At 38.3% G+C, this 57,671-nt stretch carries 44 protein-coding genes, 1 tRNA gene and 2 pseudogenes (1 of these 47 only partly in view); 12 read left to right on the forward strand and 35 right to left on the reverse strand.

Features of this window, described 5'->3' with window-relative positions; genetic code table 11:
- Together I6F50_RS02395 and I6F50_RS02400 are read right to left on the reverse strand one after the other, a co-directional pair.
- On the reverse strand, positions 1–1,986 hold the 5' portion of the coding sequence (locus tag I6F50_RS02395) for a TonB-dependent receptor (protein WP_165740624.1). It extends 786 nt beyond the left edge of the window; only the first 1,986 of its 2,772 coding nucleotides appear in the window; its start codon is at positions 1,984–1,986; its stop codon lies off the left edge, out of view.
- Positions 1,987–2,237: 251 nt separating this feature from the next.
- A complete protein-coding gene (locus I6F50_RS02400; protein WP_166419038.1) occupies positions 2,238–3,005 on the reverse strand; it encodes an IclR family transcriptional regulator in 768 nt (255 codons plus the stop codon).
- A gap of 235 nt (positions 3,006–3,240) precedes the next feature.
- Here I6F50_RS02400 and I6F50_RS02405 point away from each other — a divergent pair, with 235 nt between their 5' ends.
- Positions 3,241–4,014: a phytanoyl-CoA dioxygenase family protein gene (locus tag I6F50_RS02405; RefSeq protein ID WP_007378079.1), complete on the forward strand. Its 774-nt coding sequence runs from the start codon at positions 3,241–3,243 to the stop codon at positions 4,012–4,014.
- A gap of 77 nt (positions 4,015–4,091) precedes the next feature.
- On the forward strand, positions 4,092–5,195 hold the full coding sequence (locus I6F50_RS02410; protein ID WP_165727464.1) for a 6-bladed beta-propeller: 1,104 nt from the start codon (positions 4,092–4,094) through the stop codon (positions 5,193–5,195).
- Positions 5,196–5,422: 227 nt separating this feature from the next.
- Here I6F50_RS02410 and I6F50_RS02415 read toward each other — a convergent pair whose 3' ends face one another.
- Positions 5,423–6,649: an RNA-guided endonuclease TnpB family protein gene (locus I6F50_RS02415; protein ID WP_197139627.1), complete on the reverse strand. Its 1,227-nt coding sequence runs from the start codon at positions 6,647–6,649 to the stop codon at positions 5,423–5,425.
- 38 nt (positions 6,650–6,687) lie between these two features.
- Here I6F50_RS02415 and tnpA point away from each other — a divergent pair.
- Positions 6,688–7,083: pseudogene (gene tnpA, locus I6F50_RS02420) on the forward strand (IS200/IS605 family transposase).
- A 141-nt stretch (positions 7,084–7,224) separates the two neighbouring features.
- Here tnpA and I6F50_RS02430 read toward each other — a convergent pair.
- Entirely contained in the window at positions 7,225–9,690 is a 2,466-nt protein-coding gene (locus I6F50_RS02430) for a ricin-type beta-trefoil lectin domain protein (protein WP_165727463.1), read from the reverse strand.
- Between the two features lie 500 nt (positions 9,691–10,190).
- On the opposite strand from I6F50_RS02430, the gene I6F50_RS02435 reads away from it, so the two are divergent.
- Positions 10,191–11,201, forward strand: coding sequence for an alpha/beta fold hydrolase (locus I6F50_RS02435; protein WP_197175236.1), 1,011 nt, complete (start codon positions 10,191–10,193; stop codon positions 11,199–11,201).
- A 107-nt stretch (positions 11,202–11,308) separates the two neighbouring features.
- Here the strand turns inward: I6F50_RS02435 and I6F50_RS02440 are convergent, their stop codons facing one another.
- Positions 11,309–11,737, reverse strand: a complete 429-nt coding sequence (locus I6F50_RS02440; RefSeq protein WP_007586178.1) for a hypothetical protein — start codon at positions 11,735–11,737, stop codon at positions 11,309–11,311.
- Positions 11,738–12,400: 663 nt separating this feature from the next.
- Between I6F50_RS02440 and I6F50_RS02445 the strand changes: the two genes are divergently transcribed.
- Positions 12,401–12,787, forward strand: coding sequence for a YkgJ family cysteine cluster protein (locus I6F50_RS02445; protein ID WP_007586180.1), 387 nt, complete (start codon positions 12,401–12,403; stop codon positions 12,785–12,787).
- On the opposite strand, the gene I6F50_RS02450 is transcribed toward I6F50_RS02445, so the two are convergent.
- The 4 genes and pseudogenes from I6F50_RS02450 to I6F50_RS02465 all read right to left on the reverse strand — a co-directional run bounded on the left by I6F50_RS02450 (position 12,758) and on the right by I6F50_RS02465 (position 17,171).
- The gene (locus tag I6F50_RS02450; protein ID WP_166418992.1) at positions 12,758–13,099 is read right to left on the reverse strand and encodes a hypothetical protein; all 342 of its coding nucleotides are present in this window, start codon (positions 13,097–13,099) and stop codon (positions 12,758–12,760) included. The genes I6F50_RS02445 and I6F50_RS02450 overlap by 30 nt on opposite strands.
- Before the next feature lie 198 nt (positions 13,100–13,297).
- Complete coding sequence (locus I6F50_RS02455; protein ID WP_197175238.1) at positions 13,298–15,220, reverse strand: beta-agarase; 1,923 nt, start codon at positions 15,218–15,220, stop codon at positions 13,298–13,300.
- A gap of 11 nt (positions 15,221–15,231) precedes the next feature.
- On the reverse strand, positions 15,232–16,050 hold the full coding sequence (locus tag I6F50_RS02460) for an alpha/beta hydrolase family protein (RefSeq protein WP_165727460.1): 819 nt from the start codon (positions 16,048–16,050) through the stop codon (positions 15,232–15,234).
- 11 nt (positions 16,051–16,061) lie between these two features.
- Positions 16,062–17,171 (reverse strand): annotated as a pseudogene (locus I6F50_RS02465) (Zn-dependent alcohol dehydrogenase).
- Positions 17,172–17,207: 36 nt separating this feature from the next.
- On the opposite strand from I6F50_RS02465, the gene I6F50_RS02470 reads away from it, so the two are divergent.
- Positions 17,208–18,062 (forward strand): helix-turn-helix transcriptional regulator, encoded by an 855-nt coding sequence (locus I6F50_RS02470; protein ID WP_231612958.1) that lies wholly within the window; start codon positions 17,208–17,210, stop codon positions 18,060–18,062.
- Here the strand turns inward: I6F50_RS02470 and I6F50_RS02475 are convergent.
- The 6 genes from I6F50_RS02475 to I6F50_RS02500 form a co-directional block, all read right to left on the reverse strand.
- On the reverse strand, positions 18,048–19,325 hold the full coding sequence (locus I6F50_RS02475; RefSeq protein ID WP_165741152.1) for an NAD(P)/FAD-dependent oxidoreductase: 1,278 nt from the start codon (positions 19,323–19,325) through the stop codon (positions 18,048–18,050). The genes I6F50_RS02470 and I6F50_RS02475 overlap by 15 nt on opposite strands.
- A gap of 16 nt (positions 19,326–19,341) precedes the next feature.
- Positions 19,342–19,650, reverse strand: a complete 309-nt coding sequence (locus tag I6F50_RS02480; RefSeq protein ID WP_197175240.1) for a 2Fe-2S iron-sulfur cluster-binding protein — start codon at positions 19,648–19,650, stop codon at positions 19,342–19,344.
- 60 nt (positions 19,651–19,710) lie between these two features.
- A complete protein-coding gene (locus tag I6F50_RS02485) occupies positions 19,711–20,883 on the reverse strand; it encodes a cytochrome P450 (RefSeq protein WP_197175241.1) in 1,173 nt (390 codons plus the stop codon).
- Between the two features lie 448 nt (positions 20,884–21,331).
- The gene (locus I6F50_RS02490; RefSeq protein ID WP_165741463.1) at positions 21,332–22,441 is read right to left on the reverse strand and encodes a mandelate racemase/muconate lactonizing enzyme family protein; all 1,110 of its coding nucleotides are present in this window, start codon (positions 22,439–22,441) and stop codon (positions 21,332–21,334) included.
- Positions 22,442–22,757: 316 nt separating this feature from the next.
- Positions 22,758–23,735 carry an SMP-30/gluconolactonase/LRE family protein gene (locus I6F50_RS02495; protein WP_165741465.1) on the reverse strand — a complete coding sequence of 326 codons (978 nt, stop codon included), beginning with the start codon at positions 23,733–23,735 and terminating at the stop codon, positions 22,758–22,760.
- Positions 23,722–26,049, reverse strand: a complete 2,328-nt coding sequence (locus I6F50_RS02500; RefSeq protein ID WP_166113094.1) for a beta-galactosidase — start codon at positions 26,047–26,049, stop codon at positions 23,722–23,724. The genes I6F50_RS02495 and I6F50_RS02500 overlap by 14 nt, the downstream gene beginning before the upstream one ends.
- A gap of 439 nt (positions 26,050–26,488) precedes the next feature.
- Between I6F50_RS02500 and I6F50_RS02505 the strand changes: the two genes are divergently transcribed.
- Positions 26,489–28,858 carry a TonB-dependent receptor gene (locus I6F50_RS02505; protein WP_197175242.1) on the forward strand — a complete coding sequence of 790 codons (2,370 nt, stop codon included), beginning with the start codon at positions 26,489–26,491 and terminating at the stop codon, positions 28,856–28,858.
- 368 nt (positions 28,859–29,226) lie between these two features.
- On the opposite strand, the gene I6F50_RS02510 is transcribed toward I6F50_RS02505, so the two are convergent.
- The 7 genes from I6F50_RS02510 to I6F50_RS02540 all read right to left on the reverse strand — a co-directional run bounded on the left by I6F50_RS02510 (position 29,227) and on the right by I6F50_RS02540 (position 34,604).
- Positions 29,227–29,847, reverse strand: a complete 621-nt coding sequence (locus tag I6F50_RS02510; protein ID WP_165727452.1) for an FKBP-type peptidyl-prolyl cis-trans isomerase — start codon at positions 29,845–29,847, stop codon at positions 29,227–29,229.
- Between the two features lie 69 nt (positions 29,848–29,916).
- Positions 29,917–30,303: a hypothetical protein gene (locus I6F50_RS02515; protein ID WP_024590139.1), complete on the reverse strand. Its 387-nt coding sequence runs from the start codon at positions 30,301–30,303 to the stop codon at positions 29,917–29,919.
- Positions 30,304–30,356: 53 nt separating this feature from the next.
- A tRNA-Ser gene (locus I6F50_RS02520) sits at positions 30,357–30,447 on the reverse strand.
- A gap of 158 nt (positions 30,448–30,605) precedes the next feature.
- Complete coding sequence (locus tag I6F50_RS02525) at positions 30,606–30,983, reverse strand: hypothetical protein (protein ID WP_007582705.1); 378 nt, start codon at positions 30,981–30,983, stop codon at positions 30,606–30,608.
- A 203-nt stretch (positions 30,984–31,186) separates the two neighbouring features.
- Positions 31,187–31,735, reverse strand: a complete 549-nt coding sequence (locus I6F50_RS02530; protein ID WP_007582703.1) for an NAD(P)H nitroreductase — start codon at positions 31,733–31,735, stop codon at positions 31,187–31,189.
- Between the two features lie 130 nt (positions 31,736–31,865).
- A complete protein-coding gene (locus I6F50_RS02535; protein WP_007582701.1) occupies positions 31,866–32,549 on the reverse strand; it encodes a DoxX family protein in 684 nt (227 codons plus the stop codon).
- A 93-nt stretch (positions 32,550–32,642) separates the two neighbouring features.
- Positions 32,643–34,604 (reverse strand): FAD-dependent oxidoreductase, encoded by a 1,962-nt coding sequence (locus tag I6F50_RS02540; protein WP_197119180.1) that lies wholly within the window; start codon positions 34,602–34,604, stop codon positions 32,643–32,645.
- A 219-nt stretch (positions 34,605–34,823) separates the two neighbouring features.
- On the opposite strand from I6F50_RS02540, the gene sppA reads away from it, so the two are divergent.
- Positions 34,824–36,689, forward strand: a complete 1,866-nt coding sequence (gene sppA, locus I6F50_RS02545) for a signal peptide peptidase SppA (protein ID WP_024590136.1) — start codon at positions 34,824–34,826, stop codon at positions 36,687–36,689.
- An 82-nt stretch (positions 36,690–36,771) separates the two neighbouring features.
- On the forward strand, positions 36,772–37,782 hold the full coding sequence (gene ansA, locus I6F50_RS02550; protein ID WP_007582693.1) for an asparaginase: 1,011 nt from the start codon (positions 36,772–36,774) through the stop codon (positions 37,780–37,782).
- Positions 37,783–37,851: 69 nt separating this feature from the next.
- Here the strand turns inward: ansA and gndA are convergent, their stop codons facing one another.
- Positions 37,852–39,225: an NADP-dependent phosphogluconate dehydrogenase gene (gndA, locus tag I6F50_RS02555; RefSeq protein WP_165740831.1), complete on the reverse strand. Its 1,374-nt coding sequence runs from the start codon at positions 39,223–39,225 to the stop codon at positions 37,852–37,854.
- Between the two features lie 377 nt (positions 39,226–39,602).
- On the opposite strand from gndA, the gene pyk reads away from it, so the two are divergent.
- Positions 39,603–41,039, forward strand: a complete 1,437-nt coding sequence (gene pyk / locus I6F50_RS02560) for a pyruvate kinase (RefSeq protein WP_007582689.1) — start codon at positions 39,603–39,605, stop codon at positions 41,037–41,039.
- 67 nt (positions 41,040–41,106) lie between these two features.
- Here pyk and I6F50_RS02565 read toward each other — a convergent pair whose 3' ends face one another.
- From I6F50_RS02565 to thrS, 10 genes are all read right to left on the reverse strand, one after another.
- Positions 41,107–41,931, reverse strand: a complete 825-nt coding sequence (locus I6F50_RS02565) for a LytTR family DNA-binding domain-containing protein (RefSeq protein WP_007582688.1) — start codon at positions 41,929–41,931, stop codon at positions 41,107–41,109.
- Positions 41,924–43,000 (reverse strand): sensor histidine kinase, encoded by a 1,077-nt coding sequence (locus I6F50_RS02570; protein ID WP_007582687.1) that lies wholly within the window; start codon positions 42,998–43,000, stop codon positions 41,924–41,926. Before I6F50_RS02570 ends, I6F50_RS02565 begins: the two co-directional genes overlap by 8 nt.
- Before the next feature lie 251 nt (positions 43,001–43,251).
- A complete protein-coding gene (locus I6F50_RS02575; protein WP_010554472.1) occupies positions 43,252–44,808 on the reverse strand; it encodes a SulP family inorganic anion transporter in 1,557 nt (518 codons plus the stop codon).
- Between the two features lie 128 nt (positions 44,809–44,936).
- Positions 44,937–45,395, reverse strand: coding sequence for an Lrp/AsnC family transcriptional regulator (locus tag I6F50_RS02580; RefSeq protein ID WP_007375323.1), 459 nt, complete (start codon positions 45,393–45,395; stop codon positions 44,937–44,939).
- 107 nt (positions 45,396–45,502) lie between these two features.
- On the reverse strand, positions 45,503–46,144 hold the full coding sequence (locus tag I6F50_RS02585) for an MBL fold metallo-hydrolase (RefSeq protein ID WP_024592375.1): 642 nt from the start codon (positions 46,142–46,144) through the stop codon (positions 45,503–45,505).
- A gap of 1 nt (position 46,145) precedes the next feature.
- Positions 46,146–47,963, reverse strand: coding sequence for a M14 family metallopeptidase (locus I6F50_RS02590; RefSeq protein ID WP_165727445.1), 1,818 nt, complete (start codon positions 47,961–47,963; stop codon positions 46,146–46,148).
- A 487-nt stretch (positions 47,964–48,450) separates the two neighbouring features.
- On the reverse strand, positions 48,451–48,810 hold the full coding sequence (rplT, locus tag I6F50_RS02595; protein WP_002960711.1) for a 50S ribosomal protein L20: 360 nt from the start codon (positions 48,808–48,810) through the stop codon (positions 48,451–48,453).
- Between the two features lie 15 nt (positions 48,811–48,825).
- Entirely contained in the window at positions 48,826–49,026 is a 201-nt protein-coding gene (gene rpmI / locus I6F50_RS02600; protein WP_002960713.1) for a 50S ribosomal protein L35, read from the reverse strand.
- A 212-nt stretch (positions 49,027–49,238) separates the two neighbouring features.
- A complete protein-coding gene (infC, locus tag I6F50_RS02605) occupies positions 49,239–49,799 on the reverse strand; it encodes a translation initiation factor IF-3 (protein WP_002960714.1) in 561 nt (186 codons plus the stop codon).
- Between the two features lie 59 nt (positions 49,800–49,858).
- Positions 49,859–51,769 (reverse strand): threonine--tRNA ligase, encoded by a 1,911-nt coding sequence (thrS, locus tag I6F50_RS02610; protein WP_166419058.1) that lies wholly within the window; start codon positions 51,767–51,769, stop codon positions 49,859–49,861.
- A gap of 355 nt (positions 51,770–52,124) precedes the next feature.
- Here thrS and I6F50_RS02615 point away from each other — a divergent pair, with 355 nt between their 5' ends.
- Together I6F50_RS02615 and I6F50_RS02620 are read left to right on the forward strand one after the other, a co-directional pair.
- Complete coding sequence (locus tag I6F50_RS02615; RefSeq protein ID WP_007582681.1) at positions 52,125–52,571, forward strand: DUF3010 family protein; 447 nt, start codon at positions 52,125–52,127, stop codon at positions 52,569–52,571.
- Positions 52,572–52,918: 347 nt separating this feature from the next.
- Positions 52,919–54,652: an AMP-binding protein gene (locus tag I6F50_RS02620; protein ID WP_197175243.1), complete on the forward strand. Its 1,734-nt coding sequence runs from the start codon at positions 52,919–52,921 to the stop codon at positions 54,650–54,652.
- A 100-nt stretch (positions 54,653–54,752) separates the two neighbouring features.
- Here the strand turns inward: I6F50_RS02620 and hflX are convergent, their stop codons facing one another.
- Both hflX and gdhA read right to left on the reverse strand, forming a co-directional pair.
- The gene (gene hflX, locus I6F50_RS02625) at positions 54,753–56,105 is read right to left on the reverse strand and encodes a GTPase HflX (protein WP_166419060.1); all 1,353 of its coding nucleotides are present in this window, start codon (positions 56,103–56,105) and stop codon (positions 54,753–54,755) included.
- Between the two features lie 175 nt (positions 56,106–56,280).
- Entirely contained in the window at positions 56,281–57,633 is a 1,353-nt protein-coding gene (gdhA, locus tag I6F50_RS02630; RefSeq protein WP_197175244.1) for an NADP-specific glutamate dehydrogenase, read from the reverse strand.
- Between the last annotated feature and the right edge of the window lie 38 nt (positions 57,634–57,671).

The following is a 57,671-nucleotide window of genomic DNA, read 5'->3' on the forward strand; positions in this document are numbered from 1 at the left end:
TGATGGGAACATACCACCAATACCTGCACGGGCTAATGTACGACTATATGAAAAACGAGTTTTAAAGCCGTCATCTAAGTCGGCGCTTATATCAAAGTTTGGTAATATACGTGTATAACCACCTTCAAGCTCCTGCGGTGTTGCTGTTGCAGCAAATACAGGGCGAAGTTCTTCAGCATGACGATAGTTAAAAGCAACAACCCCAGGCTTGACTGAATAACCTGTTACATCGGTGTCTTCGTAGCGCACACCGACATTCATATCAATTGGAATATCGTTAAATTCGGTTTTAAGATCAAATGATACATATATCGCGAGCGTTTGCTCCTCAACCCCATTTGTAGAAATATTTGGCTCAATAAATAATCCTTCATCTCTGACAATATCTACAAAATCGTTGGCACTGTAACGTGGAATAAATGGAAATAGCTGATCCGAACCTGAAAACTCATCAGCAAAGTCACCTTGTTCATCAAAGGTTAGCCCTAGGTTGTCTAGGGGAATATCGACAAATGAAAACTGCTCAGAAAGATAAGTATCAATTTGGTAATCGGTATACATTACACCAAAATTAATAGCGCTGAGTGCCCCACTCTTCAAATTCTCCCATTGTCCACTTGCATGATACTGCTTAATGGTATTTTTCATTTCATAGCCACGGCGCTGATATAAATCAGATACGATATTAGCAGGATCGTATGCACCGCCTGGCAATGTAGAGTCATCGACAGTAATACTCGGAATATCACCCGAAAAGTTAGCACCAATTGATTTAACAGAACCCGGTACATTTTTTAAGTTAGCAATCGTTTCGGCAGTATCTCCATCAGGGTTTGAGTGCGATGTAGAGTTATGAGCGTCAAACGTAAGTTTCAATGAATCGCTGGCTTGCCACGCTAAGTTAAGGCCTAGTGAATCATTTTCTTTTTTTTCGTAGAGTTCCCACGCCCAAAAATTCAACTCATCATTTGCATTTTTAATATCAACTAACGTACCGTTGGCATCAGTTGTACCGGTTGGATTATCGAACCAAAATGCCATTTTATTTGTGTTACTAGTTTCTTCAAAGCGCGATAAAGTGTAATCAAGCGTAGCCGTTAAGTTATCACTTGGAGCATACTGTAAAACCAGCTGCGCATTTTGACGCTCGCGCTTAGTTTCAAATCGCTCCATTTCTGGCGTCCAAGGTACCCAATAAGTACCAGTTGGATTAGCTGTTGTATCAATTGCACTGCTATCTACTCCTGTGGGGTTAGCGCGATTACGTACCCAGCCTTGCGATGTACCTACGCGCTCTCGGCCACTTTCTCGCTCTGAATGCGACAGCGCAAGTAAAACACCAAATGTATCGTCTGCAAATGTTTGGCTAACCATTCCCGAAATTTCAGGTGTTAAATTAGAATCTTCAGAGCTGGTATCTAATATTCCTTTTGCATTAGCAAAGGCTTTAAAGCCATCAAAATCAAACGGCTTTGCTGTATTTATATTAATGGTTGCGCCAATCCCTCCAGAGGCTACATTCGCTTTACCTGTTTTATAAACAGACACACCCGATACACTTTCTGCTGCTATTTCTCTAAAGTTAAAGCTGCGCGAAACCCCCGCTTCTTGCAATACAGAAGAGTTAGGCATTTGGCGGCCATTTAAGGTAACAAGGTTAAAACCTGGACCAAAACCACGGACACTAACTTGGTTGCCTTCATTGTTTGCACGGTCGATTGATACACCACTAATACGTTGCAGCGATTCAGCTAGGTTAGTATCTGGTAACTTACCAATATCTTCAGCTGAAATAGCATCTACCACGCCCGATGAGTCTTGTTTTATTGACGCAGATTTACTTAATGCGCTTCTAATACCAGTTACTTGGATAACTTCAACATCACTTTGTACAGTTGTCTCGTTTTCCTGTGCGGCATAACTTACAGGAGACGTTATCAGCATTGCTGCGCAAATCGCATTTAATTTAAATTGTGTGTTAGTCATTTTTGCACCTAAATATTGTGTTTATTACGTGTAATCGTTGACGGATTATTTACGGGATGCTTATTGTTATCATGATATTGTTAACAATTAACTTTACAATAAATTAGTTTAGCTAACTAAGTCAAACAAATTGACCATTTATTTTACAGTTAGCGTTGGTTTTTTATTCGACATTGTAAGCAAGCAGTAAAGTACTGAGACTTATGCATGATTGTTGAGCGGGTTGCTTCCTACAAAAGCGCCAGTTGGTATTAGCGCTCTAATAACGAGGTTATTTTTTGGGCGGTATTTTTAAGCTCGCTAATTACACTGTGTTTATTAGCGTGAGTGTTTAGGGTTGAGTCAAAAGAAGAAATGGTCAATGCAGCTATTAAATTTGCATTAGGCTTGCCAATTAAGACACTAAAATCGTGTACTCCGGCGATAAGTGGATTGCTTTGCATTATGTGCCCTTGCACTTTGATTGTGTTTAGCTCATTTAATAATGCTTTATAGGCGTCTTTACTAGCACTGTAAATTTCATCGTGTTCGATAAGCATTTGCCGCACTTCGTCATTACTGTTAGCTAAAAGCAGTTTACCCGCGCTTGAGCTACTAAGTGGAAATAAAGCCCCCTCTGCAATACTCAAATGCATAGGGCTTTTGCTACGCGCTTGCACTACCACCATAGCTTGGCTTTGATAAAGCATACTTAGATGACATGACTGTTCAATATTTACAGCTAGATCTTCCATATGTGGCAAGGCCGATTTTAGTACATTATCCATTGGTGAAATACTTCGCGATAAATTATACAACTTTAATGACAAATGATATCGACCAGAGGTTTCAGAGCGAATTAGATAACCGCGTTTTTCAAGCCCAACAAGTACTCTATAGACTTCGTTAGGTGTTTTTAAAATACCAGCCGCTATCTCACTTTGTGTACAAGGCCTTTTATTTTTTGCTAAAAATTCTAATATATCCAACCCCTTATCTAAAGCAGGAACTGCATATTTAGTTTTTGATTTATCGTTCATTTGTACTTATTTATGCCTTTTAAAATTGATAAACAATACGTTTGTTTATATATAAATTTAAAACTTTTATTTAGCTTGAAATTTTCAATAATAATTTAAAATCAATAACTTAATAAAACAAAACCCATTCATATATGAATTCTATATTTTTATATAAATTACGCTTGACCTAAATGCTTAACCGAGCAATCATTGTTAACAATATACAACTGTAAGAGAAAATGGAAATATATTTATGTCACACACTTATTTAACACCACAACAAATAGCTGATTTTCACCGTGATGGTTATATTATTGTCAAAAATTACTACAGCGCTGATGAAATTGAGCTATTACAACAAACTGCTTTTAATGACGATACACTCTATGAGCGAGCATGGGACAAAAAAGACGCCGACGGCGCTGTAAGTAAAGTCTGTTTATGGCAAAAAACAGGCGACGATTTATACAGTATGTTTTCTCGCGGTCGTCGTTTAATTGAAGTATGCGAAACACTTATTGGCGAAGAGGTGTACCACACCAGCACTAAAATTATGATGAAAGAACCATTTGTAGGTGGCGCCTGGGAATGGCATCAAGATTTTGGCTACTGGCATCGTGATAACTACATGCTTTATCCAAAATCAATTAGCTGTATGGTCGCCATTAATAAAGCGACGCAAGAAAATGGTTGCTTGCAAGTACTTAAAGGCTCACATCATTTGGGACGATTAGATCACAGTAAAACGGGTGACCAAAAAGGCGCCTGTTTAGAGTTTGTAGAAGAAGCAATGAAGTACCATGAACTTATCAATGTAGAACTTGAACCAGGTGATGTACTGTTTTTCCACTGTAATTTACTGCATAAATCAAATCAAAACCGTGCTGCAGAACCTCGCTGGTCAATGATCAGTGCTTACAATGCGATTAGCAACCAACCATTTAAAGAAAACGAAGCTGTTTATTACCCTTTAAATCGCGTTAACGATGATGCTATTTTAAATTTTAAAGCAAAAGAACGCACTTAAAGTAACCTTCTAGCCTAAACCAGCTTATGCATTATAGCCCAATGCATAAGCTGGTTTTTTTATATGGAAAATTCTGTATGTTAACCTCAGAGCAAAAACACCTTATACCTCACGCTACTCCTAAAAATGACGAAGACCCGCACGGGAAAATAATTGGCCAAGGTCAATTTAAATACAAAATAGACGCCCACTGGGGGAAGTTAAACCCAAATAAATACCCTATAGAAAATTGTCATGCGATGGTGATGGACTCACAAGGGAGAATATTTATGATCACCGATAACACGACTAATAATATTTTAGTTTATAGCCAAAACGGTGAATTACTTGACGCTTTTGGAAGCTCTTTTCCTGGTGGACACGCTATAAAAATTGTAAAAGAAGGCGAGCAAGAATTTTTATACGTTGTAGATAGTGGCTGGATTGTTAATCGCCACTGGGATGGTCACAGCACAGAGCAATGGGATAGCCCTACTAACAATGTCATTCCACAGGCTGGCTTTATTTCCAAAATGACCTTAGATGGCAAACTGATTTACAGTATTGGCCATCCACAAACGTGCGGTGCTTATAAACCCGAGCAACCTTTTCGCCCTACTGATATTGCCATTGCCCCCAATGGGGACTTATACGTAACCGACGGTTATGGTAGCGACTTTTTACTGCATTATGATAAACAAGGCCGCTATATAAACCATTGGGGCGGTCACCATAATGATGACGAAAATTACAATTTACACAACACCCACGGTATTGAAGTAGACTTACGCGATCCATCAAATCCCACATTAATAGTAAGCTCTCGTTTTGAGCAATGTTTAAAAGTATTTTCGTTTGATGGTAAGTACCTTGATAGAATTAGCGCTAATGGGGCATATATTGGCGGTCCCGTGTTCAAAGGCGAACTATTTTATGCACCTGTTTGCTGGTCGCATATTGACAATAAAAATGCTGACGACTCTGGCTTTATTAGTATATTTGATAAAAATAACACGCTCATAGCTAATTTAGGAGCACCGCAACCCCAGTACATAAACGGTGAACTACAACCGATGCAAAGTAACGGGGACATTTTTAATCACGTGCATTGTATTTGCGTAGATCAAGACGATAACTTGTATGTTGGCCAGTGGAACTCCTCTAAAACATACCCCATTAAATTAATAAAACAACCATGCTAAGTTTAACGCTCTGAGAAAAGTGTTTATTTTTAATAATGAGTACCTTGTACTCATTGTGAAGCATAAAACTCACAGGCTTAACAGCAAAAATACACCTAAAGCCATTTCTCGCATATTTAGTATTAGTTTATTTGTATCGTGTTAGGTGGTTGTAGCCATACTAGTGAACTACCCATCGACGCCACTACGTGTCGATCAATCGGCTTCTACAGTCTAGCTTTTGAATGCTAGGCTGCTTCTTTTTTCTCAGATCCAACAGCAAACTTCGATAGCTCGAAGACTTTTATTTTATTAGCTGCTTTCCGCTGAGAAGTGGGATTAACCCTTGCGACGATTCCAGCCGCTATTAAGTCTAACTCACCTGTGTTCGCTATGCTTTTAGCCGCTGAAAGGTCGCGATTTTGATTCGCTCCGCAAGCCACACAAATGAAATGTCTATCGTTCAATGTTAAAACATGGTGCTGGCCGCATTCTGCGCAAATCCCAGTCGATTTTTCAAATCGACCAATTTCATGATAGAGCTTGCCTTCAAGCTCAGCCTTGTATTTTGAAAGCTGAGTTATCAGAGCCATCACATTGTCGGCCACCATGCTGCCATTGAATTTTTGCATCGCTTTTACGTTTAAATCTTCAAACACTAAAATGTCATTTCCATTGGTTATCTGTCGTGAGATTTGGTGTGCAAAGTCGAGCCTTTGCCTTGAGATTTTACCGTGTAATTTATTGATGCGTTGTTTTGTTTTGTGCCAGCGATTTGAGCCTTTATTTCGGCGAGCAAGCTGACGTTGCAATTGATTTAATTTTGCTTTTGATTGCTTTAAAAACTTTGGATTGTCGCCCACGTAGCCGTTCGAGCCAACTACCGTTTGCTTTGAGTTAATGTCAAAACCTGTGATTGTTTTTAAAACGCGAAGCGCTGTTTTGCACTCCACTTCTTGAGTAATACTGCATTCCCATTTACCGTGGCGATACTGAATAGTTACCGTTTTGATTTTGCTCGCCAGTTCGCGATGTAAAATGATAGGCACTTTACCAACTTTTGGAATACTGATAGTGCCATCTTCAATACGGATGCAATTAGAATTGTTTACCACTCGAAATGAATCGTTGTGAAGTTTTTTCTGTTTGTATGAGATTTTATGCTTTGGAAAGCGCTGCAAACGGCCTTTCGAGATTGCGTTCTTTAACGCTGTTTCTAAGTCGCGAGCAACTTGCTGAGCTGCTGCCGAGTCAAAAGATTTAATCCACGTAAACTCTTCAAAAGGCTTTATTTCCTTAAGAAGCGAGGCCATATCTTTGTAGAACAAGAATGTTTTATCGAACTCATATCGACGCCTATTTTCAGATAGCAATAAGTTCCAAATACCACGCGCTGTCGCGCCAAACTCTATGAGTTTAGCTTCTTGTTCTGGCGTAGGATTCAGTCTGTAATTGTATCTAAGCGTCTTGTTCATACACTGTATAGACTACTGTATATGAAAGGGTTGTCAAGATGGAATATGAAACTAAATCACACTGCAACTATCTAATAGCGTTACATTTAATCTTAGTTGTGAAATATAGAAGGCAATTGCTACAAGGTAACTTAGGTGAATGTGTAAAACAAAAAATCTCTGAAATTGCAGAGCGCTCAGAATTTAATATTGAAGAGATCGAGGTAGACAAAGATCATATACACATATTGCTTACGATTTCCCCGACCATTTGTGTTGCGAGTTATGTTCGTAGAATTAAACAATCAACGACACAAAGCCTATGGTCGAGATTTAAGTAGTTGAAAAAGTAATTCTGGATCGAGAAAACCTTTTGGTCTGACGGGTATTTTGCTTGCTCAGTTGGAAATGCTTCTGCTGATACAATTCGAAAATACATTCAAGATCAGGGCTAGTTATTCCGATTCATCCCATCGACGCCGCTTCGCGTCGAACAATGGGTTTTCTCGGAAAGATTCGATAAAAATAAAAAACTGCGAATCTATTATATAGATAAACCCGCAGTTTGTTTATTACTTAACCTTTATTACACCTTTTTAGCGAGTAATACGTTTACTCATTTTAAAGTTTTGTAGTGTAAGTGAACTAACAGCGCCGCCAGTGTCTGGAAATGTCACTTCAATACTATTCGTTTTTGCAAGGTCGCTATAAGGTACCGGTATTTCAAGTACACCAAAGAAACGTTCGCGTCCTAACCCTCCATTAACCTGGTCGTACCCTCTAAAATCAGTAGGTACAGCGACTTTATTACCATTAACAGTAACCGTAGGTGTAAGCGACTTACCATGAGGACGACCAACACCTAAGCGTAATACTGCCTCGCCATTAGTTCCTTTATCAACGTTATTAATTGTAAAAAACTGAGTTGAGTTAGCAACAATATCTTTAACCACAGCACTTGCGTAGTGCTTAGTTTCTTGATTAATATTATTAATTATCACATTACTTTGATGACTAATTTTAATGATCATCGTTGACTCTGTGCCCAAATTAACTAAATCAGGTAATACTGTACTATCGTTATCATCAAGGACTGGTTTACCTTGAGCATCAGGATGTAAATGCTTAATGTTTACGCCAGTAACGCTATTAGAACCACCGCCTAAAACACTTAAATCAATATTGGTTGGTGAATTTTCAAGGCTGTTTAATACCAAATAAACATCTTTGCCATCAACATAAGCATCTGCTTGTATATCCAAATCACTCGCCCAGCTATCGATTCGCGTCCCTTTAATATCTGACCAAAGCTGGTAAAACTTAACCATTTCGGTGTAAACCCACTGCTCGCCGGTTTCACCTTCTCCCTCTTTAGCTTGACGTAGTAAACGCCAGTAATACGGAATGGTATCGCTTATACGGCCCCACTCTGCTTTTAATGGAATAAACGGTATGGCTTTATCAATACGGTTAGGCCTTTCCATAAAGCTCATAAGCATAGAGCTCATTGCTTTTAAACATAGCCAATCACGTTGCGGTGTCCATTTAGTGCCAAAAGACCCTTGCAGTTGCGATCCATATTCCGAAATGACTATTGGTTTAATACTCCCCCATTTATAAGCCATGTATTGCTCAACCATATCAAGAGTCGCTTCCATGTTACTACCTTTACGGTATTGCTCTTGATGTTGACCACCAGGGCCGCCTGGAAAGTTTGGAAAATCGTATAAGTGCATCGAAATAAAATCCATTTTATCTCCTGCAATATCTAGAAATGCCTTGTCGCGTTGCTTCCAATTATCAAAATAGTTTGCCCCTTTTTCATAATCAGGAAATGCCACTGTAAAACCGCCTACTTTTACATCGTTCAATGCTGAATTATTATGAACTACATCTGCAACTGAGTTATGTAGCCTAAAGATGTCATATAGACTTTCTTTGTCATAACCTTTATGAGGAAAGTCGTGTAGTTCAAATAGTGGCTCGTTCATAACTTCAAGGTATGTTGGGCGCTTTTGACCTAGAGTATCTGATGCGCCAGCTTTAAAGTACTTTTGTAAAAACTGCGCCATATAATCACCAAGCGCGGTGCCTAGTGGTTCGCCGGCAGTATCAGTTTGCGAAAAAGACCAGTTTTGGTTACCAATTTTAGTACCATCTGGGTAATAAGGGTGCTGCTGTGCTGCGACAATTAAATCACTGTTACGCCCTTCATGCTTTCGCATTGCTTTAGCTTCATCTGTGGTAATATTGGAGTAATTCCATTTAACACCGCCACCATTAGTTGTAGCCGTTACCGCACTTGCATAACCTGGTTTAGCCGAATCTTCTGGTAACTGTGTTAATTGATATTTCATGCTGCCGGTATCGCGGCCAAAATATACATCATAATTTTCTAAAAAGTTCGTCATTAAATTAGGATCAGCATTAGGCGCATTTAAACTTTGAGCATTATTTCCAAACCAGTCACTTTCGGTATTTGATGAATGTAATGTAATAAACTTACGACGATCAAAACTATCAAACTGACCCACCGCATGCTTAGTATCAATATTAAACTGTACCTTGACTGTATCGTTACTAACGTTTGCACCGCTATTTACTTGTTGCTCAACAACAAACTTACTTTGATTTGCACCACACTGCGATTTAACAACTAAATTACTACCGTCTGATGTGTTAGTTGGTTGAACACATTTACCTCCTGATACATGCTTAATAGCATTAGCCGACGTTTTAGTAAACTTCACTCGGTTATCAAAGTCACAACCCGACCACAAAACAAGTTGCTGTCCATCGACGGGGTTTGCTAAGCCGCCAGGGTGGACGCATAAACCCGACTTAACGTGCTTTATACTCCCACCAGATGTCCAGCTAAACCCTGCTGCATCACCGCTACAGTTATTGTTTAATACTACTTGAGTACCATTTACTGCATTATCAGCGGTTCTAAAACACATTTGTGAAGACGTTTGTTTAATAACAGTGCCAGCGTGTGCATTAAAAACGCTTGAAAGTAATAGCGCGCTCGAAATCGCGCAATACAATGAGCTTTTTTTCATTTTTTGTTACCTATCTTGGTGTGAAAATTAATCCTTTGTGTAAAGGCATCGAATTCACAATCAATATAATGTTAACAATTAACTGTATGCAACAATAAATTAATGATTTGTTCAAATTTCACACCTTAGTACCATAAATAGGCACGTGAATTTAAAGTTTAAATGAACAACATGAACACAATATTTATAGTTACAAATAATAGTCACTTATAACACACACGACAAAAAACAACCGTAAGCATATGTTACTAAATACTTTTTAATTTATCGGCATGAAATAAGTACAAGAATTAAATTTTTATATATGCACTTAGTTTTTTAAGAATATATTTTTTTACGACAGATTCGAATTGATATTTTAGAGGTTAAACTGTTAACAATTATTATATTTTATACTTAGACATTTAAGTAAATTGGAAGTTTTAATGAATGTAATTATTAAGATGGCTGGTCTAATTTGTTAATAAAGCAGTATTACCAAAACATTAACGAGTTTAGTTATGCACCCAGATATACAAAACAATCTTAAAATAAGACCTGCTCACATCGCCTCATTTATTGTGTTTTTATTAGTATCTATGTCTACACTTACCGCCAAAGTGTACGCCACAGATGCTGTATGGCCTTCAAAAACCACTTACAAATATGCAAACGTAAATGGTAAAAAAATATTTTATCGAGAAGCAGGCAAGCAACATGAGCAAACAATTGTACTTTTACATGGTTATCCGTCGTCATCACATAGCTACCGTGAGCTTATTCCGCTTTTATCTGGGCGTTATCATGTGATAGCACCTGATTATTTAGGCTCAGGTTATAGCGACCGCCCAAACCCAGAAACTCAAAAATATACTTTTGAATTACTAGCTCAATACGTTGAAGGGTTACTCACAACGCTTAAAGTAAAGCGCTACAGCCTATATATACAAGACTTTGGAGCGCCCGTAGGCTTTAGAATGCTGTTAAATAATCCTAATAAACTTGATGCACTTATTGTACAAAATGGTAATGCGTATTTAGAGGGGCTAACCCTACCGAGGCAAGCATTTTTTAAAGCCGCGAATGAAGATAGTTCGAAAGCTCAGCAAGATAAAATTTATTCGTTCACGTCTGAACAAGCCATTACTAATAAACAGTACTTACGCGATGTGCAAAATAATACTCAAATAATGAACCCTGATAGCTGGACTCACGACCTTCATTTTTTACAAACTAAAACTGATCGATCAATTCAAGTACAGCTACTACAAGATTACTACAACAACCTACTCGACTACCCCAAATGGCAAGCATATTTAAGAGAGCATCAGCCACCTACATTAATTGTATGGGGTAAAAACGATCCAGCATTTATAGCTGCAGGCGCTAAAGCGTATTTAAAAGATGTACCAAACGCAGAACTGCATTTACTCGATTCTGGGCACTTTAGTGTTGAAGAAAAACCAGTTGAAATAGCAAAGTACATTGTGGACTTTATGGATAAATTAGCGATTAAAAACAAACAAAACTAATTTACTTTGTAATACAAAAAAGCGCTGAAGGTATGAAATAACCCACCAGCGCTTTCTTGTTAAATATAAAGCTAAATAAAACGTTAAATAATACTCACTAAATCAGCTTAACCTTCTTCTTCAATAAGTGACTCTAGTAGGTCATGTATTTCAGCTTTAAGCTCTTTGTCTTCAATTTTATTAGCGCTAACTTTAGCATTTTGAAGATTTTTAATGGCCTCGTCTTTTTGACCAAGCTCAAGCTGTAATGTAGCCATTGAAAAAGAAACCGACGACATGTGATCTTTGTTATTAATCGCAATCGACTTTTCTAATGCTTTTTCGTAAGTAGTAATTGCCTCTTCTAACTCTTCGGTAAAATCAGCTAAAGTTTCCCATTGTACAGGGTGATCTTTTGAGGTGTTTTCGTTTTCAATACAAATAGCTTTTAATTGAGCAAATAACGACTCAAACTTTTCACGGTTATTTTTGTTAGCCGCCGCCATTAAATCTTCTGCTAGATCATGTACCGCTTTATATACTTTTGTATTCATCATCACTGGTTATCCTTTAATGCAGCTAAACTCATTTACTCACTCAATTTAGCTAAAATGTATCATTACAGTCATTATAAAACGTATTTAAACAACTGATTTATTTAATTTGGTGTATAGCGTAATAATACATTAATAATGAACATCGCGTAGGCGTTAAACACTCTGAGATTAAACTTTATCGCAATTACTCTTGGTAAACTTACACGCTGAATAAACTTGCAACCCAATCCAACGTAAAAATGGTCGTAAAGACTTTAAGTGCAATGACAACTAAAAATAATAGGATGATTGCCGCTTTGGCTTTGCTACTTTTAAGATTGTTCCAATACAATAGCTTTGCATTAAATTCTGTTTTTAACTTAGTGACAGCCTCCTTCATAATAACGCCCTGCTTAGGTATCTGCGCTCAGCAACATTTAACAATCACACAGTTGCTCAAGCGGGGTTTGTAATATTTTTCGCTACCTTTAGAGTAAACCATTAAATAAAGCCTGTACTATATAAAATGTAACAAAGGGTTTTAACTTAAGTTATTGTATCTAACTATTGTTTACACACCCAAAAATTAAAGGATGGGTAAATTCAGTAGAGCGTTAATAATAAATTTGGTGCTACACTAATAACTAACTTAAACTCGTTAACAGCCAACCAAATTAGCAAATTATGAAAGAATGCAACCAGTGTGGTAAATGCTGTATTAAATATGGCGGCGGCGATTTAAGCGCAACGAAAGAGGAAATAGATTTATGGGAGCTCTTTAACCCCGAAATTTATGAATACGTTAAAAACAACGAAATTTGGTTTGACCCAAAAACAGGCTTAAGACTTCAAGTGTGCCCATTTTTAGAAATTGCGCCTAAAAAAGATCCTCTCGCTAAAAATATGTATACCTGCAGTATTTACCTCGACCGCCCAGAGGACTGTCGCCACTACCCAAGCCTCATTCCTGAAATGATCAGAGACGAATGCGAAATGATTGAACCTATCGACATAAAAAATCAAACCAGGGCTCAACATAAACTAGATATACTTATGATTGATAGTCGGTAACTCTCTTTTAAACTGCAACAGGTTATTGGTTATTTTTTTATTTTTAAATAAGAGTAAACGTGTATACCAACAACCTATAGCCACAACAATAGAGCCAAAGCAAATTACAAATAAGGGTATTATAGGCTCATTCCATCCCATTGGAATAATTATAATAAATGGAGTTACACTCGCTAAAAGAACCATAGGTAAATTAAAAACATTAAATTTTTTTAATAAAATTGATATTGGTACCCCATAAACAAGTAGTGCGGGATAAACATAAAATAAGCTTCCGCCAACCATTAAGGCATCTGTTTTCTTTTCGGCCAATAGCACAAGTAAATATAATACACATAAAGATCAATCACTAATGCATACGAATTATGCCATCTATTTTTAAAATTTAATAAGACTTCTGTGATAATTAAAGATTGTCTATGAATTTAAAAAGCGGACGAATAACAACTAAGGCCACTAATAATTAGTGACCTTGCTTTTTATATCATAACAAATAGTTAGTTTTTTAAATTAAATATCATCACTGTACTCAAACGCTTGGAGCGTCACGCTGCTAACAAATCCGCCATCATCAGGATATGTAACTAATATTGTATTATTGGTTTTTAACAGCTCGTTTGGTACTTCGATTTCTAGCATACTAAATACTTGTGGGCGAAATACTTGCTCATCACCGGCATAATCGGTTGGTACAGTAACTAAAGTGTCATTTACTTTAACGATAGGTTGTTGAGCTAAATCATGCTCTCTACCAAAACTTAAACGCAATATACCTTTACCATATTCACTTATTTTTACATCGTTAATGTTAAATTTAAGCGCTGTATTGGCTTTAATTGCCTGTTTGTAGGTTGTTGCATAGTATTTATGCTCGTCAGACTCAGCAATAATTTTTATATTGTCGCTGAACGTATATTCAATAATTACTGTGGCTTCTGCGCCTATGTTAATGCTTTTTGGTAACTCATTTTTTACACCAATATTTTGTGATGTTGTTGTAAGTGTTGGCTCACCATTAGCAAAGTGCAAGTGCTTAATTTTAATGTTATTAATCGGATTGCTTGGTAGCTCTATTAAATTTAGCAAGGCGCTATTAGCACTTGTTTCTAAATTACTGATAATTACATATGCTTTGTTATTGTTTACATAACTATCTACTAGTAAGTCGGCTTCGTTTGATTCAGTATTAACACGTGTGCCATTTACATCTGACCACAATTGATAAAATTTAATAATGTCGGTGAATACATATTCATCGCCTGTTTCACCTGTTTTTTCGTCATTGTGGCGTAGTAAGCGCCAAGCATAATCGCGTCCCTCATTACCACTCCACTCTGCTTTTGCTAAACTAAATGGAATGGCTTTAAGTATGAGATTCGGTTTAGCCATAAATTGCATCATCATAGGGCTAAACGATTTCATAGTTTGCCAGTCATTTATTGCAGTCCATGGCGTTGCTTCTGTTTTATGGTCACGCCCGCCGTATTCCGAAATCATGAAAGGTTTTACCTTACCTAGTTTAAGCTTTTCGTATTGCTCCATCATATCCATAGTGGCTTCTATACGGGCTCCTTTAAAGTTAGCAACGCCTTTATCGCGGTTTAAGTAGCCAAAGTCATAAAGGTGAATCGAAAAATAATCCATGTATTCACCGCTGGTATCTAAAAATAGCTTCATTCGCTCATCCCAACGATTGAAATTGTTATCGTCAAACCATGGAAAGGCAGTGGTGTACCCACCAATCTTAATACGTGTATTAACTTTTCGTATGCCTTGGGCTACTTCGTTATGAAAAATAAATGTATCGATAGGCTTACCGTGATGTACATCAACAAGTTCGTAAAGTGGCTCATTAAGTATTTCAAGGTATTGTGGGCGTGCTGGGCCTTTGTTCGGTCCTTGGTTGTCATTTCGATAAAATTCATTTACAAAATGTCCCATGTATTGACCCACGGCATCGGTATTAGCAAAGCTCCATTCGCCTTTGCCTTTATGATTACCAATCCAAAACTGATTAATTTGCCCGCCTATCATTACATGGGCTCTATTGTCGTATTTATGAAGCTTCGACAACGTTTTACCATAATAATCTTCGCGAGCAGTTTTGCCATAAGCAGCGATACTCTCAGGGCTTGCGTACCCTAGATTATTTGGGTTTTGCTCAACTTGAGTCGCGTAATACGGCATAGAACCGTTATCACGACCAAAGTACACATCAAGGTCGTTAAGTAAGTAGTCGAGCTTATCTTCTTCCCCCTTCCAATCGGTTGTTGTTAGCATCGAGTGCATAACAATATATTTGCTTCTATCAAAGGTTGATAGGCCGTCAATACTTCGCTTTACGTTTAAATTTACGGATACTTCTGGCTGTGCGACTAAATTGCTTGATGCAGTACATGCAAATGCAATTAAAAGTGAGCTAATGACTTTCATGGGTTATTTCCTTATTTTAATTGTGTGTGAGTTTTGCTTTCTAATTGAGCAAAAAAGATCATAGTTTTAGCTACATGTTCGTGCCAATACTCCCAGCAATGGGTGCCTGCAAAAATATCGAACGTATGAGGAACATTTTCATCAACTAGCTTTTTTGCAAGCGCAGTATTAGCACTAAAAAGTACATCGTCTTTTCCGCAATCAAATCGCAGTGGCGGTAATGTCTTTTTATTCGCGCTCAATGTTTTAAACACGTCGCCTTTGTACTTATCAGTGGTTTTTTTTAGTGGCTTTAGAGTGTGTTCATCAACAAAGTGATTAAAGTCGTCAAGCTCAGTAATTGATGAATGCGCTGATATACCGCTAAAAATAGTTGGATGCTTTGCACCTAAACATAATGCTCCATACCCTCCCATTGAAAGGCCCGTAATATAAATATTTGATGAGCTCGAGCACATTGGTTGAGTTTGAATAACAGCGCTAATCACATCATCAACTATCCATGCTTCATAATCTGCATTTTTAAGTGGCAAATACCCGCTGCCCTCGGCGTGCGCGCCATCTGATGGCATCACTAATACAAACTCGTTAAGGCCACTGCTACGAAGCTGCTGATACACTTTATGTACGCCCCCTAGCTGGCTCCACACCCAGTGGCTACCATACACACCATGCAGTAATACAATTATAGGTACATTTTTATTACTGGTTGCTTCTTGGTAAATGCTTATATCACCTCGCCCTTTTAAGTGGCTGCTATACGCGGTTAGCGTTACAAAGTTATCAGCGGTGTAGCTGCTATTTGATATTTCTAAACGATGAATTGCCATTTTATACTCCTTTAATCATCAAACACGACGACACCTTTAGCGATACGCCCTGCTAGCATGTCGTCAAAGCCTGTTTGTAACTCATCTAACGAGTAAGTTTTTGTGACTAGCTCATCGAGCTTGAGCATTTTTGCGTCATAAAGGTCTAGTATTTGAGCAAAGTCGCGCTTAGGATTACATTGCCCGTAGAGCGGATTTATATAAATTTTATCCCACTCAAATAGTTCGCAATCAAAATCTATTTTTTGCTCAATGCCACTCACTTGTACCGCAACTCCCGCGCTGCGTATTAATGCTAATGGCGCTGAACCAAGTGCCGGCACTGCTGTACACTCAAAGGCATAATCGGCTCCGCGACTATTTGTTAGCGCTTTAACTTCGTTTATCATGTGAACTAAATCAGGGTCATACTTTTTAGCAAGTACGGTATGTGTAGCACCAAATGCTTTAGCTTGTGTTAATCGCTCCGGTGACAAATCAATTGCTATTATTTTAGCGGCGCCTGAAATTGCAGCCCCTTGTATTGCATTTAGTCCTACGCCTCCACAGCCTAATACGGCCACTGAAGAACCTGCTTTTACTTTAGCTGCATTAACTACTGATCCGTAACCGGTCATTACGCCGCAACCAACAATACTTGCACTTGGAAAAGGAATGTCACTGTGTATTTTTATAACTGCAGCAGCCTTAACGACGGTGTATTCGCTCATCGTACCTAAATGAAATGAGCGCTCTAAGCTATTGCCATTATGCTCACACGCTTGTTTACCTGCGTGTCCGCATAAACCATTGCCAGTTACGGGGCTATTTACTTCACAAATGTGTAAATTACCCTCTTGGCACTGGAAACACTCACCACACGGAATCGCCCAATTTAGTATTACTTTATCGCCGATAGTAAATTCCGTTATACCTTCGCCCAACTCAACAACGGTTCCTGCGCCTTCATGACCAATGATAAATTTTTTATTTCACGTTTTAATTGAATCCCAATCTGTATGACAAATACCTGAGGCTTTTATTTTAATTTTTACTTCGCCAGCACTTGGTTTTCCGACATTAACGATATCGAAGAAAAAACCGCCTTTTCCATCTGCAATTGCAGCTTTTGCCTTGTACATGTAGACTCCTAAGTCTCTAAATATAAGTATTATGTTATGAAGCAACCGACAATTTACTGTGAACCGTTTTGTATAAAAGACGGTTACGATTTCGAAATTCATCATGTAAGTTATCTTCAGCACGATAGCTATTCATGTTTTATGCACTTTCATCAGGTGCATGAATTTATATTTTTTGAACAAATTGACGGCACTTATTTTTATCATCAAGGTGAATCGATTCTTTCTGATTTTGAGGCCGTTTTTACACCCGCTATGGAAACCCACGAGTTTGCTTTAAATCCGCGCCCTAAATCTTGGTATATTGTGCAATTTATGCCTGAACGCCTTAATAATCAGGCCTTACAAGAATTTATAGAATTACTAAAAACTGGTTTGCATTTAAGCTTTAGCATTGAAATACAAAAAAGGATTCATAAGTTGCTCGCTTGGATGCTTAGCGAATTTAACGAAAATCCTAAAAGTAAAACCTGTGCTCAACTGTTTGATAGCTTAATCACTATGGTGTGCGAATATGGTAAAAGCAGTTTATCTAAGCAGCAAACGTCATTAAGTAGCTCAGCAAGTTTTAAAAAGCTTGCTCCGGTAATTAATGAGCTTAAAACAAATAACGGCCTTAACCTGTCACTTGAGCAAGCCGCAGCCCTTTGCCATTTATCACCTTCGTATTTTTCAAGGGTATTTAAAAAGCACTTTAGAGTGCCTTATTCCGACTACCTGATTCAGCACAAGTTATATAATGCCGCACGGTTACTCGGGCAAAGTGATGTTTCGGTGACTGATATATCTTACGATTTAAGCTTTTCTAGCCCGTCGTATTTTATTAAGCAGTTTAAACATCACTTTAAAGTGACTCCGCATCAGTATCGACAGCAGTTACGCCTGAAATAACTGAGGTTTTGCAAGTGCTATAGTCAAATTGTTCAATACCTGTTTGTTTACCTTTAAACCTTGCTTAATAGCCTGTGTGCCAAGTACATAGGCCTTTGCATAATTAACAGCTTCCACACAAAGCAGTGTGTCGTTATTAAAGTACCAAAGTGAAAATTGACCGGGAGCTTCTTGGCGCTTAATAATCTCGTTATAGCCTTGTGATAAACCTACTATTTGTAATTTATATTCGTATTGATCTGACCAAAACCAAGGGAGTGCAGGAGCTGACGTATTATTTTTAGCTAAAAACTGCGCAGCAACTTTAGCTTGGTCAACTGCGTTTTGTACCGACTCAAGTCTGATCCAACGATTATAAATTTTATTAAAATGAATAGTGCAATCACCAATTGAGTAGATATCAGGGTGTGATGTTTGGCATACGTCATTTACTTTTATGCCTTGCTCAACCACCAGCTCAGCATCTGTTGCAAGTTGTGTATTTAGCCTTACACCTACGCCAATTAAAATAAAATCGGCGGGATACTCACTGCCATCACTACATTGCACATAATGTTTATTGTTTGTGTGCTTAATTTGTACAATATCTTTTGCTGTTTGCAGGTCTACCCCCTTCGTTTTGTGTAAATCAGTTAAAAAGTTAGACATAGCAGATGATGTGACTCGCGATAGTATTTTTTCTTGTTTTTCGATAACCGTTACTTTAGCGCCAAGTGCAATAAAGGATGACGCCGATTCAAGGCCGATATAACCTCCACCAATAATCACCACTTCTTTGTTAGTGCTTGCACTTAGCGCTTTTTTTATTGCTACGGCATCACTATGTGTTCGCATTGCGAAATATTGAGAGGTGCCATATTCATCTACAGTTTCACTAAGGCCTGTAATTGGAGGAATAAAAGCTGAGCAACCGGTTGCGATTACTAATTTATCAAATGCTAGATGCTTATTATTTTCAAGAGTAACTATTTTGTTATCTTTATTAATTGCAGTAACACGCTCACCTAAACATAAATCTATATGGCTATCTGTGTAGGATTTTTGCACCTTTAAAGGTATTGATTTTACCTCTAACGATTGCAGCGTTTTTTTAGACAGCGGTGGCCTGTGATATGGCAGTTCAGGATCGCTATCGAGTAATGTAATTTTACCCAGCCAACCTTGCTGGCGTAAGTTAAATGCAAAGTTAACGCCGCCATGGCTTGCACCAATAATAACAACGCTTTGCTGCAGTGAGTTTGGCTCTAATTGTGTGTTTTGCATAATGCTGTACCCGCTTTTAATTGGCTACTCTGAAGGTCATACCATCAATATTTTCAGACACCTCAATTTGGCAACATAAACGGCTGTATTGCGTTACGTTATCGTCCAGCTCTAGCATGTCGCTTTCTATCTCATCGGGTGTACCTACTTTTTTAAAGTCATCCGGTGTTAAGTAAATATGACACGTTGCACACGAACATACACCGCCACAATCACCATCAATACCAACAACACCATTTGCTGATGCCAGTTCCATTAGCGAGCCACTGTCGCCCTCTACTTCAATTGCATCGTTTGTTTTGGTTATAAATATTACTTTCGCCATCGTATTAATCCTCTACTTTTACTTGTTACTATATTTATTTAACTATTTTCTACGGTGTTTTTATTTTGATTTAAAGCTAACGTGCAGACTGTTAAAGCCAACCTTTCTTGAAAACTCACCGAGTTTTTCAATATTTTCATCTGCTTTTATTGCCTCTATTTGAGCAACTTTATTAGCAAGCGATAACACTAGTTGACGTAAAATTTGGCGGGCATGCGTTGCGCCCAAACAATTGTGATGGCTAAAACCAAAACTAATATGCGGGTTAACTTTTCGATCGAAGTCGACATTGTTAGGGTTTTTGAATACCTTTTCATCGCGATTAGCCGACGCCCAACATAACGAAACTCGTGTGTCGGCTTTTATAGCGTGCTCACATACACTTGTGTCTTGCGTAGCGACACGGCCTATTTGCGTAAGCGGCGAAAAATAGCGAATTAGTTCTTCTACGGCCCTGTTTAATATTTCAGGCTCATCATCAATACGCTTTAAATCGCTGATGTTTTCGCTAAAGTAGGCAATAGAGTTTGTGATCGCGTTTATAACGGTGTCGCGCCCCCCTGCAAAGGTGAGGATCATCACACCTTTTACTTCTTCTTTACTCAGCTTTTTACCGTTCGCCTGTGAATTTAAAAGCACTGAATATAAATCATCACCCGGGATTGCAATGGCGTTTTCTATTTGCTCATCAATGTAGTTGTATAGAATATTGGCTTTATCGCCATCAAGGTCACTGTCTTCACTTCTAAATACATGAGTACCCCAATCTATCCATGTTTGTGCTTTATCCATTGAGGTATTAAGTAACAGCGTTAACGCTTTAGATTGAAGTGGTAAAGCAAATTGTGACACCACATCAAACGACTCTGCTTTAAAGGCGTTTTCAATAGTTTCATCAATAATGGTTTGTAAACGCGCTTGGTAACATTCATCTAATGGGCGTTTAAACCAAGGGTTTAATAATTCACGAAAGCCACCGTGCTGAGGAGGGTCTACTTCAAACGGAATTTGGCGTGTTTCACGTATTGCCACTTCTGATGGAATTACAATACGTCCAGGTTTAGCACCCGATTGAAAAACAGCACAATTATGCGCTGCTTTTCGTACATCTTTTAAGCCTAAGATCATATTTACAGGATCGTTTTGGTCATCCATTTGACCCATTCCTGTTACTTTTCGTTGCTGTACAAACGCATCGGGAAACTCGCTAATACCAGTTACTTTTGACGTCATAATGAAACCTAATTTCTATTATTAATCTATTTTTGTTACACCATTTTAATCGCAACTTTATTATACAAATACACTGATTTTGCTTAAAAATGGTAATTTGATGCTCTTTATTGCTATTTTAAATATAAAAAAGCCAGCAATTAAAGCTGGCTTTTGACGGAGTTGTGAGAGCCCCTAACTAATTAATTTAAAATCTAGGTAATGAAGCTATTCTCGGTGTGAATTGCAACCAACAGTTTTACAGCAGACTAAGCAATTTGGGTTTGTGTAAAACAATCAATATTTGCAATGGCAATAACTATTTACCTTTATAAAAGCGTCCACAAAATCAGTACTCATAAATTAAAACTTATGACAAAGAGATTATCATTCATTCCTTGATAAATAATTTCTACACTGAATTTGTGGACACACAACAACTCTTTTCTTTTATTACTAATTTTTCTAGTTACGACTGTTTAATTAAATGTGTTCTCATTAGTTGAGGGTCAAATTCTACACCCGTCCCAATTATATCTGGCGCGCACGCTTGCCCATTTTCAAGCTTTAAAGGACGTGTTGTATATTCATCTATAGGGAATGAATGAACTTCTAAAAAACCAGCGTGAGGCTGAGATGCCAACAGTGATACATGTAGTTCATGCATGCCATGGCTACAAATAGGTAAATTATGGGTATATGCCATACTCGCTACATGTAACCACCCTGTTATGCCACCAATATTTGATGCATCTGGTTGTAAAAAACCTAATTTAGCTTGACTAATCGCATAGCCAAATTCGTGCAATGTATGCAAATTTTCACCCATTGCAAGCGGTATTGAAGTCGCTTGTGCTATGCGAGCAAAGCCTTTGTAATCATCAGGTATAGTCGGTTCTTCAAACCAGGTTATGTCGTATTTTTCAATTGATTTAGCAAAACGAATAGCTTGCTCAACAGTCATTGAGTAATTGGCATCTACCATAAGTATTTTATCTTTACCTATTAGCTCTCTTACTGCGGCTACACGTTCTATATCTTCTTTAAAGTTGGGTTTACCGACTTTAATTTTTACTGCATTAAAGCCACGATTTAAATAACCATCTATATTACTAAGCAGTTTTTCTTGGCTAAAGTTTAAATCTATTCCGCCTGCATAGCATTTTGTTTGGTCACTGCTACCACCCGCAACTTGCCATAATGGTGCATTTAAGCGCTTACACTTAATATCCCACAGCGCTATATCAACTGCTGAAATCGCAAAGCTAAGTAGTCCACCTCGGCCAACATAATGAAGATCCCACTGCAATTTGTCCCAAATTGCCATGATAGACATTGAATTTTGTCCAATTAGACCGGGCTTTATTTCATCGTTAAGGAGTGAATAAATTGCGCGACCACCTTTGCCGCCAGTGTAGGTATATCCCATCCCTTCATACCCGTCGTGAGTCATAATATGCACTGTAATAACTTCAAAGTGAGTGTGATCGCCATGCTTTGCATCACTTAACACTTCTGCTAGCGGAATTTGGTAATACTCGACTTTTACACTTTTGATTGTTTGTGATGATACTTTCATTAAGCCACCGAATTAGTTAACATAACACTGTTCATTGTTAACAATTTACAACAGGTATTTGTTGTTGTAAAGGTTATCTGTTTAATTAAGCGAAATTATCCGAAGGTCTGTTTATCTTTGAGAATTAAAATTTGTTCAAACTCGAGGCTATTTAATCGCAGCGTGAGATTTGTAACCTAGTGGGCTAAGTAAAAACCGAGCAAAGCTTCCGCGTCCTGCTCACGCCCCTTACCTTCATTCATGTAGGCAACAAAGAGTAAATAGCCCCTATCAAGCGTGCTTATAGGGGCTTTAATTTAACAATAGAATAACAAGACTATTTTAAATCAAGTGCCAATAGCTGTGTATGCGCTGTTATATAAACGCGGTTTTGTGATTGGTTAAACGTTAGATTAGCACTAATATTTGGCATTTCAATTTGAGCTAGTAGCTCAGCATTTTTATTAAATAACCATAACCCATTGGGACCTGTAGCAAATATAATCCCACTTTTATGTACCTTTAAACCATCTGGTAAGCCTTGGTCATGCTTAATTGCTGGTGGTAATTCATAAAATAAAGATTTACTTATCACTGCACCGCTGTCATTTAAATCATACTGATACCACGCAGGTTTATTAGCATTAGATGCCGCCACATATAACGTTTTATTATCAGCTGATAATGCGACCCCATTAGGATAAATAAGATCACGATCTAGCAAGGTAAGCTCCCCTGTATTTTTAAGTGAATATACCCCCTGAAACTTAAGCTCTTTGCCTTCATCATCTAATTGATTAGGTAAACCATAGGGTGGATCACTAAAATAAAGCATGCCTTGGTCGTTAAAAACGCCATCGTTTGGGCTGTTAAACTTTTGTCCATTATAATGACTTACAATTTGTAGGTATTGTGGTTTAGGCGTGCTTAATGGCGTCTTCATTTTTGATATAACACGTGAGCGCGATTGCAAAAGCACAAGCTCATTTTGTTTATTTACAATTAAACCATTTGAATAGCCACTATGCGCTAAGTACAAACTTGCACCTTTACCTGGTGTATATTTATAAACCTGATGATTAGGTATATCAGAATATAATAAATATCCTCCTTGATTAACCCAAACCGGCCCCTCTAGCCAGTCATAACCCGAAGCGAGGGTTTTAACATGGCTATTTAAGTTAAGCACTTCAAGCGCTTGCTCATTAAATATTTTGTAGGGGCCTTGCTCGAATAAAAGTGTGTTACTTTGCTTAGCAGATACACCCAAACAGAAAACACACACAGCGCTTAGTATATATTTAATTTTTTGCATTATTATACCTGCGTTCATACAACGATTTATTCACGCTTTTAGCTGCATCTACAAGCGGTTTGTAAGGAATGTCCGTTACATTTACAAAGCCTACATTGTAGTTTTCACCATCGTATGCTCGCCCAGTTAGTGGAGAGTCTATGTATTGAAACCAATGCGCACCAACAAAATATGGGTTATCTATAACGCTATTCATATATTTTTTGTATTTAGTACCACGCTCTTGCTGAGATTGAGTGTGTATAAGGCCTGGGTTTAATAGCCCAGAATCAAGCGCACCATTATGAAATTCACCTATTATGCTTGGCATGTCTATATCAGATAAAAATGCCCAAAAATCTTCATTTAATCCCTCTCGGTAATAGTTGTAGCTCATCACATCTACATGCGCGGCAGCGGCGGCTCTTATTTCAGGCGTCATACCCCAGTCAGCAAAACGTGCTCCCATATTCAGCTGATTTGGAAGGTGTTTAGCTATAGCCGCGTCAACCACTGCAAAATACTGATTAGCATAATGAAATAACATCGCTGATAAATCGATATTAGTTTGCTCGTTAAACTGCGTGAGTGCGACGCCTGCAGCAAACTCATCCCATGATGCAATACGTGTATTCCATGCTTTATTAAGTTTGCTAATTTGGCTGTACTTATTTTTCATTAAGGTAACAAATTGTGCTTTAGTCGGGCTATTTTGGGCGTTATTTTTAAGTGTATTAATAGCAATACCATAACGTGAGGCGTCAGAATTCATCATGCCCCAGCTTTTTTCGTTATCAATAAATACACCAACACACCAAGGACTGTTTTTAACTTGCTGGGCTACTTTTGCAAGCGTTACATCTGCGCGCTCAACGAATAATGGATCAAATGGGTCAGGTAATGGGCTCCAGTAGTCGTTACCACTGCTTACCGTTTTGAAATTACCAATGATCCACGCATTAGCAAAGTAAGGTAATTGGTTAGTATGGTAATAGTCTTCTTCTATCCAATTGCCAAAAGAAGTAAAGCCCCATGAAAGCATGCGTTTTACAGTGGTATTTTGCCACTGTTTCATTAAGTCGTTGTTGTTATGGGTTTGATATTTTCGCTCTAAATTAGCGCGATAAAAGCTAAACGTTTCACCTTTTTTAATTGCACCACTGTGAACTTCGCGTCTGTAGCCGTAATTATCTGCTAAAGGGTTATTTTGCTCGGGTAGCCAATTAAACATATCAGATCTTAGTGTTGAGCTTTTATAACGTGTTGACCACGCAGTTTTTGGAGCTGGATTTAATCCTAATGAATCCTCTGGTGTTAAATCATTAGCTTCGCGCTGCTTAATATAGCTTTGGTCAAAATCGTAACCGGTAATAGTTGAAGTATTTGCCATACGAACGTTATCAATGCCGGTTGAAAAAAACAGATAACCTTCTGGGTCGACTAAACTCCATTTCCCTTTGTATTTTTCGGTTCTAAAATATCCCGTTGCCTTTAATTGTGGGCCGTTTTTCCAGCCACTATATTTAGAACGTCCTTTCATTGGTGAGTTTTGTAAGTTAATTTGCTCTTTTTGAGAAATAACTTGTAGCTGCTCTGTTGAAGATACTTTATTGGTAAAGTCTAATTTTGCATTTTGCCCAAATTTATCAACTAACCCTTTTAGATAGTTAGTATCAAAATTAGTTGGCTTTATAAGGCGTAAGTTGTCTATTAAAATTCGTTTATCGTCAAGTAGCCCTTTTACTCCAAATGATATTTTTACAATGCTGCTAACGTCGATATTTTTTTGTCCGCCTCTATAGATTATTGGCGTATAACTGCTTTTCCAACTTGGTGGGTTTGAGCGAATACCTGAATTAACATTTAAATTTGCGCCTTTTAATTCTATGTAATACGTATTTTGAGACTTTGCTGGCACAACAACACTTCGAGTTTGAAATTGTCCCGACTTGTCTATTGTCTTTATGTATAGGTGAGTAGAAGCCTCATCAGGGTTTTGTATATCAAGTGCAAGGGCAAAGTTTCCTGTTGCTTGCCAATCCCATCCTTTTGGGTTTATAAATTCAAAGTCACTTTCTACATTAGATTTAGATTTTAATGTAACCGCTAGTTTATGGTTTCCACCTTCCTTTATTAATGTACTAAAGCCATTAATTGTATTTATATATTGGCTGTAATTATCCTGTTCAAAATCAAAAATTATATGCTCTTTTTTTAATGGAGTGGCTCCTTTAGTTGAATTTTGATCTGAAGCTTTCGCATTGTGACACCCTGCAAGTACCGATAAACAAAAAAACGAGGATGCTAATTTTACACTATAAGGATTGAGAAACATGTTGGCCTACTATTGTGCGTGTTTAAATGTGTACTTTTGAGCAATAATTGATAGCTAAAAAGCGTTAAAACTACACAAGATAATTACACAAACGACGATATAAAACAATTAACTGTTAACAATGCAATGGATTTTAGAAGTGTTTTATAATAGAGGGAGCTATTAAAAAATATAAATTATAGGTAAAAAACATAAAATTCAATACTTTAAACACTACTCTCCATAATCATTAGCAGATATTCTTTGAGGGTACTACGAGTAGATTTGTTACAGTAAAGTAGAGTTAATGCCAGATTAACTTCTATTGTAAAGCAAACAGTTTATCGGCACTTTTAGTGGTTTGAACGCAAAACACAAGGTTATACTATAACATTGTTGATTCGTTAATTTTGCGGTGTTATATTATATCACAACATAATAACCACGAACCAATATATCCATGACAAAGTTAACATTAATCTCCTCTGCTATTTTTTCTGTTTTATGTTCTCAATCAGCTTTGGCTGCAACCGTTACCGGTAAAGTAATGGATGATAAAAATCAACCAATTAAAAATGCCTCTATCCATGTCCATGGCAAAAACCAAAGCGTTAAAAGTAATGATTTAGGCGAGTTTGCTATCGATATAGATGCAAACAGCCAATTACATATTAGTAAAGACAACTACATAGACTCTCGTATTACTGTTACCGAATCTTCAAATAATCTGTCTGTGTCACTTAAACCAACATCGGTTGAAACAGTGGTTGTTTATGCCTCTGCACTTCATAAGAACAGCCTAGAAATGATTTCTCCTGTAAGTGTGCTATCTGGTGATGAATTAAGAAATAAATCTAAACCAACACTTGGCGAAACTCTTAAAGGTTTACCAGGCGTAAATGCAAGTTACTTTGGCCCTGTATCATCAAGCCCAATTATTCGTGGTTTAGATGGCCCTCGCGTTAAAATCACACAAAATGGATTAGATGCCAGCGATGCGTCGCGAATTGGCCCAGACCACGCGACATCAAGCGACAGCCTAGCGGCAGAGCAAATTGAAGTGTTGCGCGGTCCAAGTACCCTACTTTATGGCTCTGGTGCAATTGGTGGCGTTGTAAACGTGGTTGATAACCGTATTCCTACTAGCAATATCGACGAGCTTACAGGCGCTGCTGAATACAGCCACGATACGGTGTCAAATTCAAACACCGTAGCTGCAAAACTTGAAACAGGTAATGAAGGCTTTAACTTTCATTTTGATGGTACTAAGCGCAGCGGCGATGATTACCAAACACCGACCTTTACTATTGCCGACGATGATGGCGATGTTGAAACCGAAAGCTCGGTAGAAAATACTTTTATTGATAGCGAAACACTCAACTTTGGTACCAGCTATGTTGGCGATCACTTAACGATTGGTTTTTCTTACGGTAGCATTGATACTGATTACGGTATTCCTGGGCATGAGCATCATCACGATCACGAAGGTGAAACTGAAGAAGAGCATGCAGAACATGAAGATGAAGCTGCTGAAGAGCCAGTTTACGCACATTTAGAGCAAGACCGCTGGCAAGGGCTTGTAAGTTACGCTCTTCATAATAACTGGATTGAAACCATCAACCTACGTGTTGGCTATACAGATTATTCACACAGCGAAATTGAAGATGGCGAAATTGGTACTACTTTTAAAAATAAAACGACTGAAGCACGTTTAAATGTAGAGCATAAGTTTGCTGATTGGCACGGAATGATGGGCTATCACTACAGCGATTCTGACTACGATGCAATTGGTGAAGAAGCATTTACACCCGCGAGTGTAACTACAACTAACGCATTATATTTACTAGAAGAGCGTGAATTTGGCGACGTGACAATAGAGCTTGGTGCACGTGTAGAAGATTACAAAATTGAAAGCCAAATCACGGCACACGAACATAGCCACGATGAAGTAGAAATAGATCATAGCGACGAAGAAACTATTGGATACAATAAAAGCTTTACCAATTTAAGCGCCTCTGCCGGTGCCATTTGGCAGTACAAGCCGGGTCATAGTATTGCGACAAGTATTTCTCACTCAGAAAGAGCTCCGCTTTCTGCAGAGCTTTTATCAAATGGTTTACACATTGCAACTGGCACTTATGAACTAGGTCTTGGTTACAACATTGAAGATAATGAAGCGCATTTTGGGCCAGAGAATATCAAGCAAGAAACCTCAACAAACCTAGATTTAAGCTTTAGACGTTTTAGCGGTGATTTTGGTTACACCGTTAACTTTTTCTATAACGATATTAAGAACTTTTATTTCCAAGAAAATACAGGTTTAGTTTACGATGAAGAAGATGGTTTAGAATCAGCTATTGGTGCACATGACGATGCTGTTGCGGTTTATCAGTTTACAAGTAAAGACGCAGAGCTTTATGGAATTGAGTTTGACGCACATTACCAAGTAACCCCAAGCGCTATGGTTAAAGTATTTGGTGACTCAACTCGTGCAAAACTAAAAGACGACGAAGGCAACTTACCGCGTATCCCTGCCAATAAATTAGGCTCTGAGTTACAGTACGATTTAGGTGACTTACAACTAACGCTTACAGGTACTCATTACTTTGATCAAAACGATGTAACTGCATTTGAAACAAAAACGGACGGCTATACGTTATTTGATGCACAAGCTAATTACCAATTAGGTTTAGGCAGTGTAGATGCACAGCTTTATATAAACGTGGATAACATTACTGATGAGTTAGGCTTTGTGCATAGCTCATTTATTAAAGATAAAGCCCCACTACCTGGCAGAAACTTCCGCTTTGGTATCCGTGGCTACTTTTAATAGCTGACAAGCTCTTTAGTTTATATATTTAAAAACCGCATTTTATTAAGGCGGTTTTTTATTTTTAGAATATATAATATCAACACGCAGTAATACTTAATCGATTTGAAGGATTAAACCTGACGCTAACTGCGTTAAGAATTTCTGATATACGACTGCATGGATGCAGGAGGTAGAGCAATGCAAAAGCAATTAGTGGTAACAACTAAACAACGAAATTTTTGCCTTGTTATCGACACAATTTTCTTAGCGAAAAATAGATCACTTAATTAAGCTAATTGGTATAAAACTCTTAAATTACAAACACAAAAAAGCCGTATTCAAATTGAATACGGCTTTTTACACTTTTAAATTAAAATGTATTTAATTTAAGAAATGATTTCGTGTAGCTCAACATCAAATACAAGCGTTGAGAAAGGTGCGATTGCAGCACCTGCGCCACGTTCACCATAAGCAAGCTCATGAGGAACGTAGATACGCCATTTAGTACCTACAGGCATCATTTGTAATGCTTCAGTCCAGCCTTTGATCACGCCACCAACTGGAAATTCAGCTGGTTGACCGCGCTCGTATGAGCTATCAAACACAGTACCGTTAATAAGTGTACCGTGGTAATCAACACGTACTGTAGACTCAGCTGTTGGCTTTTCGCCTTCGCCAGTTGCTAGTACTTCGTATTGAAGACCAGACTCAGTTACTGTGATTTCAGGACGTTTTGCGTTTTCTTCTAAGAATGAAATACCTTCTGCAGAAAGTACTTGTGACTCTTCTTCACGACGAGCTTGAATCTCTTCGTTTATTTTTTCAAATGCAGCTTGGATCTCAGGGATCTCAACTTGAAATGCGCTACCAGCGTACGCATCTTTCATGCCTTCAAATACTGAATTTAGGTTTAAGCCTTCAAAAGGATTAGACTTAAGTTGCTCACCCATTTGTAAGCCAATACCGTAACTTGCTTTTTCAGCATCTGTAGTAAAATTATCTGACATAATGTGTTTTTCACGTTTTGTTAGTTAAAAGACGCGACTATGCTATCACAAAATAAACCGCGTTTGGGGCTAGTTTTTGCTGAGTTTTAGCTTAATTAGGCCAACAATATAACTACAAAGCGGCAAACTGAATAAAATTCCAACAAGTAGAGGCATTGTTAGTAATCCTGATTCGCCAAACAGTAAAAATGGCACTACAAGCAGCCCTATACAACCAATAAAAACAGAGCCAATAACTGGCCAATGCTTATCGTATTTGGTAATAAGATGGGCAGCTAAAACATTAAAACCAACACCATAAATTAAACCGGTAATTAATGGATACTCTGGTTGAGCGTCTATAGCCATTTTTACTAATAAGCTAATAGCACTTTGATAGCAGTAACCAAATACCGTCCATAATAAAAGATGTTTTATTAATTTCTGCGAGGTTGGTAGGTTTGTTGCTTTAGTCATTTAGAAACTCCACAAAGCAAAAAACCGCCCATAAGGCGGTTTTTTTTAAATAATGGTGGAGAGATAGGGATTTGAACCCTAGATGGGCTATAAACCCATGCCGGTTTTCAAGACCGGTGCATTCGACCACTCTGCCATCTCTCCGCACGGCGCGAATAATATGGCTAAATACATAACTTGTAAAGAGCTAAATAGAAATTAATATAAAATATTAACATATTGGATAAAATAGACCCACTTTGTTCTTTTGTTAAGCTCTTCACTTTAATAAAAGTGTAGTTAATGGACTAAAGTTAAACACATTAATAATATTGTTTAGGTCTACGTGCAATCCAAGAGCAGATTAAACAAGCCAATATACTCAGTGCGGTAAAGGTAACGCCTTGAAAAATTAAATCGAATCGATTTAAATCATCACTTGGTACTACAACAAACATAAAAGCAGGTAGCACACTAAGCGATAAAACGTAGCAACATACTTTAAATGCACGCCCAAAGTCGAAACGTTTGGACTGGTGCATCCACCATGTTAACAACACAAGCATACCCATCGCTGAACCGGCTATAAAGTGTGATGCATTTGTGCTCATTGCAACATACAGTGTTACAAAAGCACCAATGATTCCCCAAATTGACCATGCTAGCCAATTCTCTTTTTCACGTAAAAATAAATTTCCCATAGTTTTCGTCTTCTTTATCGTTATTTTTATTAAGACTTTCCATAATGTATCAAAAAACAACCGATTAAAAAACAAACTGAAGAAGATTTAGTAAATTTAGTGCTTCCAAGCGCTTCTTACAGCCAAGTCATTAACTTTTAAATAATACTCTTTGTAACCTTAATGAATTATGACTATGTAAGTTGCGCAAAGTTCATACTATTTCACAAATTACTAAAATAGTTTTCTGGCTTATGGCGAGGCGACTTTTTACAATCGACTTCGGGTGTACCTATATATAAATACCCTACTATTTCATCTTGCTCATGTAAGTTAAGCGCTTTTTTAACCGCGCTACTTTGTGCAAAGTAGCCTGTGCGCCAAACACCGCCTAACCCTTGGGCAAATGCAGCTTGTTGCATCGCTAATACACTACAGCCTGCGCTTTGTACTTGTTCTATTCGAGGAACTTTTGGGTGTTCTTGATATTTAGCAATTGCTATTACAATCATAGGCGCACGAAGGGGAAGCTCTTTAGCACGGTTAATTACTTTTTCTTCTTGTTGCTCTGCCACTGCACTTTGATGGTAAATTTCACCCAGTTTATTGCGTGCATCACCTTGAGCAACAATGAACTGCCACGGTGCTATACAGCCATGATCAGGAACACGTAATGCTGCTTGCTTAATTATGTCGAGCTGCTCAGGCGTAGGGCCCGGCTCTGTTAGTTTAGAGTCTGATTGGCGGGTAAGTAAAAGCTCGATAGCGTTCATAACGATTCCTCAAAATTCAAAACGCTAGAGTAACATTTAAACCCTTAAAAAATAAATACCGAGAAATTAAAATGCAAAACGGCCGCAAAGGGTTAAGCTATGCGGCCGTTAGTAAAGTAGATTAAATACGTTATTCTTTTACAATATTTCGCCTTAACCAGTAATCTATACTAACAAAACGCCCACCGCCCATAAAAAACAAGCTAAGAAGCATAGCAAAATAAATTGCCGAAAATTCTATACCGTTGTTTAAAATAGACGGCTTGCCCTTTTCGTATAGATAATCAGGAAACCCGTGTTCTTCAACTAAGCCACGAATTTTACCTATTCGGTCTTGTACTTCTAGTGAGTTTTCAAGGCTTTCTTTAGCGCCCGGAATTGATAACCAATCGAGCACTTGCGCAGCACTTGTTTCTGGATTAGTTGGTGCTATTGCAAACCAACCATTATGCCAATGCACTGAGGTTGCAGCGACAACCATTGTGAACATAAGTGGGATACTGACCAAGCGAGTTAAAAGGCCAAGTAATAAAAACCAACCTCCTAAAAATTCACTCCAGCCAGCTAAAAAAGCTAGTAAGTCAGGAAACGGTAATCCTAAACCCCATTCATTATTACCAAACCATTGAACTACATCTGGAGATGCTAAAAAGTTATCAAAGAAACCTTCTGTCTCACCGCTTATAGCAAGTTTGTTATAACCTGCAATGATCATAACAGGGGCTAAAATCAAGCGAAATAGCAATGCAGGTAAACCATCTAAAAATGATAGTTTACCCAATATTGCATCATAAAGATTGGTTAGTTTATTCATGCGTATCCTGTGTGTTCACTGTTTATTAAGTTATAGACTATAAACAGCAAAGACCGCATGAATTGATAAACTATTTCAATTTATTTACAAAGGTTAAATACTTCTAGCGACCTGAAGTGCTTCAAAAATAGCGCGTTTAGCATCAATAGCTGCAGCTAGTTTAGCTCCGCCTATAACATGTACCTTTGCGTTATCTGTGTAATTTTCTAGCACTTCGTTATTAGAAACCTGGCCAATACAGGCAATAACAGTGTCTACTGGCAGTACTAGAGTTTCACCAGCAACATTAATAGTTAGTCCGCTTTTATCAAAGCTTTGGTATTGGCAATCAGCAATTTGCTTAACGCCATGCTGCTTAGCAACTTGGCGATGTATCCAACCCGTTGTTTTACCAAGCTCGCTACCAAAACGACCCGTACTGCGTTTTAACATATACAATTGACGTTCGTCTTTATGAGGTTGGGCTTCACACTCAATCCCCCATTGCGTTTTAAACTCGCTAATAGTTTGCGATTTATGTTCGCTTAAAAACGCAACCATATCAAAACCTATACCACCGGCACCTAAAATAGCAATTGATTTACCCAGCTCTACTTCGCCGCGTATAACTTCGTCATAAGCAAATACACGCTTATCATCGCTACACTTAATAGAGGCTTCACGCGGCCTAACGCCAGTTGCAAATACGATGTCATCATAGTTTTTAAGCATTGAATCGTCATAAGCTTTACCAAGCTCTACAGTTACTTTTAATCGCTCAAGCTCATTAGTGAAGTAAGTAAGAGTATGGTTAAAGTCTTCTTTACCTGGTATTTGCATAGCTAAATTAAATTGGCCACCCATTTGCGGTTTTTGATCAATTAACGTGACGTTATGCCCTTTTTGAGCCAAGTAACAACTTGCCGATAAACCAGCGGGGCCTGCACCGACTACTAATACGTTTTTAGCTTTGGTTGCTTGCTCTAACGGGTAATCTAGCTCAAATGCAGCTTGTGGATTAACTAAACACGTAGCACGTTTATTTTTAAATACGTGATCTAGACAACCTTGGTTACACCCTATACAAATATTAATTTGCTTAGATTGATTATTTGCGTATTTATTAAAAAACTCTGGATCGGCAAGTAGCGGCCTTGCCATCGAAATTAAATCAGCCTCGCCTGCATTTAAAATATCGTTAGCAATTTCTGGAGTATTAATTCGGTTAACAGCAATCACTGGCACGCTCACCACGTCTTTTAAACGTTTTGATGCTTCTTTAAATGCACCTGGCGGCACCATACTCGCAATAGTTGGTACACGCGCTTCGTGCCAACCAATACCTGTGTTAAATATATCAACACCCGCTTTTTCAAGCTCGGTAGCTTGTATGACAACTTCCTCTGGTGTTGAACCGTTTGGGATTAAATCAATGACCGACAATCTAAAAATAATTAAGAATTGCTCAGATACTTTTGCTCTTACAGCTTTAACTATTTCAAGCGCAAGTCGCATTCTATTTTCTAGGCTGCCACCAAATTCATCTTCACGTTTATTGGTGTGTGGCGCCATAAACTCATTAATCAAATACCCTTCAGAACCCATAACTTCAACGCCATCGTAGCCGGCTTTTTCAGCCATATAGGCAGAGTGCGCAAAGTCTTTAATTGTTTTTTTAATCGAGCCAAGCGTCATAGCTTTAGGTTTATAAGGATTAATAGGTGCTTTTATTGCACTTGGTGCCTGATTGAATGGATGGTACGCATAACGTCCAGCATGTAATAATTGCAAACAAATTTTTCCGCCGTGTTTATGCACAGCATCTGTGTAAGCGCGGTGCTTAAATACATCGTAATAACTATTAAATGAAGATGAAATAGGTGTTAATTTGCCACGTAAATTTGGGCTGTATCCGCCCGTAATTAACATTGCAGTGCCGCCTTTTGCACGTGCTTCGTAAAATGCACGTAAGCGTTTGCGGTTATGCCATCCCTCTTCAAGGCCTGTATGCATTGAGCCCATCACTAAGCGGTTACGTAATTGTGTGTGTTTTAGTTGTAATTGTTGTTCTAACATCTTGTGCCCCGTCAACTGGTCTAACCTGTATACATTAGCTAATTCTGCTTTAATGGCAAGTAATAAGCAATATGTGCCTTCATTTAATTAAAAAAAGCCATAAAAACATGTATTAATAGCACCTCATAAACACTTCGTTACGATTTAGCAGTTAAATTTATTTTTATTCTAGGCTAAGATGGAACTAATGTATTAACTGTACCAAATTAAGGAGCTATTTTGATAGCAAAGGTATTTAAAGGTATTTGGGCTGGAATTAACTTTTCTCGTCGTTTAATACTCAACATTCTGTTTTTATTACTGGTAATTGTTTTCTTAGTGTCACTCTCAAGTGACGACGATAAAATAATAGTTGAAAATGGCTCTGTGCTTAGGCTTAACCTAAATGGCCCTATTGTTGAAGAAAAAACATACATAGATCCGGTCGAAGCTGCAATTAGTGATGCAACTTCTGGTTCTGAAGCGCCAAGCGAAATATTACTCGACGATATTGTTGAAGTAATAAACGAAGCGACTAAAGACGATCGCATTACGGTGATGCTGCTTGATTTACAAGAAATGCCTAAAGCACATTTAAACAAACTTAAGCAAATTACCAATGCTATTGATGCATTTAAACAAGCTGGCAAAAAAGTGATTGCATCGGGTTATTACTATACCCAAGCACAATACTATATTGCATCACATGCTGATGAAATAGCTATGCACCCATACGGTAGCGTAGGTATTGAAGGTTACGGCATGTATCCGCTTTACTTTAAAGATGCACTTGAAAAGCTTGAAGTAACGCAGCATATTTTCCGTGTTGGTACATTTAAGTCAGCAGTAGAACCTTTCATTCGGAACGACATGTCTGAAGCAGCCAAAGAAGCTAACCGTGTTTGGTTGGGCGCTCTTTGGAGTGAATACAAACAAGATGTTGCTGCGGTTCGCCCATTTGATGAGTCAAATTTCGACGAGACAATGGACGTATATCTTGAAAAAATGAAAGCTGCAGATGGCGATGCAGGTAAATATGCACTTGACCACCAGTGGGTTGATTCTTTAAAAACAAATCAACAAGTTCGCAAACAATTAATTGATTTAGTTGGCGCACAAGAAGATGGCAAAACATTTAAGCAAGTTTCATTTCGTGAATACTTAAGCTTGGTTAAACCACCGATTGAATTTGATAACCCTATTACCGAAAAAGTCGCCGTTGTAGTTGCTAAAGGTACAATTGTGGATGGTGAGCGTAAAGCTGGCGAAATTGGTGGCGACTCTACAGCAGCCCTACTTCGTAAAGCACGCCTTGATGACAAAGTTAAAGCGGTTGTACTGCGCATTGATTCAGGTGGCGGTAGTATGTTTGCCTCTGAAGTTATTCGTGCAGAAGTATTAGCGCTTAAAGCTGCTGGTAAGCCTGTTATTGCCTCTATGAGCTCTGTAGCTGCATCAGGTGGTTATTGGATTGCCTCTGCTGCAAACGAAATCTGGGCAGCACCGAGTACTATTACAGGGTCGATTGGTGTGTTTGGTACGTTTATGACATTTGAAAAAACCTTATCTAAAATTGGTGTTTATTCAGATGGCGTTGCAACAACCGAAATGGCTGGTTTTTCTATCACTCGTCCCCTAAACGAAAAAATGGGTCAAGTAATTCAGATGAGCGTTGAAGAAGCATACGGTCGCTTTTTAAACGTTGTCGCTGATGCCCGTAATATGACGCCTGAGCAAGTTGATAAAATTGCCCAAGGCCGCGTATGGATTGCATCTCAAGCACTTGAACTAGGTTTAGTAGACAAACTTGGTGATAAACAAGATGCTATAAAAGCAGCTGCAGCACTTGCAAAACTTAATCACTATGAAGTTAAAACCATTAAACAAGATTTAAGCTCGCAAGAAAAAATGATTCAAAATATTTTTGGTAACGCGTCTATTAAATCGATGCTTGGTTTACAAACACAAAAAACATCTGTGTTAGCAACGCAAGCTAACTTGCAAAGCGTTATTAACCAATTAAGTACTGAAGTTGAAAACCTTAAAGATTACAACGATCCACAAGGTGTATATGCACGTTGTTTAGTGTGTAATGTTGCACAATAAAAGTGCATAGCTTTACCTAATCAGCTGTATTTAAAGTTACTTAACGTTATACTAAGCCCAGTTTTTTTACTGGGCTTTTTTTATGAAACGTAAACGCATTTATATCGCTTATACTGGCGGTACTATAGGTATGAAAAAATCGAGTCGAGGTTATATTCCTGCTGAAGGTTTTTTAACAGAAACCGTAGTGAACAACGCAGAGTTTAACCGTGATGAAATGCCTTTGTTTGATATTCACGAATACTGCCCTCTTATAGATTCTTCAGATATGTCTCCTGAGCATTGGCAACTTATTGCTGATGACATTAAAGATAAATACCAAGATTATGATGGTTTTGTTGTGCTTCATGGCACTGATACAATGGCGTATACAGCCTCAGCACTATCGTTTATGTTCGAAAACCTAACTAAACCTGTGATTGTAACTGGCTCACAAATTCCGCTTTCTCAATTACGCTCAGATGGTCAAGTAAACCTTCTGAATGCAATGTATTTAGCGGCAAATTATCCAATTGCAGAAGTAAGTCTATTTTTTAATAACCAACTGTTTAGAGGTAACAGAGCAACTAAAGCCCACGCCGATGGATTTAATGCATTTGCGTCGCCTAATCTTGATCCCTTAGCGTTATCGGGTATTAGTATTCAACTTATTAAAGGCCAACTTAGTCCTTATGTTGAAAATGAGCTGCAAGTTACTCCTATTACACCTCAACCCATTGGTGTGCTTTATTTATACCCTGGTATTAGTCAAGAAGTGGTTAAAAGCTTAGTTAATGGCAATATTAAAGCCTTGGTGTTGCTTAGTTTTGGTGTAGGTAATGCACCGCAAGATCCTAACTTTTTATCAATACTTGAAGAAGCAAGTAAACGTGGCGTCGTTATTGTTAATTTAACCCAGTGCTTAAAAGGCCATGTAAATATGGGCGGCTATGCAACGGGTAATGCACTGTTAAATATTGGTGTTATTAGTGGATACGATATGACCCTTGAAGCGTGTTTAACTAAATTACATTATTTATTTAGCCAAAAGCTAGAAGTAGAGACGATTCGTCATTTAATGCAAGACAATTTACGTGGTGAATTAAGCCGTTAAATCTCACCGCGCCTAAAATACAAAAGGCACGCTAAATAGCGTGCCTTTATCGTTTTAAACAACTGTTTATTACCTAACTTTAGCGTCGATATCTACTAAGTCAGTTAAATGGCATGTTTCACCGCTATGGGTTTTAACGCCGTGCTCACCAAAGTAATCACGCTGGGCTTGAACTAAATGCCCATTACTCGGTGTGGTTAATGTTGCTAAATACGTTTGTGTAGCACCCAATACAGGGAATGCTAAACCAGTCATTATTGCTTGTCCGGTAATTTTGCGCAAAGAGTTAGACTCTTTCTCAAGGGTATCAATAAATTCAACACCTTGTGCAACGCTATCAAGGTAGTCAGCACGAATAATACAACCAGAACGCCACGTTTGAAGCGTTTTAGATAAATCAACTTTCCACTGATGAGTACGTGATGCACCTTTAATTAACGCTAAACCTTGGCGATACGCTAGTAAGCTTGCAAGTAAGAACGCTTCTTTTAGCTCTTCTAAATCAATTTCAACATTGTTAGTTGATTTAGATGCATACGTCATCTCTTGTGCAGCCGTTGTATTACATGCATTAGTTAAATGACGAGCTTGTACAGCAGCAACAAGTGAAGGAACTGCGATACCAAGTTCTAGTGCATTTTGCGCAGTCCAAAGACCAGTACCTTTAGCGCCAACTTTATTATCAATTAAGTCCGCAAGCGGTACATTATTATGATTTTCAAGTGACAATATGTGGCTAGAAATAGACAGTAAATAGCTATTTAATTGACCTTCTGACCAGTCATTAAATATCTCAGCCACTTCTTTTGGAGAACGATTAGTGCCTAAACGAAGTAATTGGTACACTTCTGCAATAAGTTGCATAAGTGCGTATTCAATACCGTTGTGAACCATTTTTACAAAATGACCACTTGCTGATTGACCAACACGTGCAAAACACGAGTCGCCATTATAGCTAGCAGCTACTTTTTCAAACCATGGCTCAATACGTTCCCAACCACCCTCAGAACCACTTGCCATCATTGCAGGACCATGGCGAGCGCCTTCTGCACCGCCAGAAATTCCCATAGTGGCAAATTCAAATTTATTTTGGTATTTAAGTTTACGCGTTATACCGTCTTTATAATTACTATTACCGCAATCGACAATCATATCGTCACAGTTAACGCCGGCCTCTACAAGTTCATTACAAACTGTATCAACTAACTCACCAGCAGGAACAAGTAATAAAATAGAACGAGGTGCCTCTAAACGCCTTACCATGTCTCTTAAATCAGAGACAATGTGAAGCCTATCAGCCATGCCTTGAGATTTAGCACAACTTAGTAACTCTTCACCCGCATGTGGGTTTTTGTCATAAGCGACTAGCGTTATCCCTTTTTCAATCAAGTTTAGGGCAAGATTTTTTCCCATAACGCCTAACCCTACTAATGCAACTTGCATCTAGTGTCCTCCTCGGTAACAACTATTTGGTTAGAAAATTCAGTGTATAAATTAAATAATACCGCGTGCATTATACTCATGCAGTCATAAAATACTAATTATGAGTCAATACAACATGCTTTTTTATTACAGATAAATAAGCTACGTAATTATATCAAACATCAATGGTCTCGGGGTGACTAAAAGCAAAGCTAATTGAAATTAAGATCATTGACGCATTCTGACACCGGTGTCATAATGATGACACAATAGTTTTGTATAAAATAGTGGCAAACCTTTGAAGTTTGCACATAACTAAAATATTTTATTCTAATATAGATATTTTAAGTCAACAAAATAACGTCAACATGCTTTCACCAAGCAAACAGGAGAAATTGATGCTAAGACGCACAAAAATAGTCGCTACCCTTGGACCTGCTACCGATAGAGATAACAACTTAGAAAAAATTATTATCGCTGGGGCTAATGTAGTACGTTTAAACTTCTCACATGGTGTTGCCCAAGATCATAAAGACCGTGCACAAGCTGTACGCGATATTGCAAAAAGATTAGGCAAGCATATTGCTATCCTTGCTGACCTTCAAGGCCCTAAAATCCGCGTTTCTACTTTTAAAGAAGGTAAAGTAACGCTTGCTGTGGGTGCAAAATTTACCCTTGATGCAAAAATGGAAAAAGGCGAAGGCGACATAAACTCTGTAGGTATTGATTATAAAGAATTACCTAACGATGTAAGCCCTAACGATTTACTACTTCTAAATGACGGCCTTATTCAATTAAGTGTTGATGAAGTAGCTGGGCATTTAGTGCATTGTACAGTCACTGTTGGCGGTGTTTTATCTAACAATAAAGGTATTAACCGTTTAGGTGGTGGCTTAACTGCTCCAGCATTTACTGAAAAAGACAAAGAAGATTTAATAACTGCCGCTGAAATTGACGTAGATTACATTGCCGTATCATTCCCACGTAGTGGCGACGATATGCGCTACGTACGCTCACTTGCTGAAGCTGCTGGTTCAAAAGCACAGTTACTTGCTAAAATTGAACGTGCTGAAGCCGTTGAAACCCAAGAAGCTGTTGATGACATCATTTTAGCGTCTGACGCAGTAATGGTTGCTCGTGGTGATTTAGGTGTTGAAATTGGTGATGCTGCTCTTATGGGCAAGCAAAAACTAATTATTCGTCGTGCTCGTTCATTAAACCGTACTGTAGTTACAGCAACGCAAATGATGGAATCGATGATCGATAACCCTATGCCTACACGTGCAGAAGTTATGGATGTTGCAAATGCTGTTCTTGATGGAACAGATGCTGTAATGCTTTCAGCTGAAACAGCTGCAGGTGATTATCCTGAAGAAACAGTTGCGACTATGGCACGCGTTTGTTTAGGCGCTGAATCGCAAAAAGAAACGCACGTTTCTAAACACCGTTTAGATAGTCGCTTTTCTAACAATGCTGAATCAATTGCGCTTTCTGCTATGTATGCAGCTAATCACTTAGATTCTGTTAAAGCAATTATCACACTTACTGAATCTGGTAGTACGGCTAAATTAATGTCGCGTATCAGCTCAGGCTTACCAATCTACTCGCTTTCACGTCATGCCAGTACATTAGGTCAAACAGCACTTTATCGTGGTGTTTACCCAGTATTTTTTGATTCTACAAAAACTGAAAAAGACGGTATGGTAAAAGCCGCGCTTGATACTTTAGTTTCTCAAGGGTCTTTACAGTCTGGCGATACAGTAATCATTACTCACGGTGACTCAATGGAAACTGTGGGCGCAACTAACACAATGAAAATTGTAACTGTTGCGTAATTAAACGCCGAATATAAAAATGCGAGCTTAGCTCGCATTTTTTGTGTCTGTAATAAAAGCGTTGGCTTTAACTTGCTAATGCCGCTTTAACCTTATCTCGGTAGCTACGGCTCACTTTTAATTCTTGGCCATTTTCAAGTACTAATAAATACTCACCACTTACTTGTGTAACCAGTTTACTAATTTGTTTTGTATTTACTATTGCGCTGCGGTGCACACGCACAAATAACTGAGGGTCGAGCTCTTGCTCAAGCTCTTTCATTGTTTTACGTAGAATATGCGTTTGTCCGTCTTCACAGTGTAAACACATATAGTCACCTGCTGCATCAACCCATTGGATAGTCGCTACAGGTACCCGTATAATTTCACCCTGCTCTTTTACAGCAAGCGATTCTGGGTAACGTCTGTCTGTTAGCATATCGCCAGTGGCTAATTTTTTAAGTATTTCTTCGCAATTGTTACCAGTAATACCGGCTACAAAACTCGCTAGTTTTTTCTTATGGGCGTTGTCTTGCTGCGTTTTTAAGTAGGTATGCACTTTTTCTACCGCCTGTTTTAGTCTGTTATCATCAACGGGTTTTAAAATGTAATCGAGAGCATGAATTTCAAACGCTTTTACAGCAAACTGATCAAAGGCCGTTACAAATACAATCGCTGGTAATGCTTTTGAGCTTTCGCTAAGGGCTCTTGCTACTTCAAAGCCATTCATACCTGGCATTTGAATATCTAAAAAAACCAAATCAATTTTCTCGCTTTGACACATTTCAATTGCATCAGCGCCTGAACTACACAATTTAATTACTTCAATATCAGAGTATTCTTCGAGCCTTACCGCTAAACCTTTTCGTGCTAACGGTTCATCATCAACAATGAGTGTTTTTATTTTAGTCATTTTTCACAGCCTTCTCAAAAGGTACTCGCAGATTAACTTTTAATCCACTTGGCGTATTATGTGATAATACAAACGAATAATTATTTTCATACAACGTTTTTAATCTATCTTTGGTATTAGCGACACCTACGCCTTGAGCGTTAACTAATTGGCCATCGAGTATGTCAGTACCTGGGCCGTTGTCGCCCACTTCTAGTAATAACTCATTCGCAAATACCTGTGCTTTTATATCAATTACTCCACCTTCTGTTAGATGGGCAATAGCATATTTAATCGCGTTTTCTATAATAGGTTGCAAGATTAAGCTCGGTACTAAAGCCTCTTTAGCTTGCTCGCTTATATCTACATTTACCTTTAATCGCTCATCAAAACGTACACGTTCTATTTCTAAGTAAAGCATGAGCGCATGTAACTCTTGCTCTAACGGTACTTTTTTTATTGGATCGGTATTTAATGTATAACGTAGAAAGTCACTTAACCTTGCTACCATTAAGTTAGCATCTTTGTTTTCTTTAACCAAAATTAAAGTAGAAATAGCGTTAAGTGTATTGAATAAAAAATGGGGGTTAAGCTGATACCTAAGCATTTTTAATTGCGCTTCGTGTGCCATAGTTGTGGCTTTTAGTGCTTTTTGTCGCTCACTTTGTAATAACTGATAATATTTAACGCCAAAGTACAGACCACTCCAACATAAAATAATATAAACCGAATCTAAACCTTGCTGCAGGTAATAAAACCACTCCTCTGGTCTATAACCATGGCGGTATATTTCCCACAAATTAAATTTTTGAACGACAGCCCATAAAGTACCTGTTACATAAGAGGCACCAAATACCACAATCATTAATACCCAAGGCGAGGCATTCCAAATTTTACGGTAAATATACCTAAGCGGTACTGTCATTAAGCAACCAGCGTAAGCATTTAATAAAATAACAAATACGTATATATCACGCATTTCAAATACTTTAGAGCCAATATAATTTACTAACGCATAACCAATCCAGCCTGCAATTTGCAAAAGCCAAAAAAAGCGCTGTCTGTTATCGACTAAAGATTGCCAGTTCAAAATAGATGTTTACTCCGTATAGTTAAAGACTAATTCCATAAAATAGGCGCTTGTTATTCTTTATTATTTTTACCTATGTAGGGCTAATTTTAATAAAATTAGATAGTCTTATTATATAGATTTATGAGTTTGCATAGCACTACAGCCTACCTTGCTTTTTAATAGTCTTACCGCAAACAAATAGTAGATACACTAAAAAAGCGAAAGGTTATTCACCTTTCGCTTTTTAAATATAAATAGCTTTGTGTAAATTAAGCTAGTTTGTCTGATGCTACTTTGTATGTTGGATCTTCAATCACATTCACTTCAACCAAATCGCGTGCTTTATGCAACAACTGCGTACAGTCTTTACTTAAGTGACGTAAGTGAAGTTGTTTACCTGCTTTTGTGTACTTATCAGCAAGTGTGTCAATTGCTTCTATTGCACTGTGATCAGATACGCGGCTATGCTTAAATTCAACAATTACATTTTTAGGGTCATTTTTAACATCAAATAACTCTGCAAAGTTTTTAACTGAACCAAAGAAAAGCGGGCCATGTAACTCATATACTTTAGCGCCTTCTTCATCAATATAGTTAGTTGTGTATATGTGCTTAGCATGCTGCCAAGCAAATACTAATGCAGATACAATAACACCTACACATACTGCAATCGCTAAATCGGTAATAACAGTCACACCCGATACAAGTACTATTACGAAAGCGTCTGATAGAGGCACACGCTTCATCATTTTAAAGCTGGCCCATTCAAACGTACCTAATACAACCATAAACATAACACCAACAAGTGCAGCTAGTGGGATCATCTCAATTAAGCTTGAAGCGAATATGATGAACGCAAGCAACATCAATGCAGCACTTATACCCGATAAGCGAGAACGACCACCTGAGTTAATGTTGATCATTGATTGACCAATCATTGCACAACCACCCATAGCACCAAACATACCACAAGTAATATTTGCAGCGCCTTGGCCTATACACTCTTTATTACTATGACCGCGAGTTTCTGTAATCTCGTCAATTAAGCTAAGCGTTAATAATGATTCAATTAAACCAATAGCCGCTAAAATAAGTGCATAAGGAAAAATAATTTGTAGCGTTTCGAAAGTAAACGGCACCATAGGAATATGAAACTGAGGTAAACCGCCTGCAATTGTTGCAGCTTCGTCGCCTGTCATTCCTTTTAAGAAATCAACTACAGTATGCGCTTCTAAATCCAAACCAATAACTAAAGCGGTCACTGTAATAATAGCGACTAATGTAGAGGGTACAGCCGTTGTTAGTTTAGGTAAAAACTGAATAATAGCCATCGTTAAAGCCACTAAACCAAGCATAATATATAACGGGTTACCCGTCATCCATTCTTGTCCGCCCATACCATCAGGCACTTTAAATTGTCCTAACTGAGCGAGAAAAATAACAATAGCTAAGCCGTTTACAAAACCAAGCATTACCGGATGAGGAACCATGCGGATAAATTTACCGAGTTTAAATACACCCGCGAGTATCTGCAGTATGCCCATGAGCAATACGGTCGCAAATAAATACTCAACACCATGATCAAGCACTAAACTTACCATAACAACAGCTAGTGCACCGGTTGCACCTGAAATCATACCAGGGCGGCCACCAAATATAGCCGTAATTAAACCAACGATAAACGCGGCATATAGACCAACTAAAGGTTCTACATTTGCAACAAAGGCAAACGCAACAGCTTCTGGCACCAAGGCTAGCGCCACAGTTAATCCAGATAAAATATCGTTTTTAGCAGAGCTAGGCGCCCTACTGAGTAAGTTAAACATTGAGTTCCTCAAATGGTGTAATGGGTATCAAAAAAGCGCTAAATTCTACCAAATTAGCGCTCAGTTAACAATTGTCATTATGTGGTTAAACTAAACTAAAAGAGGTTTAGCTTTTAAAAAAAGTGCTTTTATAAAGGGAGGGAAGTACTACGTTTTACACATGTCATTGTTACATTAGAATGTACTTCTTGTACATATTCTAAGCTTAGTAAATTATCGCGTACAAAGTGCTCATAACCTTCTATGCCTTGTGAAATTATGCGTAGCATAAAGTCCATTGTTCCAGCCATGGTGTAACACTCTGTTACTTGATCATAACTCATTATAAGTTTTTCAAATTCAGCAAGGTTCTTTTTACCGTGATTTGATAAACGCACATGTGCATATACAAGCATATCAAAGCCAAGTTTTTTCTCATCTAAAAGAGCCACTTTGCTTTTTATATAACCATCTTGCTCTAGCTTGGCAATTCGACGCCAGCATGGAGATTGAGACAAGCCTACTTTATCAGCAATTTCTGCGGTTGATAAACTAGCATCTTGTTGTAAAAGTGCCAATATTTGGCGATCTACGTGATTTAGAGACATTTTATTTCTTATTTATCAAATAAACTGGTTAAATTATACAACCATTTTAAAACTCAGTCTGCTTATTTTTAATTTTTATGCAGTTTACCAAACTTCAAATAAGTAACTTAACCAAACTTACCACTCACAAAAGGATTTGTTTGTTTTTCAAATCCAACCGTAGTGTCGCTCCCATGCCCTGCCAATATTTTAGTATTATCAGGTAAGGTTAGAATATGCGTCTTAATCGACTCTATAAGTTGTTCGCTATTCCCCTTAGGGAAATCAGTTCGCCCTACTGAGCCTTTAAAAATAACATCACCTACAATAACGCATTCATTGTCTTGTTGATAAAACACAATATGACCAGGTGTATGCCCTGGGCAATGCTTCACTAAAAAGCTAAGTTTACCTACGCTAACGGTGTCGTTATGGTTTAGCCAAATATCCGGGTAAAAAGGCTCAATGGGTTTAAACCCGAACATTTGTGCTTGCATAGGTAAGTTTTCAAACCAGAAGTACTCATCTTTTTGTGGGCCAATAATTTGTACGTTAAATTGATTACGTAAAATATCAGCCCCACCCACATGATCTAAATGCCCGTGCGTTAACCAAATAGCACTTAATTCTAGTTTATGCTCATTAAGGGCAGCTACTATTTTATCAGGGTCGCCACCTGGGTCTATGACTACGGCTTGTTTAGTTTCACTACACCAAATAATACGACTATTTTGTGCAAATGCAGTGACGGGTATGGTTATAATTTGCATATTAGATTTCTTTACTTTTTTGATCTGGAATAACAACTTCTTCTTCAAATGACATCAATATTGGGTACTTTAAGTACGCTTGATCATAAAATGGACTTTGCTCATATAACCAGTTTAGTCTCGCATCAGCGTCGCTTGCGAACGATTTATCTTTAAGCTTTTCATCAAACTTAAGCGCTAGCTTTGGATTGTCTTTTAGCATTTGGCGTGCAAACGGAATTAGTGCATAGTTTTCCATATACTCAGTACGCTGAAAAATAGTATTAAATTCCCCCCATGCAAAAAACGAATCTGGTGCTTCAGGATGCAATAAATGCACAGCAAGCTCACCTGCTTTTTGTTGAGTATTGACTTGATACCAACCATCTAAATCTACATTTATAGCAGGGACATAATCAAAACTTGCTGACACTCTAAAACGGCCTTCAAATGGTGCTTTATCAAACGTGTAGTCTGCCACCTTTGCTACTTTTAAAGGCTGTGTGTTTGCCCCTTCAAGTTTATTAATAGAGACACCATGTAACTTTAGTTTCTTAATAATATTGCGATATACAGGCGGAATAAAAAAAGCTTTAGGTACTTCAACTGTATGTTGTACATCTTTTTGCCAATAAATAGGTAAGTCGGTATATGTATGTGCTTTACCCAAATACTTCACTTCATTTTGGCCTGAGAGCGCATTCATGCTTGATGAATACTCAATACCTTTAAACTGCGCAATCGTATCAGCTTGCTTGGAATAGCCACGCTTTACTATTAACTGTTTAGGAACAAATTCCTGTTCTTTTTTTACTGCATTAGCTAATTCATGACTGTGCTTTGATAGCGCAGTAATAGCACCATCTAAAAATACGTAAGTTCCTAATACACGTTGCTTGTAAGGCTTCAATGAATGATTTTCAACTAAAATAGTCGGTAATGACTTTAAATCACCCCAACCATTTGAAAAGCGCGGCGTAGCAACCCATCCCGCTAATCCTTTTTTAAAGTCGCGCTTGTCCATAACAAAAACAAGTGGCCCTGGCATGTGCCCTTGCTTAGCTAGCGTATCGTCAATCAGAGGTTTAAAAAACTGGTTTAGTGCATCAGATACCGCAGGCGACTCGCTTGAAAATACCGGATTGTAGCCATAAGTCACATCGTATTGGTAATCTGCGCCATCGGTTACGTGTACATCAATGTATAAATTTGGGTTGTAGTCGTTAATAACCTTTAGAACACTTCTAACTTCTGGGGTATCTAATTTAGTAAAATCACGATTTAAATTAAGGTTATTAGCATTTGTTCTAAAGCCCATTTTTGTAGGGCCCCGTTGATTGATGCGATTGAATGCACTGCTACGTTCGTGTCCATCTACATTTAAAATAGGAATAAATAATATGTTTACCTTTTTTAAAATGTCACGGCGCTTACCCGTCGCTATATCTCTGAGTAACATAAACATGGCATCTTTACCGTCTATTTCACCAGAATGTATTCCTGCCTGGATAAAAATAGTTGGCTTAGTGCTATTAGCCATTTGCCTTGCTTCAAAAAAGCCTTGCTCACTGGCAATCAACATTTTTATTGCACGCTTGCTATTACTATAGCCAATGGTTTGAGATTGAAACTGAGTAGGGTTTGCAGCAACTAACCTATCAACAAATGCCATTGTATTTGCATAATCTGGCGACGCTTCACCTGCTGACAGCTCAAAATCAGTAGTTAGCGGCCCTTGTTTTTGTAAAAGCTCTACGCTTTTCCCCTGCCACTCAATTAATGGAGGTAAGTGTGCGTCATACGCCACACTTGCAGATAAAAATAGTAAACTTGCAAACATAAAATTCTCTAACAAACGCCTTAATTATATAAATTATATCAACTAAATTTTTTATAATGAGGAAACTGCGGTGATTCAACAAAAAAATGCAGCCAACTACATCTCACTCATTCACACCTGTCTTTTAAGGCTATATAACATTATTAATGTACAGTAATTCATTACATAACTATTTATACCAACTCGTAAAAATACTTAATCAATTTAAGGGATTACATCTGACGCTAACAGCGTCAAAAATGTCTGATATACGTCTGCATGGATCCAGGAGAGTGAGTAATGATGGAGCAATTGCCAAGAACAACTAAATAGTGAATTTCGCCCTGCTCTAACGTAATTTTTTATCGGTAAATAGAGCTCATATAAGTAGATGGGTATTAATTTGAAAAAGCCAATTTAGCTCAGCTATAAAAAAGTGTAAGTTATTAAATTACAGGCACAAAAAAAGGAGCCATAGGCTCCTTTTTTAATACTTATATGAAAAAGCTTAAGCGGCTAGGCCTTCTTTTGCTTTTTCTACAAGCGCTGCGAATGCAACTTGGTCATAAACAGCGATATCTGCAAGGATCTTACGATCGATTTCTACAGATGTCTTTTTAAGACCATTGATAAAACGGCTGTAAGACAGACCATTTTGACGTGAAGCAGCATTGATACGTGCAATCCATAATTGACGGAAAGTACGTTTCTTCGCACGACGATCACGGTAAGCGTATTGACCCGCTTTAGTAACAGCCTGGAAAGCTACGCGGTAAACACGTGAACGTGCTCCGTAGTAACCTTTTGCTTGTTTTAAAACTTTTTTGTGACGTGCACGTGCGACAACGCCGCGTTTAACTCTTGCCATTTCTAAAAACCCCTATTAAGCGAACGGTAACATACGTGAAACTAGACCATGGTCATTTTTATGAACCATCATCTTAGGACGTAGGTGTAACTTACGCTTAGAAGTTTTCTTAGTCAGAATATGACGAAGATGCGCTTGTTTACGCTTGAAACCGCCAGAAGCAGTCTTTTTGAAACGCTTAGCAGCGCCACTGTGACTTTTTAGCTTATAAGCCATTGCAATAACTCCAAATTGTATTGCTTTTAAATTAGTAAGCAGGCGTGAGATATATTTCTATAGCTCCACTTTTAGGCCTAACTTACTGCCATGTTCCGGTGAAGACCCAGCATAAATGCCGCAATCTTACTTTAAAACCGGTTAACTCAGGTGAATATTCGCATATTACTTGCAGACCTGAGCTAATTTCGGTGCGTATTATCGCTTAAAAATTATTTTTTAGCAACAGGCGCCATCATCATAACCATTTGGCGACCTTCAACACGATTTGGGAAAGACTCAACTACTGCAAGTTCTTCTAAATCGGCTTTGATACGGTTTAATAATTCTATACCAATTTCTTGGTGAGCCATTTCACGACCACGGAAGCGGATAGTAATCTTAGCTTTATCGCCAGCTTCTAAGAACTTACGTAAGTTGCGAAGCTTAACCTGATAATCACCTTCATCCGTACCAGGACGGAATTTGATTTCTTTTATCTGGATTTGCTTTTGCTTCTTCTTCTGTTCTTTTAGTTCTTTGCTTTTTTCAAAGATGAACTTACCGTAATCCATGATTCTACAAACAGGCGGCTCAGCGTTTGGACTGATCTCAACAAGATCAACACCCGCTGCATCGGCCATAGTTTGCGCGTCTTGTAATGACTGAATTCCAGCTTGTTCGCCTTCAATGTCAATTAAACGAACTTCTTGCGCTGTAATTTCTTCGTTAATACGATTTTTTTGAGCTGTTTGTTGCCCTTTCTTGCCGCCTCTAATAGTACGTTCCTCCAAGAATATCAATAATATAAGCGTGTAATTGGCTGTTTGTTAATGCCTTACACGCTCGATTTTTACTGTCGATTTTTAATTTCTTCGCTAATTTTAGCTACAAAATCATCGACATTAAATTTGCCTAGGTCTTCACCTGTGCGAGTACGCACTGCTACTTCTTGTTGTTCGACTTCTTTATCGCCAACAACAAGCAAGTATGGAATACGCTTAAGTGTATGCTCACGGATTTTAAAGCCAATCTTCTCATTTCTCAAGTCAGCAGCGGCTCTAATTCCAAGTTTATTTAATTTTTGTACAACTTCTTTAACATAAGGAGCCTGTTTATCGGTAATATTCATGATTACCGCTTGCTTTGGCGCAAGCCACGTCGGGAATAAACCAGCGTACTCTTCTGTTAAAATACCAATAAAGCGTTCAATAGAACCTAAAATAGCACGATGTATCATTACAGGCGTACGACGTTCGTTATTTTCTGCTACATAAGTAGCGCCTAAACGACCCGGTAATGCAAAGTCTAATTGCACTGTACCACACTGCCACGCTCTGTCTAAACAATCGTACAAAGTAAATTCAATTTTCGGACCGTAAAAAGCACCTTCGCCTGGAAGATAATCAAATTCAATATCGTTTAGCTTAAGTGCTTCGGCTAAAGCAAGCTCTGCTTTATCCCACATATGGTCTTCACCAATGCGTTGTTCTGGGCGAGTTGAAAGCTTAACTACAATCTTCTCAAACCCGAATGTCTCATATGTATCATAAACCATCTTAATACACGCTGAAACTTCGTCCATTATCTGCTCTTCGGTACAGAAAATATGAGCGTCATCTTGTGTGAAGCCACGTACACGCATTAAGCCGTGTAATGCGCCTGATGGCTCATTACGGTGACAACAACCAAATTCAGCCATACGAAGTGGTAAATCACGGTACGATTTTAAACCTTGGTTAAAGATTTGCACGTGACCTGGGCAGTTCATTGGTTTGATTGCGTATTCACGCTTTTCAGACTCAGTGGTAAACATTGCTTCTGAATACTTTTCCCAGTGACCTGATTTTTCCCAAAGTGAACGGTCCATCATCATTGGACCTTTTACTTCTTCGTACTCATATTCACGTAATTTTTCACGTACAAATTCTTCAAGCTCGCGGTAAATGCTCCAACCATCGTTGTGCCAAAATACCATGCCTGGCGCTTCTTCTTGCCAATGCCATAAATCAAGCGCTTTACCAATACGACGGTGATCGCGTTTTTCAGCTTCTTCAAGGCGTTTTAAATACGCTTTAAGTTGCTTTTTATCGCCCCACGCTGTGCCGTAAATACGTTGTAGCATTTTGTTGTCTGAATCACCACGCCAATATGCACCTGCCACTTTCATTATTTTGAAGTTTTGGCAAAATTTCATGTTAGGAACGTGAGGTCCACGACACATGTCTACATATTCTTCATGATGATATAACCCTGGACGGTCATCTTTAGCAATGTTTTCGTCTAAAATTTCTATTTTGTATGTTTCGCCACGCGCTTCAAATGTATCGCGTGCTTCTTGCCAGCTTACTGTTTTTTTCACTACGTCGTAGTTTGTTTTAGCTAGTTGCAACATACGCTTTTCAATTGCTTCAAGATCATCTTGTGATAATGAATGTTCCATATCGATATCGTAGTAAAAACCGTTATCAATAGTAGGACCAATTGCCATTTTTGCGTCTGGGAAAAGTTGCTTAACTGCATGACCAATTAAGTGAGCACAAGAGTGACGAATAATTTCAAGGCCGTCATCGTCTTTTGCAGTGATGATCTCAAGGCGAGAATCTTCACAAATTTTATCACATGCATCAACACGGTCGCCATTAACACGACCGGCAATGGTCGCTTTAGCTAAACCAGGACCAATATCGTTTGCAACATCAAGCGTGCTTACAGGGTTTTCAAAACTACGTTGACTTCCGTCTGGAAGAGTAATAACTGGCATTATAAATCCTTACTACAGTGGTGACACCTACAATGTATCACGTGTATTTTTATTAAATTAAATGAGAATGGCTCGACAACGCTTTTACGAATAAGCATTGACTAATTAATGTAGATGCAGAGTCTATTCAACTACAAAGATATATTGTCGCGTGCTGCGCATTTAATTACAAGTTTTAAGGGGTGAAATCCACCCGTTTTGAGCACAAAATGTAACTTTTAGAGCAAAAAAAATAATTTCATTAAAATATAAAAGCATCAACGCACTAATTACGCACCTACAACTATACCTACACTCGCATTTTAATGTGTGTTGCGTATAATACTGCGTAATTAAGTTATTTTAGAGAATAGACATGAGAACATGTGGTGTAGAAATTACCGGTAGTGATGTACTACTTTGTATTTTAAGTAAAGATAATGACGTATTTGATATTCGCGATGTGCGCCAAACACGCTTTACCTTAGGTAACGGTAACGACACTGAAGTAATGCGTAAATTTCAATTTGATTTTGCAAAACTAATGCAAGACTACCAAATTGATTCTGTTGCAATTCGTGAGCGCCAGCCAAAAGGTAAATTTGCTGGCAGCGCAAAAGGATTCAAAATGGAAACCGCGATTCAATTAATCGACAATTTAGATGTGCGTTTATTTACCACGACCGAAATTAAAGAACAGGTTAAGCGTAATCCTATTCCTATTGATTTTGAAGAAACGGGTCTTAAAAAGTACCAAGAAAATGCATTTGTAAATGCCTACGTTTATATAATGAAAAAAACATACCGCAGCGACGAAATGTAAACTCATTGCTCGTTTAAAAACGCGTACTTACTTTGTAAGACGCGTTTTTTTGTATCTAAAAAACATGATTAGATTTTATAAAGGTACTCATACCAACCTGCTTATATACGGGGTCTATTTAACGTTAAGAAAATTACGCTAGAACTAGGCTAAAATTTTTGTATCTAGTTGTTCTAAATAAAAAATTTTTAACGACGTCATAGTGCAATTTAATTCGTTAAATTGATCAAAGATTTATGCAGGTTGGTATAATACATTAGTCTAACCACTCTTCTCTTTGTCGACAATATGTGTTTATTTTAACTTTGTAGTTTACATAACTCACACACATTTTCATGGAGAGAGCAATGCACACACACACTATTGCGGTAAAAGAAGTAGAACAAATAAATCACTTACCGTTATCGCAAAGCTATTTTAAAGGCATACAAAGCACACCTTTAACAAATTCAACCATTGGCGAGTACTTTGACCTTATTGTCGACAAAAACCCAGAGGCTTTAGCCGTTGTCGTTCATCATCAAGATATTCGTTTAACATATAAAGAGTTTCAAAAAGAAGTTAATCAACTTGCTATGGGCTTACTGGCCCTTGGTGTAAAACCAGGAGAGCGCGTTGGTATTTGGTCTCCCAATAATATTGAATGGTGCTTAACCCAGTTTGCAACAGCTAAAATTGGCGCAATAATGGTGTGTATTAACCCTGCGTATCGCCCTAACGAATTACAATACGCCTTAAATAGTGTTGAATGTTCAACCTTAATCACAGCATCAAACTTCAAAGGCAGTGATTATTTAGAAATGCTCAATGGTTTGGCTCCAGAGCTTGTAAGTTGCGATAAAAACAAACTTAATTTAAAAGCACTGCCTACTCTTAAAAATATAATTCGTATCGGTGATGAAGAATCTCCTGGTATGCATGCGTTTAATGATGTTATTAACTTGCCAACATCGGCACATGAGCTTGAACTAAAAGCAATTGGTGCAAACTTAAATGCAGAGCAAGATATTAATATCCAATTTACATCGGGTACAACAGGCAACCCAAAAGGCGCAACGCTTACACATAAAAACATTTTAAATAATGCGTTATTTGTTGCTGAGTCTATGCACTTTACAAGCGATGACAAATTATGCATTCCGATCCCGCTGTATCATTGCTTTGCTATGGTACTAGGTAGCTTATTATGTGTTAGTAAAGGTGCTGCAGCCATTTACCCAGGTGATTCGTTCGATGCAAAAACTACCCTTGATGTAGTGCAACAAGAAGGCTGTACAGCGCTGCATGGTGTACCCACTATGTTTATTAGTGAGCTTGAACTAAGTAACTTTAACGATTACGACCTAAGTACTTTGCGCACGGGTGTAATGGCCGGTTCAACGTGCCCTGAGCAAGTAATGCGAAAAGTACAAACACAAATGAACATGCATCAAGTGCTCATTGCTTACGGGCAAACTGAGTGCAGCCCCATAAACAACATTACCGAAACAGATTCATCAATAGAGCGCCAAGTAACGACTGTTGGCCGTGCGCTTGCGCATACCGAAGTTAAAATTATTGACGAATTGGGTAACATTCAAAAAATTGGTCAACCTGGAGAAGTGTGTAGTAAAGGTGCAGGTATAATGCGCTGCTATTGGAATGACGAATCAAAAACAAAAGCCACAATAGATGACAGCGGTTGGCTGCACTCCGGTGATTTAGGTGTAATGGATACTGAAGGGTTTGTCACCATAGTGGGCCGTATTAAAGATATGATTATTCGCGGCGGCGAAAACATTTACCCTCGCGAAATAGAAGAAGTACTTTACACCTACCCGGGCATTCAAGATGCTGCCATATTTGGTATAACAGATGAAAAGTATGGCGAGGAAGTGTGCGCTTGGATCCAACCAAAAGAAGATGCAGTGCTTGATGAGCAAGCAATTCGTGAGTTTTTAAAAGACAAACTAGCCTACTTTAAAATGCCACGACATATCCGCTTTGTAGAAAACTACCCAATGACAGTAACAGGTAAACTGCAAAAATTTAAAATGCGAGAGCAAATGCAAGAAGAGCTAAGCGACAAAGCCTTCTCTTAATTTTTCCTCTACAAAAACCTGAACTCTAAATCATAAATCTATCTCAAGTAACGATTAAAAAGCACAGCCAATTGGCTGTGCTTTTTGTATGCTGGATTTATTATAAATCTAACATTCTCTTTTTTAAACGCTCTAAATCAATCGCACTTGAGCGTACTGTTAATTTAATATGGCTATATTCATACTCTTCTTTAACCACACTCATACTTGATCGAATTTCGCCTACTATACCTTTCGCGGTGTACGGAATAATAACGTCTTCTTCAATCATGTCCTCTTGAGCAATATCAACAATATATTTGTGCAGTTTACTAATGTCATCAGGGTTACGAGTAGAGGTCATCATCGCATCAGGAAACTCTTCCATCAGCGATTGCTGTTGCTCAGTACTTAATTGGTCTGATTTATTCAGCACTAATAATTTTTTGCTGCCTTCAACACCGACCTCTGCCAGTACTTTATGTACTACTTCAAGTTGTGAGCGAAAAGAAGGGTCTGACGCATCTACAACATACAAAAGTAGCGACGCATCATGTGCTTCAGCGAGCGTTGAGTGAAACGAAGCAACCAAATCGTGAGGTAATTTTTTAATAAAACCAACAGTATCTGATACGAGTATACGAGGCTGTGTAATGGGATATAACGCACGAACTGTAGTATCTAGCGTAGCAAAAAGCTTATTTTCGCCCTCTACATCACTGCCTGTAATAGCACGCATCATTGATGACTTACCCGCATTGGTATAACCAATTAAAGCCACTGAAAATAGCTCAGAGCGCTGCGTTCGTCTGTCCATCATTACATCTTGAACACTAACAAGTTCGCGCTTTAATTCTGCTAGCTGGTCACGTACCTTACGGCGATTTAGCTCAAGTGTGGTTTCACCCGCACCTTTACCCATTTGGCGTTCTTTATCACCGGTTGATGTTTCACGAAGTCGAGGCGCTACATAATTAAGACGAGCGATTTCAACTTGTAATTTTGCTGTTTTAGTTCGCGCATGACGGCTAAATATTTCAATAATTATGCCGGTACGGTCAAATACTTCTACACCTAACTGGTTCTCAACATTACGTAGTTGAGAAGGCGTTAAATCGCAGTCAAAAACCACTACATCGGCACATGCAAAATCTAAATCGTCTGATGGGATTTCTGACGGCATGTCGGATAATGGATCGTCATCAAGAACATTTTCATCCTCTTGCTCTTCTGCAGCAGACCCTTTATTACCCGTAAGATGCGCTATTTCTGCTAGTTTACCTGAGCCAAGTACATTAACCTTTTGGGTAGAACTTTGCTTTTGCGATTGAGTACCTACTACTTTAAACCCTAAAGTAGTCACCAAGCGCGCAAGTTCTGCAAGCGACTCTGTAGCTTCGTCTCCTTTAAACTGTGGTGTGCTAATAGAAATAAGTAAGGCGTTTGGAAGTGATGCTTTTGCAGTTGTTTGCATAAATTTTTGTGTTAATGCACTAAGGTGCAAACCTATTTTTCATTCGAAAGTAAGTTGATCCTACGCTGTTATAGCTCAGCTTTATAGAGTTATAATTAACTAATCACATTTATAACTAAATCTAGCCACAATTAGGTATAAATTTATGGCTAGATTTGGCATTTAATCGTGTTTTTTATACTACGCCTTGCTCAATCATTGCATCGGCGACACGTCTAAAGCCTGCAATATTAGCACCCAATAAAAGGTTTCCAGGCTCACCAAACTCTATTGCGGTGTCGTTGGCTGTCACAAATATATTTTTCATAATTTGTTTTAGCTTTTCATCAACTTCTTCAAAGGTCCAACTTTGCATGCTCGCATTTTGCGCCATTTCTAATTGGCTTGTTGCAACGCCGCCAGCATTGGCGGCCTTACCTGGCCCATACGCAATTTTTGCAGCAATAAAGCAATCAATAGCCTCTTTTGTAGAAGGCATATTTGCGCCTTCACTTACTAATAAACAACCGCCGGATAATAATGCGTTAGCGTCTGCCTGTGTTAATTCATTTTGTGTGGCGCACGGAAAAGCAGCTGCAGCATTAAAACGCCAAACAGCATGCCCATCTTTAGGGTAGTCATTTACAGGAATATAAATAGCATCGGGGTGAGTTTGTTTATATACGCTCAAGCAATCACGCGATTGCTCTTTTAAACATTTAATAAGATTTAAATCTATACCCGATTCATGATACACAGTGCCACGAGAGTCGCTGCAACTTACTGGTGTTGCCCCCATTTGATAAAGCTTTTCCATAGCATAAATAGCAACATTACCTGCGCCCGAGACCAAGCAGCGCTTACCTTGTAGGCTATCGCCGCGCGCTTGCAGCATGTAGTCAGCAAAATAAACAGCGCCGTATCCAGTGGCTTCTTTTCGTACAAGCGATCCACCCCACAATAAGCTTTTACCTGTTAAAACACCTTCATAGCGCCCAGTCAAACGCTTATATTGACCAAACAAGTAACCTATCTCTCTTGCCCCTACTCCAATGTCTCCAGCGGGTACGTCGGTTGTAGGACCAATATGGCGATAGAGCTCGCTCATAAATGATTGGCAAAAACGCATTATTTCAGCATCTGAGCGCCCTTTGGGATCAAAGTTTGCCCCGCCTTTACCACCACCGATCGGTAAACCTGTTAAAGCATTTTTAAATATTTGCTCAAACCCTAAAAACTTAATTATGCTGGCATTCACACTTAGGTGAAAACGTAAGCCACCTTTATAGGGGCCAAGTGCAGAGTTAAACTCAATTCTGTAGCCTTTATTTACCTGAATATTGCCTTCGTCATCAACCCAGGGAACTCTAAACATAATTTGGCGTTCGGGCTCAACTAAGCGTTGTATAATGGCATTTTTTTTGTATTTTTCTGAGTTTTCTAAGATAGGTTCGAGTGATTCAAGTACTTCTTCAACAGCTTGATAAAACTCGCATTGTGCAGGACTACTATTTTTTAATTGTGCGATTGTGCTATGGATATAATTCATAATTATTCTTCCGTGTTAATAATAAAAGTATTTATCAG

This window comes from Pseudoalteromonas sp. NZS127_1, from assembly GCF_015864295.1.
In the GTDB taxonomy this organism is placed as follows: domain Bacteria; phylum Pseudomonadota; class Gammaproteobacteria; order Enterobacterales; family Alteromonadaceae; genus Pseudoalteromonas; species Pseudoalteromonas arctica.

Excerpts from the sequence above, each read along its gene's own strand:
- I6F50_RS02565 (WP_007582688.1), bottom strand. The coding sequence starts at position 41,931 with ATGACTAAAATAAAAACACTCATTGTTGATGATGAACCGTTAGCACGA.
- gndA (WP_165740831.1), bottom strand. The coding sequence starts at position 39,225 with ATGCAAGTTGCATTAGTAGGGTTAGGCGTTATGGGAAAAAATCTTGCC.
- I6F50_RS02490 (WP_165741463.1), bottom strand. The coding sequence starts at position 22,441 with ATGAAAGTATCATCACAAACAATCAAAAGTGTAAAAGTCGAGTATTAC.
- I6F50_RS02540 (WP_197119180.1), bottom strand. The coding sequence starts at position 34,604 with ATGTTAGAACAACAATTACAACTAAAACACACACAATTACGTAACCGC.
- I6F50_RS02510 (WP_165727452.1), bottom strand. The coding sequence starts at position 29,847 with ATGTCAGATAATTTTACTACAGATGCTGAAAAAGCAAGTTACGGTATT.
- I6F50_RS02620 (WP_197175243.1), top strand. The coding sequence starts at position 52,919 with ATGCACACACACACTATTGCGGTAAAAGAAGTAGAACAAATAAATCAC.
- I6F50_RS02415 (WP_197139627.1), bottom strand. The coding sequence starts at position 6,649 with ATGAACAAGACGCTTAGATACAATTACAGACTGAATCCTACGCCAGAA.
- I6F50_RS02495 (WP_165741465.1), bottom strand. The coding sequence starts at position 23,735 with ATGCAAAAAATTAAATATATACTAAGCGCTGTGTGTGTTTTCTGTTTG.
- rplT (WP_002960711.1), bottom strand. The coding sequence starts at position 48,810 with ATGGCAAGAGTTAAACGCGGCGTTGTCGCACGTGCACGTCACAAAAAA.
- I6F50_RS02440 (WP_007586178.1), bottom strand. The coding sequence starts at position 11,737 with ATGATGAATACAAAAGTATATAAAGCGGTACATGATCTAGCAGAAGAT.
- I6F50_RS02410 (WP_165727464.1), top strand. The coding sequence starts at position 4,092 with ATGTTAACCTCAGAGCAAAAACACCTTATACCTCACGCTACTCCTAAA.
- I6F50_RS02485 (WP_197175241.1), bottom strand. The coding sequence starts at position 20,883 with ATGACGTCAAAAGTAACTGGTATTAGCGAGTTTCCCGATGCGTTTGTA.
- I6F50_RS02585 (WP_024592375.1), bottom strand. The coding sequence starts at position 46,144 with ATGCAAATTATAACCATACCCGTCACTGCATTTGCACAAAATAGTCGT.
- I6F50_RS02525 (WP_007582705.1), bottom strand. The coding sequence starts at position 30,983 with ATGGGAAATTTATTTTTACGTGAAAAAGAGAATTGGCTAGCATGGTCA.
- I6F50_RS02500 (WP_166113094.1), bottom strand. The coding sequence starts at position 26,049 with ATGTTTCTCAATCCTTATAGTGTAAAATTAGCATCCTCGTTTTTTTGT.
- I6F50_RS02400 (WP_166419038.1), bottom strand. The coding sequence starts at position 3,005 with ATGAACGATAAATCAAAAACTAAATATGCAGTTCCTGCTTTAGATAAG.
- hflX (WP_166419060.1), bottom strand. The coding sequence starts at position 56,105 with ATGCAAACAACTGCAAAAGCATCACTTCCAAACGCCTTACTTATTTCT.
- I6F50_RS02575 (WP_010554472.1), bottom strand. The coding sequence starts at position 44,808 with ATGTTTAACTTACTCAGTAGGGCGCCTAGCTCTGCTAAAAACGATATT.
- I6F50_RS02535 (WP_007582701.1), bottom strand. The coding sequence starts at position 32,549 with ATGAATAAACTAACCAATCTTTATGATGCAATATTGGGTAAACTATCA.
- I6F50_RS02455 (WP_197175238.1), bottom strand. The coding sequence starts at position 15,220 with ATGAAAGTCATTAGCTCACTTTTAATTGCATTTGCATGTACTGCATCA.
- I6F50_RS02505 (WP_197175242.1), top strand. The coding sequence starts at position 26,489 with ATGACAAAGTTAACATTAATCTCCTCTGCTATTTTTTCTGTTTTATGT.
- I6F50_RS02515 (WP_024590139.1), bottom strand. The coding sequence starts at position 30,303 with ATGACTAAAGCAACAAACCTACCAACCTCGCAGAAATTAATAAAACAT.
- ansA (WP_007582693.1), top strand. The coding sequence starts at position 36,772 with ATGAAACGTAAACGCATTTATATCGCTTATACTGGCGGTACTATAGGT.
- thrS (WP_166419058.1), bottom strand. The coding sequence starts at position 51,769 with ATGCCAGTTATTACTCTTCCAGACGGAAGTCAACGTAGTTTTGAAAAC.
- I6F50_RS02405 (WP_007378079.1), top strand. The coding sequence starts at position 3,241 with ATGTCACACACTTATTTAACACCACAACAAATAGCTGATTTTCACCGT.
- I6F50_RS02430 (WP_165727463.1), bottom strand. The coding sequence starts at position 9,690 with ATGAAAAAAAGCTCATTGTATTGCGCGATTTCGAGCGCGCTATTACTT.
- I6F50_RS02530 (WP_007582703.1), bottom strand. The coding sequence starts at position 31,735 with ATGAACGCTATCGAGCTTTTACTTACCCGCCAATCAGACTCTAAACTA.
- I6F50_RS02435 (WP_197175236.1), top strand. The coding sequence starts at position 10,191 with ATGCACCCAGATATACAAAACAATCTTAAAATAAGACCTGCTCACATC.
- I6F50_RS02615 (WP_007582681.1), top strand. The coding sequence starts at position 52,125 with ATGAGAACATGTGGTGTAGAAATTACCGGTAGTGATGTACTACTTTGT.
- I6F50_RS02470 (WP_231612958.1), top strand. The coding sequence starts at position 17,208 with ATGAAGCAACCGACAATTTACTGTGAACCGTTTTGTATAAAAGACGGT.
- I6F50_RS02445 (WP_007586180.1), top strand. The coding sequence starts at position 12,401 with ATGAAAGAATGCAACCAGTGTGGTAAATGCTGTATTAAATATGGCGGC.
- I6F50_RS02480 (WP_197175240.1), bottom strand. The coding sequence starts at position 19,650 with ATGGCGAAAGTAATATTTATAACCAAAACAAACGATGCAATTGAAGTA.
- gdhA (WP_197175244.1), bottom strand. The coding sequence starts at position 57,633 with ATGAATTATATCCATAGCACAATCGCACAATTAAAAAATAGTAGTCCT.
- I6F50_RS02475 (WP_165741152.1), bottom strand. The coding sequence starts at position 19,325 with ATGCAAAACACACAATTAGAGCCAAACTCACTGCAGCAAAGCGTTGTT.
- I6F50_RS02460 (WP_165727460.1), bottom strand. The coding sequence starts at position 16,050 with ATGGCAATTCATCGTTTAGAAATATCAAATAGCAGCTACACCGCTGAT.
- I6F50_RS02580 (WP_007375323.1), bottom strand. The coding sequence starts at position 45,395 with ATGTCTCTAAATCACGTAGATCGCCAAATATTGGCACTTTTACAACAA.
- pyk (WP_007582689.1), top strand. The coding sequence starts at position 39,603 with ATGCTAAGACGCACAAAAATAGTCGCTACCCTTGGACCTGCTACCGAT.
- I6F50_RS02590 (WP_165727445.1), bottom strand. The coding sequence starts at position 47,963 with ATGTTTGCAAGTTTACTATTTTTATCTGCAAGTGTGGCGTATGACGCA.
- rpmI (WP_002960713.1), bottom strand. The coding sequence starts at position 49,026 with ATGGCTTATAAGCTAAAAAGTCACAGTGGCGCTGCTAAGCGTTTCAAA.